This window comes from Kocuria varians (assembly GCF_006539885.1).
Lineage (GTDB): Bacteria > Actinomycetota > Actinomycetes > Actinomycetales > Micrococcaceae > Kocuria > Kocuria varians.
Genome location: NZ_BJNW01000018.1, coordinates 1 through 57671, shown reverse-complemented (window position 1 = coordinate 57671; position 57671 = coordinate 1). Strand labels below are relative to the sequence as shown.

Here is a 57671-nt window from a genome sequence, read left to right as displayed (position 1 = left end):
GGTCCGGGTTCTCCCCAAGCGGTGCACGAGAGTTTTCCACAGGTGTGGAGAAAAGTGTGCATATCTCGACCAAGATGTGTGTGCAGCGCCCGCCAGACCCCGGGATTCCGCTGTCCACAGGGCTGTTCACAGCTGTGGAATTACAACTCTGTAAGTTGTTAACAGGTGTGGACAACCCCTGTGGACACTCAGTCCAGCGAACGTTTCCCCAGCCCCGGGAGCATGGCGAGGGCCACCAGACCGCCCACCACCAGACCACCCACGTGCGCCTGCCAGGCCACCCCGCCGGCCACGAAGCCGAACACGAGGTTGATCACGATCAGCACCACGATCGGCGTCATGTCGTTGCGGAAGTGGCGCATGAACACGAACATCGCACCGAACAGGCCGAAGATGCCGCCCGAGGCACCGATCACCACGACCCACGGATCCCCCAGCAGCAGCACGCCCACCGAACCACCCAGCACCGAGAGCACGAAGAGCGTGAGCATCCGCCACGTGCCGAGCAGCGGCTCGAGCATCCGCCCGAAGAGGTAGAGCGTGTACATGTTCAGCAGCAGGTGCAGCGGCGAGGGCATCGAGTGCAGGAACCCGCTCGTGAGCATGCGCCACGGCTCGCTCGTGGTGAGCGCGGGCACGTAGCCGAACATCGTGGCGAGGCTGTAGGGCGTCAGCAGGGCCACCACCCACTGGGCGCCCCAGACCGCCACGCAGAGGGCGATGATCCCCCAGGTCACGGGCATGGTGGTACGACGCCGCGCGGGGCCGACCGTGGGCCGGCGCGGGGGCTGGGCCGGTGCGTCGTGGCTGCCCTCCCCCTCGTGGCCGGGCAGGTACTGCCCGTACTGCGGGGCGGGAACGGGGTGGCCGTCGCGGGGAACGCGGCCCTGTGGCGCACCGTCCCCGGGGATGCCCCCGGAACGGGGATCTGCGGGATCGTGGGTCATGGCTTCTCCGATCTGGCGGTGCTGGCGGATGACGCGGGGCCCAGGGGGCAGATGTGCCCTGGAACGCGTGAAGCCCACCCGGACCGCCGGGTGGGCTTCACAAGACGCGGGACGTGTCCGGGTCTCAGACCTCTTCGACGTCGATGGAGGTGATCACGCAGTCCTCCACGGGCCGGTCCTGTCCGCCGGTGCGGACGTTGTTGAGCTCATCCACGACCTTCTTGGAGGCGTCGTCCGCGACCTCGCCGAAGATCGTGTGCTTGCCCTGCAGCCACGTGGTGGGCGCGGTGGTGATGAAGAACTGCGAACCGTTCGTGCCGCGGCCGTTGCGCGTGCCCGCGTTGGCCATGGCCAGCACGTAGGGGGCGTTGAAGTTCAGTTCGGGGCTGATCTCGTCGTCGAAGGTGTAGCCGGGACCACCGATGCCCTGACCCAGCGGATCGCCGCCCTGGATCATGAAGTCCTTGATGATGCGGTGGAAGACGACGTCCTTGTAGAGGGGGCCGTTCTGCTTCTCACCGGTGCGGGGATCGGCCCACTCCTGGGTGCCGTCCGAGAGGCCGACGAAGTTCTTGACGGTCTTGGGCGCGTGGTTCCCGAAGAGGTCCACCACGATGTCGCCGTGGTTGGTGTGGATGGTCGCCTTGTGCGTGGCAATAGCGGAAGTCATGGTGTCATTGTGGCACGGCCCGCTCGGGGGCGTCAGGGGTGGTCTCGAGTGTTCAGCGCACAGTGAAAAGCGGTTCGAACCCCCGTTTTCCCGGGGAATTCCCGGGCGCACAGAACGTATGCTGATGGTGGAGATGTGCAGAATCATCACCTTCAGGAGGGAGACAGACATGAGCTTGTTCAAGAGCAAGGCCCAGAAGCAGGCCAAGGCCGCCAACAAGGCCGCCGAGTCCAAGGTCGTCAACGCCGGGGAGTGGCTCTCCAGCGAGATCGGTGAACTCGGGGAGAAGCTGCAGCAGGGCGTTCAGGCCGGCGCATCCGCTCTCGCGAGCGGCGTCGAGGCCACCGGCCCGTACGTCCAGGAGGGCCTGGGCCGTGCGCAGGAGCTCGGTGAGGACGTCAAGCACCGCAGCGAGAAGGCCAAGGCCGCCGGGGTGGCCGCTGCCGCTCCCCTGGCCAAGAAGGCCGCCAAGAAGAGCGAGCACGGCCGTGCCGTGGCTCAGGAGAAGTACTCCGGCGCCGTCGCCGCCCTGGCCTCCAAGGTCGCGGACGCGGACACGTCGGACCAGTTCGACGCCCTGGTCACCAAGCTGACCGGTGACAAGAAGACCGTGAAGCGCATCCAGAAGGCCGCGAAGAACTCGGCCAAGGAGTACGCCAAGCAGCAGAAGAAGGCGCAGGGTGGCCACAAGGGCCTGCTGTTCCTCGGCCTGCTGGTCGCGGGCGGCGTGGCCGGTGCGGCCGCGTGGCGCGCGTCCCGCCCGGTCCAGGATCCCTGGAAGACCCCCGCCACCGCCTCCCCGCGCGTCTCGGCCTCCCCGGTGAACAACAACTCCACCGTGGCCGCCGGCTCCGGTGTGAAGGTGGACGACGTCAAGGACCCCTCGTCCTCCGTGCCCAAGGAGGGCACCGCCTCGCAGGCGGCCCACCGCGCCACGGACAGTGTGAAGTCCGTTGCCGAGGACGCCAAGCAGACGGTCAACGAGGTCAAGGAGCAGATCAAGGGCTCCGCCTCGGACGACACCAAGCTCGGCTCCGCGGACAACAGCTCCAAGCACGATCCCAAGCAGGGCCCCAAGCACTGAGGCTCCTGAGGTGCCCTTCGGGGCACCACTGACGACGACGCCGCGCCCCTCCTTCGGGAGGGGCGCGGCGTCGTCGTTCGGGGAGGCGGCGTCGGGGGGGCGTGTCAGCCGAGGATGCCGGCCACGGTGTCGTAGGTCTGGTAGATGCCCAGCACCACGAACAGCACCGCACACACCACCAGCACGGCGTTCGTGAACATGCCGTTGCGCCAGCGCCGGGGCGTGCGGGAGGTGTTGAGCAGACCCAGCAGCGTGACCGCAAGGAACGGCATGAAGAGCGCACCCAGCACGCCGTAGAGCAGGATCAGGAAGACCGGGCGGTCCAGGACCAGCAGCAGCATGGGTGGGAACGTGAGCCACAGCAGGTAGAACTTGAAGTACTTGCCGCCGTTGCGGGTGTCCGGGTGGCCGCTGGGCTTCTTGCGGACGTTGCCCCAGTAGTCCGCGAACATCAGCGAGACACCGGACCACACCCCCACCACGGAGGAGAAGGACGCCGCCCAGAACCCCACGAGGAACGTCACGCCGATGACGTCCCCGTAGCGGGCCCGGAGCACGTCGTCCAGGTCCAGCAGCCCCTTGTCCCCGGCCCCGATCGCGTAGCCCGCGGAGTAGAGCACCTCAGCGCCCACCACGAGCATGGCGAGCACGAAGATCCCGGTGACCGCATACGCCACGGTGTTGTCCAGCTGCATCACCCGCATCCAGCGCGGCTGGTGCCAGCCCTTCTCGCGCAGCCAGTAGCCGTATGCCGCCAGGGTGATGGTTCCTCCCACGCCGCCGGCGAGCGCGAGCGTGTAGACCACGCCGCCCTGGGGGATCACGGGGATCAGACCGGTGATCATGCGGGGGATGTCCGGCAGGGTGATGATCGCCAGGCCCACCATGACCAGGAACATCACGCCCACCATCACGGCGGTGATCTTCTCCACGACCGTGTAGCGTCCGGCCCAGACGATCCCGAAGCCCAGGAGGCCCATGATGATCGCCCACGCCCACAGCGGCAGGACCGGGAAGAGCGCGGCGAGCGGCAGCGCGGACGAGGACATGGCCGTGGCCCCGTAGACGAAACCCCAGATCAGGATGTACGGGCCGAAGTACCACGAGGTCCACCGGCCCAGGGAGCGCCAGCCCTCGAAGATCGTGTGCCCGCTCGCCAGCGAGTAGCGTCCCGCGCCCTCCACGAGCACAATCTTCATGACCGTGCCCACGATGACCGCCCACAGCAGCGTGTACCCGTAGCGCGACCCGGCGCTCAGGGTGGCCACCATGTCCGCGGCCCCCACGCCCGTGGCCGCGACCACGAGCCCCGGCCCGATCAGCCGCCACCGCTGGACCTTCTCCAGCCGTTCGTGGGGGTCCACTGACGCCAGGGGCAGCAGGGGCGTCTTGTCTCGCATACGGCTACTCCACACGTCCGGGGTATGAGGGTTGTCACAGCTTCACCGACCAGTGTGTCATGCGCGCCGGCCCGGCCACCGACCACGTCTTCCCGTGACGCACACCCGCTGCCTTTCGCAGAACACGAGGACGTCTTGGCTCCCAGGTACGACGCCGCGCGGGGCCCTGAGCACGGCGGGCCCCATTCTCCGCAGGCGGGCACGACGAAGGCCGCCTCCCCGGAGGGAAGCGGCCCGTGTCGCGAGATCGTGTGGAGCCTAGGAGATTCGAACTCCTGACATCTGCCTTGCAAAGGCAGCGCTCTACCAACTGAGCTAAGGCCCCGTATTCGGTTGTGGTGTGCCGTGCGAACACGGCTCACCGGTGACCGTGAATGTCAGTCCACGGAGTCGACGGCCGAATTCCAGGCCTCACGCTTGGCCTCCGCCTCGCGCCAGGACTTCAGCGCAACGACCGAGAGACCGGCGACGGCGATGACCGCTGCGATGCGTGACTTCATGGGGAACCTTCCGGACGAGATCGTCTCGCGGTTGGTGAGGAATTCGAGGTGTGGGCGTACCAGGAATTGAACCTGGGACCTCTTCGTTATCAGCGAAGCGCTCTAACCGTCTGAGCTATACGCCCTCAGCGTGCCGAGCAGAGCAACTCTGCCTGGCCACGCCAAGACTTTACCGGAGGTTCGTGCCCGGCGCCAAATCTGTGCGCGCGCAGGCCCCGGCGGTCAGTCGTCCGTGAGGGTCACCCCGATGCCGCCGATCAGCGACGCCGCGATGTTGTACAGCAACGCGCCGAGCACGGAGAGCACGGACAGCAGGATCACGTTGGTCACCGAGATCACGGTGGCGAACAGCGCCACGTTGCCCAGGGAGAGGAACTTCTTGATGTCCGTTCCGCCGGCATTGCCGCCGAGGGTGGAGAGCATCTCGTTGATCCCGTCGAACAGACCCGTCAGGTTCAGCACGATCCACAGCACCAGGGACGCCACCACCGTGATGATGCCGAGCGCCACGGAGAGCAGGAACGCCAGTTTCAGGACCGACCAGGTGTCCACCTTGGAGACCACCAGCCGGGCGCGGCGCACCTTGGCCCGCGGCGCCGGCCGCACGAGTCCCTTGCCGGAACCCTTGCCGCCCTGCGTGGCCGGGGTCTTCTTGCTTCCGCCCTGCTGGGTGGCGGGCTTCTTGGGGGAAGAAGCCTTCACGGTCTGACCCGCCTTCGAGGCCGAGCTCGCGCTCATGCGTCACCTCCGTTGTCGTTGTGGTCCAACGCTACTGCATCCGCATCATCCGCCGGGGCAGCAGCGCCGTCCTGGCTCTGCTCCACGCCCTCCTCGACCGATTCCTCGACGACGACGCCGCCCTCGAGCTCCTCGGCGGCGGCCTCCTCGTCGACCTCCTTCTCGATCTCGCGCTCCGCGTTGCGGGCCACGCCCACGATCGTGTCGCCGGACCCGGGCTTCGCGAAGATCACGCCCATGGTGTCGCGGCCGCGGGCGGGCACCTCGCTGACGTTGGAGCGCACCACCTTGCCGCTCTCCATGACCACGAGCACCTCGTCGCTCTCGCCCACGATCAGCCCGCCCACCAGGCCGCCGCGGACCTCGGCGAGCTTGGCCACCTTGATGCCCAGCCCACCTCGGCCCTGCACGCGGTACTCCTGCACGGAGGTGCGCTTCGCGTAGCCGCCCTCGGTCATCACGAACGCGTAGGAGTCGTCCGTGACCACGTTGGCGGAGAGCAACTCGTCCCCGGAGCGGAACTTCATGCCCGTGACACCCGAGGTGGCGCGGCCCATGGGGCGCAGGGCGTCGTCGTCCGCGGTGAAGCGCAGGGACTGGCCGTGGCGCGAGATCAGCATGATGTCGTCGTCGGTATTCACGAGCATGGCCGAGACCAGCTCGTCGTCGTCGCGCAAGTTGATGGCGATCACGCCCGCGGAGCGGTTGGTGTCGTAGTCCGTGAGGCGCGACTTCTTGATCAGACCGCCGCGCGTGGCGAGCACGAGGTACGGGGCGTCCTGGTAGGAGTGCAGCTCCATGACCTGGGCGATCCGCTCGTCCGGCTGGAACTCCATCAGGTTTGCCACGTGCTGGCCCTTGGCGTCGCGCCCGGCCTCCACGAACTCGTACGCCTTGACCCGGTAGACCCGGCCCAGCGTGGTGAAGAACAGGATCCAGTTGTGGGTGTTCGTGACGAAGAAGTGCTCCACGACGTCGTCACCGCGCAGCTGCGCGCCCTTGATGCCGCGCCCGCCGCGGTGCTGAGCGCGGTACTCGTCCGCCCGCGTGCGCTTGACGTAGCCGTCACGGGTGATGGTCACGACCACCTGCTGCTGGGGGATCAGGTCCTCCATGGAGACGTCCCCGTCAAAACCGTAGAGCACCTCGGTGCGGCGGTCGTCCCCGTAGTGCTCCACGATCCCGCGCAGCTCGTCCGAGATGATCTCGCGCTGGCGCGCCTCGGAGGCGATGATCGCCTCGTACTCCGCAATCAGGCGCTGCAGCTCCGCGTGGCGGTCCTGGATCTTCTGCCGTTCCAGGGCGGCCAGACGGCGCAGCTGCATGTTCAGGATCGCCTGGGCCTGGGCCTCGTCGATGCCGAGCAGCTCCATCAGCCCGGAGCGCGCCTCCTCCACGGTGGGAGAGCGGCGGATCAGGGCGATCACCTCGTCCAGGGCGTCCAGGGCCTTGAGCAGGCCCAGCAGGATGTGCGCCTCCTCCTGCGCCTGCTTGAGGCGGAACTGGGTGCGCCGCACGATGACTTCCATCTGGTGCGCGACCCAGTGGATCACGAACGCGTCCAGGGACAGGGTGCGGGGCACGCCGTCCACGAGCGCGAGCATGTTCGCGGAGAAGTTCTCCTGCAGCTGCGTGTGCTTGTAGAGGTTGTTGAGCACCACCTTGGGAACGGCGTCCCGCTTGAGCACGATCACCAGACGCTGGCCGGTGCGGCCGGAGGTCTCATCCCGCATGTCCGCGATCCCCTGGACCTTGCCATCCTTCACGAGGTCCGCGATCTTGATGGCCAGGTTGTCCGGGTTGACCTGGTACGGCAGCTCCGTGACCACCAGGCACGTGCGGTTGTTGATCTCCTCTACGCTGACCACCGCGCGCTGGGTGATGGACCCGCGGCCCGTGCGGTAGGCCTGCTCGATGCCCTTGTGGCCCAGGATCTGCGCACCGGACGGGAAGTCCGGGCCCTTGATCCGCTTGATCAGCTCCTCCAGCAGCGTCTCGCGGTCCACGTCCGGGTTCTGCAGGTACCACTGCACGCCGTCCGCGACCTCGCGCAGGTTGTGCGGCGGGATGTTGGTGGCCATGCCCACCGCGATGCCCGAGGAGCCGTTGACCAGCAGGTTCGGGAACCGCGCCGGCAGCACCGTGGGCTCCTGCTGCTTGCCGTCGTAGTTGTCCTGGAAGTCCACGGTGTCCTCGTGGATGTCCCGGACCATCTCCATAGCCAGCGGCGCCATCTTCGTCTCGGTGTACCGGGGTGCCGCGGCACCGTCGTTGCCCGGGGAGCCGAAGTTGCCCTGCCCCAGCGCGAGCGGGTAGCGCATGATCCAGCCCTGGATCAGGCGCACCAGGGCGTCGTAGATCGCAGAGTCGCCGTGCGGGTGGTAGTTGCCCATGACGTCGCCGACGACGCGCGCGCACTTGTTGAACGAGCGGTCCGGCCGGTAGCCGCCGTCGTACATCGTGTAGATCACGCGGCGGTGCACCGGCTTGAGGCCGTCGCGCACGTCCGGCAGCGCACGGCCCACGATCACGGCCATCGCGTAGTCCAGGTAGGAGCGCTGCATCTCCGCCTGCAGATCGATCTGCTCGACCCGGTCCCCGGCGACCACGACCTCGTCGGTCACGACCTCCCCGACAACCTCGGGGCTGTTCTCCGGCTCCACGGGACCGTTGCCGTCCTGTGTCTCGTCACTCATGCGTTGCTGTTTCCGTTTCTTCTCGGCCCTCACGGCCCACTGCTGTTCATGCCGGTACGGGAATATCCGGCGTCCACCGTGTGCGTACTAGATGTCCAGGAAGCGGATGTCCTTGGCGTTGCGCTGGATGAACTCCCGGCGGGACTCCACGTCCTCGCCCATCAGCACGGAGAACACCTGGTCCGCCGCCGCGGCGTCGTCCATGGTGACCTGGCGCAGCGTGCGGTGCGCGGGGTCCATGGTGGTCTCCCACAGCTCGGTGTAGTCCATCTCGCCCAGACCCTTGTAGCGCTGGATGCCGTTCTCCTTGGGCAGGCGACGGTTCTCCGCGAGACCCTGGGCCAGAGCGGCATCCCGCTCCGCGTCCGAGAAGACGTAGTCGTGCGCGGCGTTGGACCACTTGATCCGGTACAGCGGTGGCTGCGCGAGGTACACGTAGCCGTGCTCGATCAACGGGCGCATGAACCGGAACAGCAGGGTCAGCAGCAGCGTGGTGATGTGCTGGCCGTCCACGTCCGCATCCGCCATCAGCACGATCTTGTGGTAGCGGGCCTTCTCGATGTCGAAGTCGTCCCCGATCCCCGCGCCGAACGCGGTGATCATGGACTGCACCTCCGCGTTCGACAGGGCCCGGTCCAGGCGGGCGCGCTCCACGTTCAGGATCTTCCCGCGCAGCGGCAGGATCGCCTGGTGGGCGGGATCGCGGCCCTGCACCGCGGAGCCACCCGCGGAGTCACCCTCCACGATGTAGATCTCCGAGAGCGTGGGGTCCTTGGAGGAGCAGTCCTTGAGCTTGCCGGGCATCCCGCCGGACTCCAGCAGGCCCTTGCGGCGCGTGGTCTCCCGGGCCTTGCGGGCGGCGAGACGGGCCTGGGACGCATAGATCGCCTTGCGGACGATGTCCTTGGCGGGGTTGGGGTTGCGCTCCAGCCACGCCCCGAAGAGGTCGAACATCTCGCGCTGCACGAAGGTCTTGGCCTCCGAGTTTCCCAGCTTGGTCTTGGTCTGACCCTCGAACTGCGGCTCCGAGAGCTTGATGGAGATCACCGCGGTGAGGCCCTCGCGGACGTCCTCGCCCGTGAGGTTGTCGTCCTTGTCCCGCAGCAGCTTGTTCTCGCGCGCGAAGCGGTTGATGAGGGTGGTCAGCGCGGTGCGGAACCCTTCCTCGTGCGTGCCGCCCTCGTGGGTGTTGATCGTGTTGGCGTAGGTGTGCACGGACTCGTTGAACGCCGTGGTCCACTGCATGGCCAGTTCCAGCGACATCTTCTTCTCGGAGTCGTCCACCTCCAGCGAGATGACGTCCTGGTGGATCAGGTCCGCCTTCTTCGAAGAGTTCAGGAACGTCACGTAGTCCAGCAGGCCGTCCTCGTAGCAGTAGACCACCTGGCGCGCGCCCGCGACGGCCGTGGCGGCGTCGTCCGCTCCCGCCGTGCCGCCGTCCTGGCCCTCGAGGGGGCCCGTGACGTCCGCGGGGGTGCCGCCGGCGATCTCGTCACCGGTCTCCTCCGTGGCGCGCTCGTCCGTGAGGCTGATGCGCAGCCCCTTGTTGAGGAACGCCATCTGCTGGAAGCGCGCCCGGAGGGTCTCGAAGTCGAAGTCCACGGTCTCGAAGATCTCGGGGTCCGGGTAGAACACCTGGGTGGTGCCCGTCTCCTCGGTCTCCTCGCCGCGGACCAGCTCGCCCTGGGGGTGGCCACCGTTGGCGAAGCTCATGCGCCACACGTAGCCCTGGCGGCGGACCTCGGTGTCCACGCGCCGCGACAGTGCGTTGACCACGGAGATGCCCACACCATGCAGGCCGCCGGAGACCGCGTACCCGCCGCCGCCGAACTTGCCGCCGGCGTGCAGGATGGTCATCACGACCTCCACGGTGGGCTTGCCCTCGGTGGGGTGCATGTCCACGGGGATGCCGCGCCCGTTGTCCGCCACGCGCACGCCGCCGTCGGACTGCAGCGTGATCTCGATGTGGTCGCAGTACCCGGCCAGTGCCTCGTCCACGGAGTTGTCGACCACCTCGTAGACCAGGTGGTGCAGACCGCGCGGCCCCGTGGAGCCGATGTACATGCCGGGGCGTTTCCTGACCGCCTCGAGACCTTCCAGAACGGTGATGTCGCTCGCGCCGTACTCGTGCTCTAGGGGATCCTCTGTAGCCACGGGGTCTCCGGTCCTCCTGCGTAATCGTTGACGATCATCGCCCGCCCCGACATGAACACAGCCGATGAGACGGCTCGCGGCTCATCGGCTGACGGGGCGAAGAGATCTATGGCTTGTCATTCTACCGGATGACACGCTGGACGGCCCGCAGACGCTCCGGACGGTGGTCCCGCAGGGTGGAGCCATTTTCGGGGTGGCGCCCGGCTCGCGGCGTTCTGGGCCGTTTTTGGCGGATCGAGGGCTGCGGGGCCCGCGACTCAGCCGTACGTGTCCCGGGGGCCACGGCCCTGCACACGCCAGCGGCCGCGCTTCCAGCTGGGTCCGGCGGGACCGTGGATCTCCAGCTTCGTGACGATGCCCTCCCCGAGCTGGTCAGCGAAGTTCGCAAGGATCGCCGACTGCATCAGTCGCAGCTGCGTGGCGTACGCCGTGGAATCGCAGCGCACCCGCACGACGGTGTCCTCGAAGTGCTCCGGCCACGAGTGCTCTGCGTTGCCCGCTCCCACCAGGGAGGCCCAGTCCGCGAGCACGGTGCTCACGTTCACGGGCGTCTTCCACCCGCGGTGCGTCATCAGGGTGTCCACGACCGAGCCCAGGGGTCGAGGGTCCCGGGCCGAGCGACCCGGCCCCGAGAACCCCCCGAGCTGCCGTGGATCCGTGCCGAAGCGCTTCGAGGAGCGCAGCGCGGGCGAACCGGTGCCCTCCTCCATGGCCGTGCCGAACGCCCGCATATTCTTGGCCGCGGCGGCCTTGGACAGCGGTGTGTCACCGCGGTCCCGCGCCGCCTTGCGGGCCCGCTGCAGAGCCACGGCGGCGGCGTCCACGACGTCCCGGTGGAGGGGCTCAGCCACCGTGGCCCCCGGTGTCGGGACCGTCGGTGGCAGGGTCAGAGGGTTCCGCGGACGCCGCGGCGCTCCGGACCGCCACCGCACCCGGTGACACGTCGACCACCGTGTGGGTGTGCTCGAGCAACGCGCTCGGCAGGTCCTCGTCCACGGCGGCGGTGACCAGCACCTGCTCGGCCTGCCCCACGAGCTCGGCCAGGCGGCGTCGGCGTCGGGCGTCGAGCTCCGCGAAGACGTCGTCGAGGATCAGGACGGGGGCGGAGCCCCGGCCGGGGTCGTCCGCGAGGTGCACGTACCAGGACCCCAGGCGCAGGGCGAGGGCCGTGGACCAGGTCTCGCCGTGGGACGCGTAGCCCTTGGCGGGGGTTTCTCCGAGCCGGATCAGCAGGTCGTCCCGGTGCGGACCCACCAGGGTGATGCCCCGGTCCCGCTCCTGGCGTTCCATGCGCTCGAACGCCTGCATCATGAGGTCGTAGAGGTCCGCCACGGAGAAGTGTCCCAGTGCCTCCTGGTCCGCACCGGGCGCCACGGAGGAGCTCTCGTAGCCCAGGGACACGTGCTTGGGACCGTCCGTGAGCTGCTGGTAGGCGCGGTCCACCTCGGGTCCGAGCGCCTTCAGCAGTTGCAGGCGAGCCCCCATGACCGCGGCACCGGCACGGGCCAGCTGGTCGTTCCACACCGCGAGTGTGGCGCGGTCCGACTCGTCGAAACCGCGCCGGCCACGGGTGGACTTCAGCAGGGCGTTGCGCTGCTTCAGTGCGCGGTCGTAGTCCGCTCGCGCCGCGGAGAGCACCGGGCGCATGGCGGTGGCGAGGTCGTCCAGGAACCGGCGGCGGTGGGACGGATCGCCCTTGACCAGGGTGAGGTCCTCCGGAGAGAACAGCACCGTGTGCAGGGTGCCGAGGGCCTCCCGTGCCCGGACCGGAGCCGCCCGGTTGATCCGCACCCGGTTCGGGCGTCCGACGTTGAGCTCGTACTCGAGGACCGTGCGCTGTCCGGCCCTGTCCACACGGGCGCGGACCACTCCGCGCTCTGCACCGGTGGCGATGAGCGGTCCGTTGCCCGGCACCCGGTGCGATCCCAGCGTGGCCGCCCAGTCCACGGCCTCCACGATGTTGGTCTTCCCCACACCGTTGGGCCCCACGAACACCGTGAGCCCCGGGGTCAGGGGAAGGTCCAGGGCCTGGTAGGTGCGGAAGTCCAGGAGCGAGAGGTGGTCTACGAACACACGATCACTGGTTGGGCAGTCGGACAGGCATGAGCAGGTACTTGTAGGTGACGTCGTCCTCGCCCTCGGAGTCCCCCTGGGCGGAGAGCACCGCCGGCTTGGGGGGAGCCGTGAACGAGAACCGCACGTACGCGGAGTCGAAGGCGTGCAGACCCTCGGAGAGGTACGTGGGGTTGAAGGCCACGGTGATGTCGTCACCGTTGAGCTGGGCTTCCAGAACCTCCGAGGCCTGGGCGTCCTCGCCCGTTCCGGCGTCGAGCGCCACCTGCCCCTCGCTGAAGGCGAGGCGCACCGGGGTGTTGCGCTCCGCCACCAGGGACACGCGGCGCACGGCCTCCACGAGCTCGGAGGTGCGCACGACCGCCGTGATGGGGGTGTTCTCGGGGAACAGCGAACGGATCTTGGGGTACTCGCCGTCGATCAGCAGGCTCGTGGTGCGCCGACCGCCGGACTCGAAGCCGACGAGCTCGGTGTTCTCCGCCAGGGCGATGTTCACGTCCCCGGAGGAGCCCAGGGTCTTGGCGATGTCGTTGAGGGTCTTGGCCTTGATCAGCGCGGCGGTGGAGATGGTGGGGTCCGACGGGCGCCAGGTGAGTTCACGCATGGCCAGGCGGTAGCGGTCCGTGGCGAGCAGGGTCATCTTCTCGCCCTCGATCTCCACGCGGATGCCGGTGAGGATCGGCAGGGTGTCGTCCTTCGACGCCGCGATGTTGACCTGGGCGACGGCGTGGGCGAACTCGTCCCCGGCCACCACGCCGGAGAGTTCGGGAAGCCCGGGCAGCTGGGGGTAGTCGTCCACGGGCATGGCCGCGAGGTTGAACTTGGAGGAGCGGCACGTGAGCGTGACCTTGCCGCCATCGGCCTCGAGCTGCACGGGGGCCGAGGGCAGGGACCGGCAGATGTCAGCAAGCAGCCGGCCCGAGACGAGGGTGGTGCCCTCCTCGATGACGTCCGCGCTGATGGTCAGGCGCGCGGAGATCTCGTAGTCGAAGCTCGCAATGGACAGGGAACCGTTCTCGGCCTTGATCAGCAGACCGGAGAGCACCGGCACGGGCGGGCGGGGGGACAGCGAACGGGCAGTCCAGGTGACTGCTTCAGCCAGTACGTCGCGTTCGACCGAGAACTTCACGGAGGGCCCCTCTTTTGCCGGAGAACAGGAGTGTCTTGCCTGCATCGTATCCGGCCTGGCCGACGCGCTTCGAGTGGCGTGGACCGCCTCTGCAGTGCGGGACGCACGGCGGTCTCCAGGATTCGTGTAATTACAGAGATCCTCGGGGCGGTCCGGGGGCGAGCGGGGCAGGATTTTTGTTATTCGGTGGATCTTTTCTTAAGGGGTAGAAGTGTTAACAACCCCTGTGGACTCTGTGGATAACCGCCTGCTTCTCAGCTGTTCCGCGGGTCGAGGGTGTTGACCGGCTGTGGATGCAGGATGTCCCGGCTGTGATGACGGAGTGCAGAACTTCCGCGTGATTCCGCGGGTTCCACAGCTTCCCCCACCGATTTGAGTGGGTTGTCCACGGCTGGTGCCGCGTTGTCCACAGATTTTTCCACATCGACCTCTTCGCGGCTGTGCACACGGCGTCCACAAGGCCTGTCATTCGTGTGGACGACGCCGCCCGGGCCCGCTGATTCCGCGGGTCCATCCTGTGGACGAATCACAAGAAAGAAGGACCCCCCGGAGTGGTCTCCGGGGGGGCCTTGCGGTGTTGCGAGTGTGAGGGGGTGTGTTCTCAGCCCTCGCGCGACTGCTGCTTGATCCTGTTGGTCAGCTCCGTCACCTGGTCGAAGATCTGCCGGCGTTCGGCCATCAGGGTGCGGATCTTGCGGTCCGCGTGCATCACGGTCGTGTGGTCACGGCCGCCGAGTTCCGCCCCGATCTTCGGCAGCGACATGTCCGTGAGCTCGCGCAGCAGGTACATGGCGATCTGCCGGGCGGTCACGAGTGTGCGGGTGCGGGACTTGGACTTCAGCTCGTCGAGCGTGATGTTGAAGAAGGCCGCGGTCTGCCCCAGGATCGAAGCCGCCGTGATCTCCTGGCCGCCGTCGTCGGTGATGAGGTCCTTGAGCACGAGCTCTGCGAGGGGCAGGTCCACGGCCTGCTTGTTGAGCGAGGCGAATGCGGTGACGCGGATCAGGGCGCCCTCGAGCTCGCGGATGTTGGTGGAGATGTGCGAGGCAATGTACTCCATGACGTCGTCCGGGGCGTCCATCCCCTCGCTGATGGCCTTCTTGCGAAGGATCGCGATGCGGGTTTCCAGCTCCGGCGGCTGCACGTCCGTGATCAGACCCCACTCGAAGCGGGAACGCATGCGCTCGGCGAAGCCCGTGAGCTGCTTCGGGGGCATGTCGCTCGTGATGACGATCTGCTTCTCGTGGTTGTGCAGGGCGTTGAACGTGTGGAAGAACTCCTCCTGCGTGTGCTCCTTGCCGGCGAGGAACTGGATGTCGTCGATCAGCAGCAGGTCCACATTGCGGTAGATGCCCTTGAAGGAGGAGCCCTCGTCGTCGCGGATGGAGTTGATGAAGTCGTTGGTGAACTCCTCCGAGTTCACGTAGCGCACCCGCAGCTTGGGGTAGAGCCGCTTGGCGTAGTGCCCGATGGCGTGCAGCAGGTGGGTCTTGCCCAGCCCGGACTCCCCGTATATGAACAGCGGGTTATATGCCTTGGCGGGGGTCTCTGCAACGGCGAACGCCGCGGCGTGGGCGAAGCGGTTGGACTGCCCGATCACGAACGAGTCGAAGACGTACTTGGGGTTCAACCGGGCGGAGCTGTCCCACTCCGAGTCCGCGGGGCTGGTGTCCGAGCCGTTGCCCGTGGTGAGCACCTCCGGCGCCGGGGACTGGGGCGGTGCGGCGAGGGGGTCCCGGCGCGGCGGGAGGTTCCCCGCCTCGGCGAGGGTCTCCGCGATGGTGTCCGCTCCCGTGACCGCCGGGACGGGGTCCACGAGCGAGGAGTGGTCCGCGTGCCCCGGGTGGAACGCACCGGGCGCACGCTCGCCCTCCACCTCGGTGAGTGAGGGCATGGCGGTGTCGGAGGTACGGGCGTCCGAGACGCGCGTGTCCGTGGCGGGGCGGGAGGGGCTGGGCTGCAGCTCGAGCTCCGGGTCCACCACAAAGGCCACCAGGGTGTCCTTCCCGAAGACCCGGCTCACCGCGACGTCCAGGATCTCGGACATGGGGCGGTGCTGCAGGTACTCGCGGGTGGCCTCACTCGGAACGGCCATCAGCAGGGTGGTGCCCATGAGTCCGCGGGGCTCGCACACCGCAATGTTGCCCCGGGCGCGGCCACCGACCTGGGGATTCTCGTTCATGATGCGGACGCACTCTGCCCACTGCTCGGGCAAGGCCTGACTGTCCTGCTGCATGAACGACTCCTGACGTGAGGTACCGGAACGCGCCAGTTTTCCACAGAGTTGTTCACAGCGGTGGATAAACCTCGGTGGGGGGCGGCCGTGAGACTCAGCCTAGAGCATGGTTCCGGGCTGTTCATAGCCCGTTCACACGGTTGTGCGTAACTACAATCATGTAGTTCTGACATGGGGATAACCTCCCTCGAAGGCCCGCTGGAAGGCCGTTTTCCACATGCCTGTGGGGGCCTCTGTGCACAGCTGTGGAGAGCGGGTCCCCACCCCCGCGTTTGACCGGCGTGTCGCCATTGACTACTGTGGATCAGTCTTGTGCGTGTAGTATCGCGATTTCTGCGTGCCCGCACGCCCTCATGTACGTACCGCGTGCGCCGCTGCGATTCCGTCGCAGTCGGAACATCGTTGTCCAACCTCGTGGAGTGACTAATGCCCAAGCGGACTTTCCAGCCGAACAACCGCCGCCGCGCCCGCAAGCACGGCTTCCGTGCTCGCATGCGCACCCGTGCCGGCCGCGCCATCATCGGCGCTCGCCGCAGCAAGGGCCGCGCCAGCCTGTCGGCCTGAGACTTCTCCGACCCGCGAGGTTCGCATCATGCTGCCCACCAGGCATCGGATGCGGACCTCGGCGCAATTTTCTGCCACCGTACGTTCCGGCGCCCGCAGCGGTCGCCGGAACGTCGTCGTATCCGTACGCGGTGGCACCGGCGAGCAGACCCGCGTCGGTTTCGTGGTCTCCAAGGCCGTCGGCAACGCGGTGACCAGGAACAAGGTCAAGCGTCGACTGCGGGAGCTGAGCGCAGAGACCGTGCGTGAGCGCCCGCGGGACCTGGACGTCGTCGTCCGGGCCCTGCCTCAGGCGGCCGGTGCGAGCTGGCAGGAACTGGCCCGTGACTACGCCGCGGCGCTCGACGCCGCCCTGCGCCGGTCCCGGTGAGCGCGGCGTCGTCGGCCGAGAGCCATGCCGTACCGTTGCCCGTAGAGAGTCGAGAAGGAGGCACGCGCGTGACGTCACCGCTGACTCCTGAGCAGCTCCTGGACCGTGCGCCGCACGAGTACAACTCCGGTGCAGGCGTGGTGGGGGCCGTCCTGCGGGCGCCGCAGAACCTGTGCATCGCGCTCCTGAAGCTCTACCGCAGCATCGTCTCCCCTCTGTACGGGGACGTCTGCCGGTACTTCCCGTCCTGCTCCGCGTATGCGCTCGAGGCGTTCACCGTCCACGGTGCGATCCGGGGCCTGGGGCTGACCGTGAGCCGGCTGCTGTGCTGCCACCCGTGGGCCGCCGGCGGGATCGACAGGGTCCCGGCAGGGGGCCGGGAGTTCCCCTCCCTGGCCGAGACCCCGAAAATCGTTCTGCTCAACCACCCGAACCTCGCGCGTGAGACCACGCACGACTTCCCGGCCCGCCACGGCGCGGCTCAAGGAGCCAACGCTCGATGAATTTCTTCGACATCATCCTCTTCCCGTTCAAGTGGATCGTCTCCGCGGTCCTGTGGGTGTTCCACGAGCTGTTCACCCTGGTCGGCGCGGATCCCACCTCCGGTCTCACCTGGGTGCTGTGCATCGTGGGGCTGACGCTGGTGATGCGCACGCTGACCATTCCGCTGTTCCTGAAGCAGATCAAGTCCATGCGCGGCATGCAGGAGCTGCAGCCGGAGATGGCCAAGCTGCAGGCCAAGTACAAGGGCAAGAAGGACCAGCTCTCCCGCCAGGCCATGGCCGAGGAGCAGATGGCGCTGTACAAGGAGCACGGGTCCAACCCGTTCGCCGCGTGCCTGCCGATCATCGTGCAGATGCCGGTGTTCTTCGCGCTGTTCCAGGTGCTGCGCTCGGTGCCGCAGGCCGCGCAGAACAACGAGGCCATCCACCTCCTGACCCCGGAGATGGTGCACCAGTTCAACGAGTCCACGATCTTCGGTGCTCCCCTGTTCTCCACCCTGATGCAGCCGGGCACGGGCAACCACGCGGCCACCATCACCCTGGCACTGCTGATGATCGTGGCCATGAGCGCCACGCAGTTCATCACCCAGCGTCAGCTGACCGCGCGCAACATGAGCGACTCCGCCAAGGAGTCCCCCATGTACCGCCAGCAGCAGATGATGCTCTACCTGTTCCCCCTGATCTTCGCGATCGGTGGCATCAACTTCCCCCTGGGCGTGCTCATCTACTGGACCGTCTCCAACCTGTGGTCCATGGGCCAGCAGTGGTGGGTCATCCGCAACAACCCCACGAAGGGCTCCCAGGCGGAGCGTGAGCTCAACGAGCGACGCGCGGCCAAGGGGCTTCCCCCGGTGGGCATGAGCAAGCAGGAGCACGAGGAGAAGCTCGAGGAGCAGCGGGAGCGCGCGGCCGCGGGCCAGCGCCAGCAGCCCGTCTCCAAGAAGCGCCAGAAGAACCAGACCAAGAAGAAGAGCTGAGAGGTCGCATCCCATGAACGAGATGGACACCCCGCTGGAGTCCGAGGAGCGCAGCACTGCCCCGGACGAGCAGACCTCCTCGCTGTCCCCTCTCGAGGAGGAGGGCGAGATCGCGGCCGACTACATCGAGGAGCTCCTCGACACCGCTGACATCGACGGCGACATCGACATCGAGGTCCGCGACGGACGCACGTACGTGTCCGTCGCGGCCGAGGACGACGACGACTCCGAGCTGCGCGGCCTCGTGGGAGAGGACGGGGAGACCCTGGAGGCCCTCCAGGAGCTCGCGCGCCTGTCCGTGCTCAGCGCCACGCAGCGGCGCAGCCGACTCATCCTGGACATCGCCGGTCACCGCGCCGAGCGGGCCATGCAGCTGCGCGCGCTCGCCGAGGACGCCGTCTCGCGCGTCCAGGGCGGGGAGGCTGCCGTGCACCTTCCGCCGTTGTCGCCGTACGAGCGCAAGCTCGTGCACGACGCCGTCGCGGAGGCCGGTCTGGTCTCGGAGTCCGAGGGCGACGGCGCCGGGCGGCACATCGTGGTCTCGGCGGGCGAATGAGCGGCGCACGCTCGTCCGAGTACTCACAGGTCTCGACGGGATCCGCGGCAGCCGACGCCGCCCCGGAGCGTCCGCGCGCGGCCCCCGATCCCCAGCCGGCTCCTGCCCTGGGCGCCCTGGAGGACACCGCACGGCGGATCTTCGGCGACCGTCTGGAGCTCGCCCAGCGCTACACGGAGCACCTGGCGTCCTCGGGAATCGTGCGTGGGCTCATCGGTCCTCGCGAGGCACCGCGGCTCTGGGAGCGGCACGTGCTCAACTGCGCGGTCGTGCAGGAGCTCATTGCGCCGGACGCGCGGGTCGTGGACGTGGGGTCGGGTGCCGGCCTGCCCGGTCTGTGCCTGGCGATCGCGCGTCCTGACCTCGCGATCACCCTCGTGGAGCCCCTCGAGCGACGCGTGACGTGGCTCGAGGAGGTCGTGGCAGACCTGGGCCTGGACAACGTGACCGTCCTGCGGGCACGCGCCGAGCAGGCCAAAGGCCAGGTGGGGCAGGTGGACGTGGTCACCGCGCGGGCCGTCTCCGCCCTGACCGGGCTCGTGGACATCACCCTCCCCCTGCTGAAGGGCCGGGGAGAGCTCCTCGCCCTGAAGGGGCGCAGCGCGGACGAGGAGATGAAGAAGGCCTCGAAGAAGTTCAAGCGATTCGGCGTGCGCGACTCCGAGGTGATAACCGTGGGTGCAGAGCTGCTCGAGGAACCGACCACGGTCGTGCGACTCGTGCTGTGACGATCCACGCGCTGACAGGCGGGGATGTCGATAAGCTACGGGGAGCAGCAGCACCGCAGCAGCCACGAAAGGGACAGTCGACATGACCACTCGGGATCGTTCCGATCAGGGACCCACGCGCGGACACGACTTCGGACTGCCCCCTGACCCGGTTTCTCAAACGAAAAAGGTTGTACCTGACCGTGGAAAACATGTTTCACGTGAAACAGGCGGTCAAGTGGGGCTGACGGCACAAGACGCGGTGGCGGATACCGCCCTGGGGAGGAAACTCGTGGAAGAGAACAAGCGCCGCGACAAGCTCAAGCACGTCCAGCTGGACCGGCCCGAGAGCACTCGGTACATCACCATCAGCAACCAGAAGGGCGGGGTGGGCAAGACCAGCACCTCGGTGAACCTGTCGGTGGCGCTGGCGCAGCAGGGTCAGAACGTGCTGGTGGTGGACAACGACCCCCAGGGCAACGCCTCCACCGCGCTGGGCATCCCCCATGGCACGGACGCCGACTCCGTCTACGACATCCTGATCGACGAGGTCCCCGTGGCGGACGTGGTCAAGGAGTCCCCCGAGATGCAGAACCTGTGGGTGCTTCCGGCGACCATCGATCTCGCGGGAGCTGAGATCGAGCTTGTGTCCGTGGTGGCCCGTGAGCAGCGCCTGCAGCGCGCCCTGGCCGAGTACGCCACGGCACGGGAAGAGGCCGGCCTCCCCCGGCTCGACTACGTGTTCATCGACTGCCCGCCCAGCCTCGGACTCCTCACCATCAACGCGTTCGTGGCGGCCACCGAGGTGCTGATCCCCATCCAGTGCGAGTACTACGCCCTGGAGGGCCTGAGCCAGCTCCTCAACAACATCAAGATGATCCAGAAGCACCTGAATCCGAAGTTGAAGGTCTCGTCCATCCTTCTCACCATGTACGACGGGCGCACGAACCTTGCCTCCCAGGTCGCCGAAGAGGTGCGCCAGCACTTCCCGGACGTGGTCATGGAGACGATGATCCCCCGCTCCGTCCGTATCTCCGAGGCACCGAGCTACCAGCAGAGTGTCATCACCTATGACCCGAGCTCCACCGGCGCGCTGTCCTACCTGGAGGCCGCTGCGGAGCTGGCAACGAGGGCTCCCTCCTCCTGAGTCATCTCCCGGGATGGCGCGCCACTCTGCGGGGTGGCCGTCCTCGGGAGACGTGGTGTGGTGGGCCGCGATGTTTCACGTGAAACATCGCGGCCTTCTGCATGTCCCAGCTGCTTACCTCTACGGGATGGCGGTTCCAGGCGGCGGCACTCCCGCAGCTGGTAGCTCTGACGGCTCGCTGCGAGGCCCTCGTCGATGAATCGCGGTCCGACTCGTCATCCGGGGCGGCCTGACCTGGTGGATCGTTGACTACGATGGAGGCAATATCACTACTCGGAGGGACATTTACCGTGGCAGAACGACGTCGAGGACTGGGGCGAGGCCTGGGGGCACTCATCCCGAGCGAGGCTCCGACAGATACGGAGCCGGTGGCCGAGCAGGAATCCTCATCGGCACGGAACGTGAAGCAGAACAAGGCTTCGGTGCAGCCGAAGAAGCAAGGCGCGGCGGACACCCCCGCAGACTCCGCAACGGCGGTGAGGGCATCCGGTGGCGCGCAGAAGGCGAGCAAGGGTTTTGTTTCCACGATGGGTAACCCTGAGAGCGGAGCGGATTCTGCTAGAAAGGCCGGCAGCGCGAAGCGGTCTTCCTCGACGACGGCAGACACCTCCGCCAAGGCCAAGACGGGAACCAGCAGCGGCGCGGGCGCGGCACCTAGCGACTCGGAGACACCTGACGCGACCGGGGCCGGCTTGCCCGCTTCCGCTCGGAAGACTTCTTCGCGGGGTGATTCACGTGAAACATCGGCACGAATCGGGAGATCAGGGGCATCTAGCGAAGCGGGAAAGCCTGTGCGGAAGCGCCGTGACATGGGTCAGGCACTACGAAGCACCACCTCCGTGAGCCGCCCGGTGGACATGTTCTTCTTGTCATCGAGCGATGTTGAGGAGGACGAGCACGATTCCGTTGACGTGGTGACCGTGGCTACCCCGGGAGTACCCGACGATGTTTCACGTGAAACATCGGTTCGGGATGTTTCCGAGACGGCCCCGACGGAGGTTCCGGGCACTGAGTTTAGGCAAAATACCGAGAGCGCAGCCCAGGCCGGCCCCGCTTCCACGACGCCTTCGGACGACTCCTCGACCCAGGAAAAGTCCGCGCTCGAGGACTCGGCTGTTTCGCCAGCGCGGCAAACAGAAGGAAAAGCAGAGGCGAAGGGTGCCGCACGGGCCGAGTCCCCTGCATCCGTCGGTGACGTCGCACCCCAGAACCGGTCAGACGGAACGGTCAGTGCTTCGGCCGGCAAGGCGTCTGCGGCTAAGTCCTCCCGGACTGGCAATGGCACTGCCTCCAAGGCTGACGCGTCTGCGATGACAGAGCCGCCGAAGGACACATCCGAGGCCAGCTCGCCGTCCAAGAACCCGAAGGATGGGCCCTCCTCCGGTTCCTCGCAGGGACTTGGAGTGTCCGCGAGCGATGTTTCACGTGAAACATCGACGACCTCTGCCTCGGTGGATGAGCTGCAGACCGTTCCCGGCGCTCGATTCGCCGAGATCGCCGTCAAGGACATCCACCCCAACCGCAAACAGCCCCGTCAGGTCTTCGACGAGGACGAACTCGCTGAACTGGCGTTCTCCGTCAAGGAGCTCGGCGTGCTGCAGCCGATCGTGGTGCGTCCGAGCCGGGAGGAAAACGCCGGGCGCTTCGAGCTGGTCATGGGTGAGCGGCGCTGGCGAGCCGTTCAGGAGGCGGGACTCGAGACGATTCCCGCCATCGTGCGGGAGACGGCGGACAACGACCTGCTGCGCGACGCCCTCCTGGAGAACCTGCACCGGGCGCAGCTGAACCCCCTCGAAGAAGCGGCCGCCTATCAGCAGCTCATGGAGGAGTTCGGCGCCACTCAGGAGCAGCTCTCCGAGCGGATTGGTCGTTCGCGGCCGCAGATCTCCAACACGTTGCGCCTCTTGCGTCTGCCCGCCCTCGTGCAGCGCCGTGTCGCGGCCGGGGTTCTCAGCTCAGGGCACGCCCGGGCGTTGCTGGCGCTCTCCGATCCAGCAGAGATGGAGCGCCTGGCGCAGCGCATCGTGGCGGAAGGGCTGTCGGTACGCGCCACGGAAGAGGCCGTTGCACTGGCCGACGGCCTCAAACGGCACCCCACCAAGCGCAAGGCCCCCGCCAACCGCCACGACGATCGTATGGGTTACATCGCCGACGCCTTCTCCGACAAGCTGGACACGAGCGTGAAAATCCAGCTGGGGGCTCGCAAGGGCAAGATGACCATCGAGTTCGCGTCTGTGGAGGACCTGAACAGGATCATCGACGTGCTCGATCCCAAGCTGGACCCCGAGGCCTGAGGCCACATACCCCGCTCCACTGCGAGGCTGACTCAAGATCACGACAAGGAAAGGCCCGGATGTTTCACGTGAAACATCCGGGCCTTTCGTCACGGGGATGGGCAGTCGCCCGCCAGGGGCGGGGTCACTCCTCCGAACGGTAGTAGTTCTGGATGTCCGCGAGGCTCATCGTGCCGGTCGCGGCAGGGGTGGTCTCGGTGACGAGCACCCGCTGCAGCCCGCACAGGAGTGATTCCGCGAGACGCGCCCTGTAGGAGCCGCGCTGCAGGTTCTGGGCCTCGGCGTCGTTGGAGAGGTACCCCAGGGCCACCCAGGCCGCAGCCGTTCCCGCGGCGCGCAGGGCACTCCACTGCCGGGCGTGACTGCCCAGGTCCAGTGCGCCCGTACGGTACACGAGTTCGCGCAGGATCTTGTCGGACGCGATCTGTCCGATGGGGGAGTAGGGCTGCCCGGATTCGGGGGCACCCCAGAAGAAAGTGGACACCCCTTGCGCCTGGGGAGAGGAGTTCCAGTCGCACTGCAGGCACAGGATGAGGGCGTCCGGACGCTCACGGAGCACATCCGTGTGCGAGGCCACGACGTCCCGGGGCATGACACCGCCGTGGACACCTGTGTCCTGCTCCTCCCCCAGATCCGGGGAGGGGGGTGTCTGCGGATCGGGATCCACGAGCACCGGCGCGGCCCCCACGTTCCGCAGGAGGTCGTAGCTGCGCAGAGCGACGTCGTACGTGATGGCGTCCTGCCGCGCGCCGAAGCCGGCGGGCGCGCTGGCAGGTTCCATCTGGGTGATGGCCCGTGAAGGAACGAGCACGACCACCCGGTCGCGCAGGGCCTCGTGCAGAGTCTCCAGCCGCTGGTGGTCCCGCAGTGAGAAGGCCTTGGAGGTCGTGATCTTCTTGCTCACGCGCGCGAGTCCGGTGAGGGTCTCGAGGTCCACCACGCCGTCGCACTCCACGCCCAGACTGCGCTGCAGCTCCTTAACGGCGTACTCCGTCTTCTTCGTGAAAGTGCCATCAAGGTGGCCGTAGTAGAAACCCAAAAGAGAAAGGTTGTTCTGGAGCTCTTCGACGTCGTCGCCGTGCAGCAGCTCGCCCTCCTGGTGGAACAGGGGGCGGTCACCCAGCGTGTACTGGGCGTCGTTGAGGGCCGTCTCGGTCTCCGTACCCACGGTGCCGTCCACGATGAGTCCCTTGTGCTGCTGGAACCACCGCACTGCGCGGTCCACGTGCTCGTCGAACACGGCGGGATCCTCCGCGTAGCCGGGCGCGATGACCCGGTCCGTGATCCCGGCGCGCAGGAGGCGTTCCCTGAGGCCCACGACGCGTCGGTCGGTCATGCCGTGTCGGAGGAAGGCTCCGGGAGTCTGGTGCTGCACGTGGTTCTCCCCGTGGTGGACCGTCCGTGGTGGACGGGGCGCGGACATGATTCGTCTCAGAATAGACCCGGGCCCGCTCACACGACGGTGGCGGGCCCGGGTGGCGTCGACTACGCGGAGGGGGACAGGTAGTCCCCGAACTCCTTCTCGAGCGCGGACTTGGGCTTCGCGCCGATGGAGGTCTTGGCGACCTCGCCGTTGGCGAAGAGGTACACGGCCGGGATGGAGGTGATGCCGTACTGGGAGGCGATCGCGGGGTTGTCGTCCACGTTCACCTTCACCACGTCCACCTGGTCCGCGTACTCGGCGGCGAGCGCGTCCAGCACGGGGCCGAGCTGACGGCAGGGCCCGCACCACTCGGCCCAGAAGTCGACGATGGTGGGCTTGGAGTTCTCGAGCACGTCCGCCTGGAAGGAGGCGTCCGTGACGTCTTTTGCTGAGCTCATGATCGGATTCCTTTCGATGTTTCTCCCCGGTGGGGTCCCGGGAGTCTGGGAGGTGGCGCGCCGGATCAGCTGTCCAGGGCCGCCAGGTAGTGCTCCACGTCCACGGCCGCGACGCAGCCGGAGGCCGCGGCGGTGATGGCCTGGCGGTAGGTGGGGTCCACGACGTCGCCGGCGGCGAAGACACCGGGCAGCGAGGTGGTGGAGGTCCGGCCGTCCACGGCGATGGTGTTCTCGGCCGTGAGCTCCAGCTGGTCCTTCACGAGACCCACGCGGGGGTCGGAGCCGATGGCCACGAACAGGCCCGTCACGGCCAGCTGGGAGGGCTCTCCGGTCACGGTGTCCACGAGGTCCAGGGACTCCACCTTGTTCTCCCCGTTGATGCCGGTGACACGGGAGTTCCAGCGGATCTCGATCTTGGGGTCGTCCAGCGCGCGCTGCCGCATGATCTCCGAGGCCCGGAACTCGTCGCGCCGGACGATCAGCGTGACCTTGTCCGCGAACTTGGTGAGGAAAGTGGCCTCTTCGATCGCGGAGTCTCCACCGCCGATCACGGCGATGTTCTGGCCCTTGAAGAAGAAGCCGTCGCACGTGGCGCACCACGAGACCCCGTGGCCGGAGAGCCGTTCCTCGTCCTCCAGGCCGAGTTTGCGGTACTCGGACCCGGTGGAGATGATCACGGCCCGTGCCTTCAGGACGGTGCCGTCCTCGATGGTCACGGTCTTGACCTCGCCCTCCAGGGCCACGGACACGACGTCCTCGTAGCGGATGTCCGCCCCGAAGCGCTCCGCCTGCTGCTGCATGTTGTTCATGAGGTCCGGGCCCATGATGCCGTCGATGAACCCGGGGTAGTTCTCCACCTCGGTGGTGTTCATCAGCTCGCCGCCGGCGGTGACCGACCCGGCGAGGAGCACGGGGTTCAGGTTGGCGCGCGCGGTGTAGATCGCCGCGGTGTAGCCCGCGGGACCGGAACCGACGATGACGACGTCGTGCACGGCGTCGTCGCCCGCGGCACCCGCCGGGGCGTCACCGGGCGCGGGCTGCGAGGCGCCGCCGAGGTCGAGGTTCACGGCGCTCGAGAAGATGCCGGGCTGATTGCTCACTGGTACGAAGCCTTTCCATGAGTCTCCGCGTGTGCGGAGGTCGACTACACGTCAGAACGTGGGGAGCCCGCTCAGATATTCCGGGGCTCGGCGCCGCGCGTCACGGGGCGCTCGGGGCTCGGCGGGCCGGTCCGTGGCGGGGCGGGCAACGTGCCCACCAGCCGGAGCTCGACGGCGGCCCCCGGCGGCTCAGCGGACGGAAAGCTCCCCGATCCGCAGGCCGTACTGGTAGCCGCCGATCGGGCTCGTGAGCTGCGGCAGCTGGTCCCACACGATCAGCACGTAGCGGTGCGGGGTGGTGCGCGCCGCGTCCGAGAGGGGAACGCGGATCTCGGGGCCCGTGAAGGACCCGGAGGCCACCTGCTCCGCGCCCTCGACGGTCGGGCTGTCCGAGACGTACACGGTGAACTGCCCGCCCGTGCCGTTGGCCTGCTGCACGGTGAGCTCCTGGACGCGCGCGGGCTGCTCCAGCTGCGCCGCGAGCCCCACGTACTGCACGAGGTTGCCGAACTGCGCGTTCGAGAAGCCGTAGCTGAGCCAGTAGGTGGCCGGGTTGCCGTCCGTGGCCTGGTTGAGGGTCGCGTCCGTGTCCGACATGAAGCTCGGGTTCGACGTCACCCGGGTCACGGCCGCGATCTCGGGTTCCGGTCCCTCGGACGACGACGGCGCGGCGCTGCCCGGTGCCGCGGGTGCGGCGTTCTGCTGCTCGGGGCCCTGCTGGGAGAACTGGCTCGTGAGCACACCCAGGCTGCGGAAGCCCAGCACGATCAGCGCGACCAGTGCGAGGACCAGCAGCACCAGCAGCAGCCAGCGCACAGGGCCCCCTCGGCGGTCCGTCACCGCCGTAGCACCCGAGGTCGGCCGGACGTCCTCGGAGGCTGCACGGTTGTCCTCGAGCGGCTCCTCGTCGGAGCCTTGGGCGGCGACGCGATCGCGGTCCAGCGGCGCGCCGTCGGCACGGTCGCTCTCGCGGGACCCGGATCCTGCGGCGAACCCGGCGGCCGGCGCGGCGGCGTCCTCGGCGTCGGGGAGGCCGCCCTCGGAAGCCGAGGCCGCGGCGTCCCGGCCGGCCGCACGGGAGCCGGCCGGGCGCTCGTCGAGCCGCCCCGGCTTGCCCTCCGTGCGGGCGTAGCTCTCGTAGCGGTTGTCACCGTCGTAGGTGGGGTCGATCTCGCCCACGGTCTCGGACGCCCCCGCGGCGCCGGCCTGGGAGGCCGCACGGTCGAACATGGTGGAGCGCACGGCGCCGGGACGGACCTTGCGGCGCATGCCGAGCCTGTTGCGCACGGAGGGCGCGGCGGGGGCGTCGTCGTAGTCGTCGTAGTCCGACTCGCTCCAGCGGGTGACCGCCGCCTGCTCGGGCGCTGAGGCGGGGCCCTCCCCGTCCAGGACCTGCTGCGGCTGGGTGGGCTCCGGCTCCTCGTAGATGTAGGAGGCGGAGGCGGCAGAACGGGAGCCGCCGAAGATGTCGTCCGAGAGGGACTCGTCGTCAGAGTCCTCGTCCCGGTTCAGCAGGGACTCCAGGAGGTCGTCCGCGGCGAAGTAGGAGGTCACCAGGTAGGTGGACTCCTCGGTCTGGCCTATGTCCAGGACCTGGAAGCCGCTGTGCCCCGCGCCGCCGGCCAGCGCGCGGGCGTTGTCCACCAGGAGGGTCTCGTGCGCCGCGGAGGGCACCAGGATGGACACGCGACGGCGCAGGATCTGGTCCTCGCCCTGCAGGACGTGGTCACCCTCCGGTGTGCTCGTGAGGGACGCTACGATTTTGTAGCGGCCCCCGAGGACGGTTCCGAGCGCGATGGGCTGGGACACGATGGCTCCCTGGGGGGTTCGGGCGCCGCGGCGGTCGCACGGACGCGAGGACGTTCTTTCCGGCAGTCTAGCGGCCCAGTTTGGCCCTGAGCGGGGCCAGCAGGGCGGTGAACTCCTGCACGCGGAACAGCTTCAGTGCGATCGCGTACACGACGGCCATGACCACACCGCCCACGGCGATCGTGATGATGGCCCACGCCTGGTCGTGCCACGGCAGACCGTCCGTGCGGTACCCGCCGAGCCACCACAGCACGCCCACGCCGGCCACGCCGGAGACGAGTGCCGCCGCGAGTATGCGTGCGTGGCTTCCCAGGATGTGCGCGAGATCGTAGTCGCCGATCCGGCGGGTCAGCGCGACGTGGTAGATCACGGTGGCCAGGATGTTCTGCACGGCGTAGCAGACCGCGATGGCATAAACTATATGCTCCGGAGGGAATACATAGGCGATGGCCACCGCGCACAGCACCGTGAACGCCGAGACCGCCACCTGCACCAGGAACGGGGTCCTGGCATCCTCCTGCGCGTAGAACGCCCGGCCGAGCATGAACGCGGTGGACATGAACGGAGCACCCACGGCGATGAGCGTGATGACCTGGCCGATCACCGCACCGGCGGCCGGGGCGTCGCCGGAGAAGAGCATGCCCAGGGGGCCGGCGTAGACGATCAGCGCAATCATGCAGAACACCGTGGCCACCCCGGTGACGCGCAGGCTGCGGGACAGGGAGTGGACCAGCGAGGCGCGGTCACCGTTGTTCGCGGCGGCCGCCATGCTGTTGAACAGGACCGTGGCGATGGACAGCCCGATCACCCCGTGGGGCAGCGCGTAGAGCATGGTGGCCTGGTCCAGGACGGCCGTGCCCGCAATGGGGGGCGGCGCGCCCGGGCCCGGGGCGACGTCGGCGCGGGCACCCGTGGGGATGGCCGCGGTGCGGTAGAGCGCCATGAACGCGAGGTTCGCGACGATGCCCGTGGCGAGCGTCCAGCCGCCGAGCTTACCCGCCGCCGCGAGGCCGATGCCGCGCCATCCGAAGCGCGGCCGGATCTTCAGACCCAGCCGTGCCAGCGGCCAGAAGAGGATTACAGCCTGCGCGGCGACACCCACCGTGGACATGACCACGAGCCAGAACGTCTGCCCGGAGGTCCAGTTCTCCACGGTGTGGTGCTGCAGCCGGAAGGGCTGGAACTGGCGGATGAACACCAGCAGGGAGGCGATGGCGATCAGGTTGTTGAGCACCGGGGCCCACATGTACGCCCCGAAGGCGCCCTTGGCGTTGAGTACCTGGCCCACCACGGTGTAGAGCCCGTAGAAGAAGATCTGGGGGAACGTGATCAGGGCGAACGTGGTGCCCATGGCCAGCTGGGCATCCGTCCATCCCGGGCCCATGAGACGCATGATGGGCCCGGCGCACACCACCACGGCGGTGGTGATCACCAGCAGGGCGATCACGGCCAGGGTGATCAGGCGGGAGATGTAGTCGGCGCCGTCGTCCGCGGCCTTGGAGGCCTTGATGATCTGCGGCACCAGCACGGCGTTGAAGACGCCGCCGGCGATCAGCACGTAGATCAGGTTGGGAAGGGTGTTGGCCAGCTGGAAGACGTCCGCCATGGTCGTGGCGGAACCGATCGCCACGGTGATGAGGAAGGTCTTTACGAACCCGAGGACCCGGGAGACGAGCGTCCCGGAGGCCATCACGGCGCTGGCGCGCGCCCCGGACTTCTGCATGGAACAAGGCCTCCTGCGCGAGGGTGGGACCGCGTGCGGCGCACGACGGTTCGAGGGGGACGCCCTAGAGCTGGTGGATGATGTATTCCCGGGCGATGTCGGCGATCCGCCGTTCGTTGGGGAAGGACAGCTTCCGTCCGAGGTCGTCGATCCCGGACCACGCTACATCCACGGCCTCGTGGTCGGGGTCGTTCTCGGTGGTCAGGAAGCCGCCGGTGGCCTCCAGTAGGAAGTGGTGGACGGTCTTGTGCACGCGGTGGCCCGCGACCGTGAACCAGTAGTCGATGCTGCCCAGCGGTGAGAGCACCCGGCCCTCGATCCCGGTCTCCTCCTCGATCTCCCGCACGGCGGCCTGCTGGTTGGTCTCCTCGCCCTCGGGATGACCCTTGGGCAGGCACCACTCGAGCCGACCCCCGCGGTTGATGCGGGCGATGATGGCCACCGGATGGGTGGGATCGGAGAGGTTCACCACGATCCCGCCAGCCGAGACCTCTTCCACCGTGGGCAGCGCGGAGACCGGTTGGTTCGGTCGCCTCTTGGGCGCGCTGGGTACGGGGAAAGCCATGGCACCTACCTTAGCCACTTTCGCATGGCAGTCCCTGATGGGCCCCGGCCGGCCCGGGTTCGCGGGCCGGCCGGGGTTCCCGGGAGAGGACGACGCCGCTCGCACCGCGCCGTTGCCGGGCCGCCGGGCAGCCGCGCGCGGACGTCGTCGGCCCCTCCGCGGGGATCGGGAATGCGATAATGGCGCACATCATGACGCAGTTGCCGGACACCTCCTCCCTCCACCCCGTCTCACTCGAACTAGGGCGCCTCTTCGACCGCGCGGGCCACGAGCTCTCCCTGGTGGGAGGCCCCGTGCGGGACCTGCTGCTGGGCAGGGACGCCCTGGACCTGGACTTCACCACGGACGCGAGCCCGGACCAGACGCTGGCGATCATCCGCGACTGGGCGGACGCGCACTGGGAGATCGGTCGGGAGTTCGGGACCATCGGGATGCGCAAGGCGGGCATGCAGCTGGAGGTCACCACCTACCGGGCGGAGGCCTACGACCCCGGTTCGCGCAAGCCCACGGTGGCCTTCGGGGACGACCTCACGGAGGACCTGCGCCGCCGGGACTTCACCGTCAACGCCATGGCCCTGCGACTGCCGGACATGGAGCTCGTGGACCCCTTCGGCGGCGTCAAGGACCTGCACGCGGGAGTGCTGCGGACCCCCGGGACCCCCGAGGACTCCTTCACGGACGACCCCCTGCGCATGATGCGTGCCGCGCGGTTCACCTCCCAGCTGGGCCTGGAGGTGGTCGAGCCGGTGCGCGAGGCCATGACGGCGATGGCCGCGCGGATCGAGATCGTCTCCGCGGAGCGTGTGCGCGAGGAACTCGTGAAGCTGATCTGCGGGGCCCACACCCGGCGCGGGATCGAGCTCATGGTGGAGACCGGGCTCGCGGAGATCGTGCTGCCGGAGGTGCCCGCCCTGCAGCTCGAGACGGACGAGGCGCACCACCACAAGGACGTCTACCAGCATTCCCTCACGGTCATGGAGCAGGCCGCGGAGAAGGAGACGGGTCCGGACGGGCCCGTGCCCGCGCCGGACTTCGTGCTGCGCTTCGCGGCCCTGATGCACGACGTCGGCAAACCGGCCACGCGCCGCTTCGAACCCTCCGGGGCGGTCAGCTTCCGGCACCACGAGGTGGTGGGTGCCAAGATCACGCGCAAGCGGATGAAGGCGCTGCGCTTCGACAACGACACGATCAAGCGGGTCACCCGCCTGGTGGAACTGCATATGCGTTTCTACGGATATGGCGAGGCCGGCTGGACCGACTCCGCGGTGCGCCGCTACGTGCGCGACGCCGGGGACGAGCTGGAACGGCTGCACCGGCTCACCCGCTCGGATGTCACCACCCGCAACAGGCGCAAGGCCGCCCGGCTCGCCGCGCACTACGACGAGCTCGAACGGCGCATCGAGCAGCTCGCGGAGCAGGAGCAGCTCGAGGCCGTGCGCCCCGAGCTGGACGGGCAGCAGATCATGGCCGTCCTCGGCGTCCCGCCGGGGCCCGTGGTGGGCCGCGCCTACAAGTTCCTGCTCGAGATGCGCCTGGACGAGGGTGCCGTGGGGGAGGACGTCGCCCGGGAGCGGCTGCTGGCGTGGGCGCGCGAGAAGGGTGTCCTCGGCTCCTGAGGCCGCGCGCGGCGTCGTCGTCCCCCGCGCAGCCCCGGGACGGACACCGCGCCGCAGGGTGTGGATCACCCGCCCCCGTGGAACACTTGGGGCCACACGTCGACACTGCCGAGGAGTACCCGCATGAGCCTGGAAGGTGCGCGCAACAGGTCCGGAGGACACGCCGGTCTGGTGCTGCTCGGCCTCGGCCTCTACACGGTCATGATGGCCTACCTGCTGCGCATCCCGTGCCGCGTGCCGGACTGGAACATGGCGCAGCAGGTCCCGCAGCTGTGCGCGACCGCGATCGGCAACGGGGACCTCGGCGTGCGCTCCACGGACGTGGCCAACGGGTTCTTCACCGGTGGACCCACCGGGGACCAGCCCGTGCTCGTGGGCATGATCACCACCATCATCGGGTGGTTCGCCTCCAACCTTTCCTCCCTGGTGGGAGTGAACGTGGGGCAGGGCTTCTACCTGGACCTCTCCCTGGTGCTGCTGGCGCTGGTGTGGCTCGCGGTCGTGGCCGTGGTCTCCTCCCTCAGCGGCAACCGGCGCACGGACGCACTGGTCATGGCGCTCTCGCCGGTGATCGTGCTCGTGGGGTTCCAGACGTGGGACCTGTGGGCCGTGCTGTTCATGATGCTCGCGCTGCTCGGCTACGTGCGCGGCAACCCGGCGCTCGCGGGGATCATGGTGGGCTTCGGCGCCTCCGTGGCGTTCTTCCCGGTGGTGGTGCTGGTCGCGATCCTGGTCATGGCCGCCCGCCACCGCTTCCTGAAGGACATCCTCTCCGCCCTCGTCTGCGCCGTGATCGCGTGGGCGCTGATCAACGGCACGTACATGATCACCGCGTGGGACCGCTGGCGCGCACAGTTCGGGGCCATGGTGCGCTCCGACACGGACCGTTCCTCGCTGTGGAACGTGTGGAGCTCCGTGGTGCAGCCGCGCACCGGCATGAACCTCGGGGACGGCAGCCAGTACGTGCTGCTGAGCATGGTGCTGGGTCTGGTGTTCGTGCTGCTCGTGGCGCTGCTGAGCAAGCGGGAACCCTCCGCCGTGCAGGTCACCTTCCTGCTGCTCGCCCTGTACATCCTGCTGGCCAAGGAGTACTCCCTGACCTACGTGGTCTGGCTCGTGCCGCTCGTGATCCTGTGCCGCCGCAACTGGGTCGAGTTCGGGCTGTGGCAGGTGGTCGAGATGTTCTACTGGGCCACCGTGGTGCTGCCCTCCTCCGCCTGGCCCACCCTGCCGTGGGTCGAGCAGTTCGGGTGGAGCGCCCAGGACCTGCTGGCCGTGGTGCGCTACCTCTTCCTGCTCTACCTGGTGGTCGCCGTGGTGGTGGACATGTTCCGTGGGCGCAAGGCCGCCGCGCTCGGCGCCTCCGCCGTGCAGTAGGGGGCGGCGTCGATGACACCCCCCGGGCACGACGCCCCCGCGTCTCCCGCCATCCCCTCGTGGCGCTCCCTGTGCCGCCCGCTCGTCCTCATCCTCGTGGCCGTGGTGCTCGCCGTGTCCGCGTGGACCGCCGTGGCCAACTACCTGGTGGTCGCCCGGGACCCCGAGGCCCCGGTGGACACCTATCTCTCCCGGCTGGAGGGTGGCAGCTCCCGGCAGGTGCTCGCGCCCCTGCTCGTGGGCGGCGGGGACGATCTCGCGCAGCTGCTGCCCAACTCCGTGTACCGCGGTGCAGCGAACCGCCCCGTGGGCCACGAGTTCGTGGGCACCGAGGTCCGGGGCGAGCACGCGGAGGTCACCGTGGACATCCACCTGGGGGACGGCTCCACGGTGCGCCGCTCCTACGGGGTGGACCAGGTCACCGCGTGGGGTCCTTTCAACGACACCTGGCGCCTGCACCGGCGCGACGAGACCACCGTGGAGGTGCGTTTTCCCGGACCCCTGGACGCGCTCGCGGTCAACGGGGAGAAGGTTCGGCCAGATGCCGAGTCCACGAGTGCCCCGGATGCCTCCCGTCCGCAGGCACGGGCGTGGCGCTTCGAGGCGCTCCCGGGCCGGTACGACATCGCCCTGCCGGACGACTCGTACCTCCTGGCCACGAAACATGCCGCAGCAGACATATCCATGCGGGATGCCCGGCCGGCCGTGACCGAGGAACTCTCCGTCACGGCGTCGCCGCGGCTGTGGGAGGAGGCCGAGCGGGAGGTGCAGCAGCGCCTGGCCGCGTGCGAGAGCGTGCTGCGCTTCGACCTCTCGGCGTGTCCGGTGCCCCGGGAACTGGCCCGTGCGGCGTCGTCGGCCCAGACGGAGCGCACCCCCTCACCCGGCTCGGGGGAGCTGCCCGCGGGAGTCTCCGCCGTGCGCTGGGAGGTCACCTCCCGCCCCACGCTGCTGCTCGAGCAGGACGACGACGACCCCCTCACCTTCCACGCCGCCCACTTCCGAGCCACCGAGGCCACCGTCACCTGGCTCGAGCACGGGAGACAGAAGAAGGGGACCGTGCGGTTCGGGATCGACGTCACGGCGCGGACCACCGGCGAGCAGCTGAGCACCGAGGTCCGGTTGCGCTCAATGCTGACCGGGGCCGAGAAATAGCGCTCCGCTCCTAGCATGGGACCAGGTGCTGCACCAGGGCAGCCCGGGTGAGGAGAGGGGCCCGACATGGCCGAGGAACCGGAGTACTACAAGGCGCAGCCGCTGCCGCCCAGGAACCAGCAGACGTCCCAGGGATATAGAGGGGCCACCTCGTACGGCTCCTCCGGTGGATGGGGCGCACCCGCGGGTCGGCCCGTCACCGTCAACGTGGTGGGTGGCAAGTCAGCTCTGCTCGCCTACGTCCTGTGGTTCTTCCTCGGACAGCTGGGGATCCACAAGTTCTACCTCGCGCAGCCCTTCCAGGGCATCCTCTACCTCCTGCTGGGAGGCATCGGGTGGGCCACCGCGGGGATCCTGATCGGGTGGTTCTTCCTGATCCCGCTGTGGATCCTGATGTTCATCGATCTCTTCGTGATCCCGGTGCGCGTGGCGGTCCTCAACGCCCGACTGGCCTACGGTGCAGGTGGCTACTGAGCCACCCCTGTAGTAAAGTGGGCAAGTCTGTGTGCCGTGCGCAGCACGATGCCGGCACCGACATACGCACAGAACCTCCTGCTGCGGAAAGACCGCAGCCGCTTAGCCCGAAGGAGGTGGGTTCTTTACATGCGTGAATACGAACTGATGGTCATCCTCAACCCCGAGGTGGAGGAGCGCGCCGTCGAGCCGACCCTCAAGAAGTTCCTCGAGGTCGTCACCAAGGAGAACGGCACCGTCGACAAGCTCGACATCTGGGGCCGTCGTCGCCTGGCCTACGAGATCCAGAAGAAGTCCGAGGGCATCTACGCCGTGGTGAACTTCACCGCCGAGCCGCAGACCGCCAAGGAGCTGGACCGCGTGCTGAACCTCAACGAGGCCGTCATGCGCACCAAGATCATCCGTCCGGAAGAGCAGAAGATCCACGGCAAGTGAGCTGAGCGTGCAGTCCGTCCGGACTGCACACCGCATGCTCACCGGCGCGGCCGCAAGGCTGCGCGTGACATGCTTCTCGACCCACTGAGTCTCGCATCCAGCGTCCACAGAATCCGGAGGTTCACATGGCTGGCGACACCGTCATTACAGTGATCGGAAATCTGACCGCAGACCCCGAACTGCGCTTCACGCCGTCCGGAGCCGCCGTGGCCAACTTCACCGTTGCGTCCACGCCGCGCGCCTTCGACCGGCAGAGCAACGAGTGGAAAGACCAGGAAACCCTTTTCATGCGCTGCTCCGTCTGGCGTGAGGCCGCGGAGAACGTCGCCGAGTCCCTCACCAAGGGCACCCGCGTGATCGTCCAGGGTCGTCTGAAGGCGCGCTCGTACGAGACCAAGGAAGGGGAGCGTCGCACCAGCACCGAGCTGGAAGTCGACGAGATCGGCCCCTCCATGCGCTACGCGACCGCCAAGGTCAACCGGAACTCGCGCGGCGGAGGAAACTCCTACGGCGGGAACCAGGGCTTCGGCGGAGGCCAGGGCGGCAACCAGGGTGGTTTCAACGACCACCAGGGCGGCGGCTTCGGTGGCAACCAGGGCGGCGGTTTCTCCGGGAACCAGGGCAGCCGTGGTGGCCAGCAGCGTCAGCAGCAGCAGGGCGGGGGCGATCCCTGGGGCCAGTCCTCCGGCGGGAGCTACGACTGGGGTTCCGACTCCGAGGACGAGCCCCCCTTCTAAACCACATCAATCCACCCCATCCCGCAGGTCCGCCTGCGGGCTCCGCACCAGAAAAGGAGCACCACGATGGCCAAGGCTGAAATTCGCAAGCCGAAACCAAAGCAGAACCCGCTCAAGGCGGCCGACATCACCGAGATCGACTACAAGGATGTCGCCCTTCTGCGCAAGTTCATCTCCGATCGCGGGAAGATCCGCGCTCGCCGCGTGACCGGCGTGACCGTCCAGGAGCAGCGCAAGATCGCCCAGGCGATCAAGAACGCTCGCGAAGTGGCACTGCTGCCCTACTCCGGCGCCGGCCGCTGATCAGAGAGGACTGAGAATTCATGGCAAAGATCATTTTGACCCAGGAAGTCTCCGGGCTCGGTTCCGCGGGCGACGTGGTGGACGTGAAGGACGGCTACGCCCGTAACTTTCTGTTCCCCCGCGGCTTCGCGACCCCGTGGTCCCGCGGCGCCGAGAAGCAGATCGAGTCGATCAAGCAGGCTCGTGCGACCCGTGAGCTGCACTCCCTCGAGGACGCGCAGACCATGGCCGCCAAGCTGACCTCCACCACGCTGACCGTTCCGGTCAAGTCGGGTGCCGAGGGTCGCCTGTTCGGCACCGTCCGCGCCGGCGACATCGCCACCGCCGTGGAGAACGCCGGTCTGGGCTCCATCGACAAGCGTCGCGTGGACCTGACCCAGCGCATCAAGACCACCGGCGTGTACCAGGCCGTGGTCCACCTGCACGAGGACGTCAACGCGAACATCGAGTTCGAGGTCGTGCCCGCCTGATCACCAGGTGAGTACGTCCCGTCCGTTCCGGGTTCCTCCCGGGGCTGACGGTCTGATCCGGAGGAACCCCGTGGCTTCGGCCGCGGGGTTTCTCCATGCCCAACTCCGCAGGCCGTCCAGTCGTCGTGGAGCGGGGCATGGCACCATGTCTGCGTGATCATGAGCGCGCGCCGAACGAGTACCGGCCGAAAAATGTTCTGGGTGGCCCTGGCCTGCGCGGTGCTGACCCCCGTGCTTCTCCTGGGCGGATTCCTGACCGGCAACGGCTTCGCGCCGCAGGGGGCCATGGCGGTGCTGCTGACCGGGATCGTGCTCAGCGTGGTGACCTCGCTGGTGGCATTCGTGATGGGGATCGCGGGGACCGTGGCGTTCCCGGCGCTGCGCGGGCGCTACGTGCTGGTCCTGGTGCTGGCCATCGTGTTCTCGCCGCTGCTGTGGCTGCTGCTGTTCGCGCTGTTCACCTGAGTTTTCCCCAGGGGCCCTTGGTTTTCCACAGAGTCATCCACATTCTGTGCACACCGTGACGCGGCGTGTTCCACACCTTCTCCACGGAGTTGTCCACAGGCTGTGAGCAGCGGCGCACCGGACGGCTTCTGGGTGGTGAATACGGGCGGGAGCGCTGTTCTGCGCGTCGGAGGACGGTGCGACAATGAACGCGCGCCGCTGGCTACAGGGGCGCACGCAACGTGAGGAAAGTGGGTAAGGGTGTCCGAATACTCGTCCGGGCCGCGTGAGGACTACGGCCGCACCATGCCGCACGACAACCAGGCCGAGCAGTCGGTGCTGGGCGGCATGATGCTCTCCAAGGACGCGATCGCGGACGTGGTGGAGGTGCTGCGCGGCGTCGACTTCTACAAGCCGGCGCACGAGAACATCTACGACGCCATCGTCTCCCTGTACGGGCGCGGCGAACCGGCGGACGCGATCACCGTGGGAGACGAGCTCACCAAGAACGGTGAGATTGAACGGATCGGGGGGATCGCGTACCTGCACTCGCTGATCGCCTCCGTGCCCACGGCCGCCAATGCGGGGTTCTACGCGGAGATCGTGCGGGAGCGCGCGGTGCTGCGGCGGCTCGTGGAGGCCGGGACCAAGATCGTGCAGCTGGGCTACGCGCACGACGGTGAAGTGGACGACATCGTCAACGAGGCCCAGGGCGAGATCTACCAGGTGGCCGAACGGCGGACCGCGGAGGACTACGTCCCCCTGAAGGACGTCATGGAGTCCACCGTTGACGAGATCGAGGCCGCGGGCAGCCGCTCCGGCATGCAGGGCGTGCCCACGGGGTTCGTGGAGCTGGACGAGCTCACGCACGGGTTCCAGGGCGGGCAGATGATCGTGATCGCGGCGCGCCCGGCCATGGGCAAGTCCACGCTCGCGCTGGACGTCGCACGCTCCGCGTCCATCAAGCACGGCATGACCTCGGTGATCTTCTCCCTGGAGATGAGCCGCAACGAGATCGCCATGCGTCTGCTCTCCGCGGAGGGCACCCTCAACATGCAGGACCTGCGCGCCGGCACGCTGCAGGACGACCAGTGGGCGAAGATCGCGCAGATCATGGGCAAGATGAACGAGGCGCCCCTGTTCATCGACGACTCCCCGAACATGTCCCTGATGGAGATCCGCGCCAAGTGCCGGCGCCTGAAGCAGAAGCACGACCTCAAGCTCGTGATCCTCGACTACCTGCAGCTCATGAGCTCCGGCAAGAAGGTGGAGTCCCGCCAGCAGGAGGTCTCCGAGTTCTCGCGTGCCCTCAAGCTCCTGGCCAAGGAGCTGGACGTGCCCGTGGTGGCCCTGTCCCAGCTGAACCGTGGCTCCGAGCAGCGCCAGGACAAGAAGCCGCAGGTGAGCGACCTGCGCGAGTCGGGCTGCCTCACGGGTGACACACGCATCCTCCGCGCGGACACCGGCGCGGAGACGACCATGCGCGCCCTCTACGAGTCCGGGGAGAAGGACGTCCCCGTGTGGGCCCTCGCAGAGGACCTGCGCTACGTGACCCGCCCCATGACCCATGTGTTCCCCACCGGCACCAAGCCCGTCTTCAAGCTTCGTTTCGCCTCAGGACGAGAGCTGCGGGCCACGGCGAACCACAAGTTCTTCACGTACGACGGGTGGAGGGCATTGGGCGACCTCGCTAAGGGTGACCGGCTGGGCATTCCGAGGCACGTCTGCGCCCCGGAGCAGGAGACGCAGTGGGAGGACGACGAGGTCATCATGCTGGCACACCTGATCGGTGATGGTTCTTTTGTGCGTCGTCAGCCCATACGGTATGCCTCGATCGACGAAAACAACTTACGCGTAGTGTCGACGGCTGCTGGCCATTTTGGAATCACTCCAGTACGTGACGATTATGTTCAAGCTCGATGCACCACGCTACGACTGCCATCGCCACATCGGCTGACCCACGGCAAGCGGAATCCAATTGCTGGTTGGTTGGACGGGATGGGGATTTTCGGCGCACGCAGCCACGAAAAATTTGTGCCTCAGGCAGTGTTCTCCCTTCCCAAGCGGCAGATCAAACTCTTCCTGCATCACCTGTGGGCTACTGACGGCTCGGTCACGGTCAATAAGAGCCAGCGGGGTGGGAGGATCTACTACTCCTCCACGTCTCGTCGTCTGGCGGAAGATGTTTCCCGCCTCCTCATGCGTTTCGGCATTGTGGGCCGGATCAAGTCATTTCAGAAGGGCGCTTACCGCCCGTCCCACACGGTCGATATATCCGGCACCGAGGACCAGCTGATGTTCCTGGAGCAGATCGGTGTGCATGGAGACAGATCTCAGAGGGCTGGGCAACTCTTGGAGATTCTCCGCGAGGTCAAACACAACACCAATGTGGACACCATGCCGATCAATGTGTGGGATGACGTTCGGCGGATCATCGAGCAGAAGGGTATTACGCAACGGTCCTTCCAGGAGACTCTCGGGACGCACTACTGCGGATCGGCCCTCTACAGGACGGCCCCTTCTCGTAGTCGCATGACGCGGGTGATCGAGGCGCTCGACACCCACGAACTCGACATGATTGCCATGAACGACCTCTACTGGGACCGCATCGTCTCCATTACTCCGGATGGAGAAGAAGAGGTCTTCGATGCCACGGTCGTGGGCGCGCACAACTTCATTGCCAATGGAGTGACGGTCCACAACTCGATCGAGCAGGACGCCGACATGGTCATCCTGCTGCACCGCGAGGACGTCTACGACAAGGAGTCACCCCGCGCCGGTGAGGCGGACGTGATCGTGGCGAAGCACCGTAACGGCCCCACCAAGACCATCGTGGTGGCGTTCCAGGGGCACTACTCCAGATTCGCGAACATGGCGCTCGAAGGGTTCTGAGCCGGGGGAGGGCTGCCCCTGCATGAGGGGTGGGGTGAGGAGCGCACACGTCACCTGTGTCCAACCTCCCACTGGTCACGCCCTGTCTCACGTCGTCTGCGGGCGGACGGCCCTACTACGCTAGCTCAGTGCTCACCACTGAACAGGCTGCTTACAAACTGGCGTTCCAGATCGCGGACGCCCTGATCCGCAGCGGCGCGGGATCTGCCAACACCACCAAGTCGCTGCTGTCGATCTTCCGCAAGACCGACTTGCGGGACGTCACCGTGAGCGTGGGCCTGGGGCAGGTCACCATCAGTCACCAGGACGCCCCGGACAAGGCACCGAGCACCCGCGTCTTCGAGTCCGAGCCCGGGACGCTGGACATCCAGCTCCGCACGGACGCGGGCAACGTCCTGGAGGACTTCGTGCTGGGCCGCATCAGTGCGGACGAGGGCATCGAGCGGATGGACGAGATCCTGGCGGAGTCGCGGGACATCGGCCACGGGCTCACGATGACCGGTTTTGCGATGCTCGGCATCGGCTTCGCCCTGATCCTGGGCGGCAGCTGGCTCACCTCCATCAGTGCTGCGGGGGTTTCCGCCGTCGTCTACGGCGTGTATGCGCTGGTGCAGCGGGTCAAGGCGCCGGAAATCTTCAGCCTGGCCGCCGGTGGTCTGACGGCCGTGCTGGGTGCGACGGCCGCGGGGGTCTTCTTCGGCGCAACGCAGACGGCGGTGTGCATCGTCGCCGCGCTCGCCGCATGGCTCGCGGGGATCGCCGCCTATGGCGCGGTGCACGACGTCATCACCGGCTGGTACGTGTCCGCGTCCGGCCGCATCTTCGAGGCGATCACGAGCACCGCGGGACTCGTGGCCGGCGTGGCGGTGGGCATCCACGCCATGCAGCCGCTCGTGGGTGACTCCATGGACTACATCGAGACCCTGGAGATGGACGACTCCCGCTGGGCGCTGTCGATCCTGGGGGCGGCGGTCATCTCCGCCGGTTTCGCGCTGGCTTCCGGTGGTCGCGGCTGGAAGCTCGCGACCCTGGGGCTGTTCGGCGGTGTGGTGCAGCTGGGCGTCCTGGCCGTCACCGCCGCGGGCATGAGCTCCTACGGGGCGATCCTCGTGGCGTCGATCGCGGCGGGTGTCTTCAGCGTCACCCTCACCCGGGTGCTCAACCTGGCCTCCAACGCCACGCTCATGATCGTCCTGCTCCCGCAGTTCCCCGGCATGCTCGTCTACCAGGGCATCCTGGGTGTGATCTTCGGTCTCGAGGACGCCGGCGACTCGGTCCTCAAGGCGGCGATCACCGCGTTCTGCTTGTGCGTGGGCGGCATGTTGGGACAGTACCTGGCCTCCGAGGCGCTGTGGGCCGGGCGGCGTCGCCAGTTCGTGCGGCACCACCCGGGCCAGAAGTTCCGCCGGGAGATGGCGGACGAGGAGAACTTCAGCGACATCATGGTGCCGATCTTCTCCAAGCCCTTCACCAGCTGAGACCAGCTGAGGCCGGCCGAGCGCTACTTGCCCATCGCCTCCGCGACGCGCTCCACGAGCCCCCGCATGTTGGCGAGTGTCCGCTCGGCACGCTCCTCCGCGCTCATGGTCTCCTCCATCTGGCGCACGCCGTCCGGCTTCTTGCGTCCGAGCGTGTAGTCGCTGCAGGCCAGGTTGGAGCACACGTACGTGCCCACCGAGCTGTAGTGGTCCTTTGCTGTCTTGGAGCGCTGGATCGAGACCAGGCAGACGCCGCTGGCCGGGTGCAGCGTGAGGCAGATCTGGCACATCCGTGCGCCGCCACTCGCCTTCTGTGCGCTCTTCTCGAGCACGAGCCCGCGCAGCCCGTCCTCCGTCTCGACGACGACGTAGCCCACCCTCGGCGACTTCGGGTCGTACCAGCCCAGGAAGATCTGGGACTCCCAGTCCCCGTGCAGCACGTCCTGGGGGATGTTGATGCGCTGCGCGGCGCCCTTGGAGCAGTTGATGAAGCTCTTGCGGATCGCGGATTCTGAATGCTTCTGCATGGTGGTGTTCTTTCGTTCTCGTGCGGGGCACCCCTGCGCGGACGACGTCGTGCGCTGCGTCGTCGGCGGCACTCACCCGGGTGCGCGCTCGGGAGCGCAACGGCGCGGCGTCGTCGTCGGACGACGGCGCCACGGCGGCTCGAGGGGCGACGGGCGGGACGGGGGTGCGTGAGGTTTTCGGGCGTGACGAACGGAGCGGCCTGCTCACACGGGTGTGAGCGCCGCCGGGTCAGCGCTGTCTAGTGCCGGCCTGGGAGCCGGCGACCTCCTGACGCACGAGGGCCTCATTCCTCCACGGACGTGGATCTTCGAAAGGTACGAGGCGAGTCTAGTGCCCGGTGCCGATGAGTACCCGTCACACGCATGTTAAGAAACACCCGTGTGCTAATTTGTATGCTCCTGCATGGAGTCGACGGTGAACGAGGGCGTGAAGCGACGCACGCTCGCCAAGGGAGCGATCTGGAGCATCCCGGTGGTGGCGGTCGCGAGCGCGGCCCCGGCCTTTGCAGCGTCGCCGCAGCCCACCTTGAGTGCCGCCGGGCGGGGGACGTGGAACCTCACGTGGTACACCGAGCGGGTGGACAACTACCAGAGCTTCAAGTTGTTCTCCACCATCCCCGGTAACACCAGCCCTGGTCAGGGATTCTGTGTGCTCAACTCCACGACGTCTTCCGCTATCTCCAACGCCTCAGTCACCTACTACCTGCCGTATTACGACCTCAGGTTCTCCGCACAAAACGGGCCCGGCTTCAACGGCTGGAGCCAGCTCTCCCGGGATTCCAGCAAGAATAATAAGTACTATCGCAATGTCACCTACTATGCGTACACCTCCGTCTACTCCGGGGGCATCACGGCGAAAAATGGCACCACATGCTTTCCCTCGTTTGGATTCGAGAGCAATGACGGCCTCAATACCAGCGGATACTTCTTCGTGGACCATTCAGTGCTGGTGAACGGGAGCACACTGGACGCCAACTACGGTCCTGTGCAGATGTTTGGCTGACCACAGCCTCCACAGCCTCCACAGCACCCCGGGGCCCGCGCGGCGGCGTCGTCCGCACCGCCTACCCTGGAGGGCATGACTTCCACCGTCTCCGCCACCACCGCACTGGGCGTCCTGCAGGAGGTCTTCGGGTACGACGCGTTCCGGGGTGAGCAGGACCAGATCATCGACCAGGTGGTGGGCGGTGGCGACGCCGTGGTGCTCATGCCCACGGGCGGCGGCAAGTCCCTGTGCTACCAGATACCGGCGATCCTGCGGGAGGGCACGGGCGTCGTCGTCTCTCCCCTGATCGCACTGATGGCGGACCAGGTGGCCGCCCTCGAGGCCGTGGGGGTCCGGGCGGCGTACCTCAACTCCACCCTGGAGCCCTACGAGGCGCAGGAGGTGGAGCGGCAACTGCTGGCCGGGGAGTTCGACCTGGTCTACATGGCGCCGGAACGGCTGATCCTGCCGCGCACCATCGACCTGTTGAAGCGCTCTCGGATCGGCCTCTTCGCGATCGACGAGGCGCACTGCGTGGCCCAGTGGGGTCACGACTTCCGCCCGGACTACCTGGGCCTGTCCGTGCTCGCCGACGCCTTCCCGGGTGTTCCGCGCATCGCGCTCACCGCCACGGCCACGCGTGAGACCCACCGCGAGATCACCGAGCGGCTGCGGCTGGAGGACGCCCAGCACTTCGTCTCGAACTTCGACCGCCCCAACATCCAGTACCGGATCGAGCCAAAGGACCACGCGAAGGACCAGCTGCTGCACCTGATCCGCACCGAGCACGAGGGCGAGGCGGGGATCGTCTATTGCATGTCCCGCAAGAGCGTGGAGTCCACGGCGGCGTGGCTCGCGGACCGCGGCGTCGACGCCGTGCCGTACCACGCGGGGCTCGACGCGACCGTCCGCCGGGACACCCAGGTGCGGTTCCTGCGGGAGGAGGGGATCGTCGTCGTCGCCACGATCGCGTTCGGCATGGGCATCGACAAGCCGGACGTGCGGTTCGTCGCCCACCTGGACCTGCCCAAGAGCATCGAGGGCTATTACCAGGAGACTGGCCGCGCGGGTCGCGATGGTATGCCCGCAACGGCATGGATGGCTTACGGGCTGGGGGACGTGGTCAACCAGCGCCGCATGATCGACCAGGGCGAGGGTTCCGACCTGCACAAACGCAACGCCCGGTCCCACCTGGATGCGATGCTCGCCCTGTGCGAGACCACGACCTGCCGGCGCGTGCAGCTGCTGCGCTACTTCGGCCAGGACTCGGAGCTGTGCGGGAACTGCGACACGTGCCTCAATCCGCCCAAGGTCTGGGACGCCACCGTTCCCGCGCAGAAGCTGCTCTCCACGCTCATCCGGCTGCAGCGAGAGCGCGGCGAGCAGTTCGGCTCGGGCAAGGTCTTCGACGTCCTGCTGGGCCGTACCAACGATCGCACCTCTGTTTCCCGGCACCAGGAGCTGAGCGTGTGGGGCATCGGGCAGGACCTCTCCGAGCGCGAGTGGCGTTCGGTGCTGCGACAGCTGCTGGCGCGCCGGGTCGTGGAGGCAGTGGGCGACTTCGGCGTGCTCGTCCCCGGCCCGGAGGCGGGTCCCGTGCTGCGCGGGGAGGAAACCGTGGAGCTCGCGGTGGACCGGGCGCCGACGGCGCGCGGGAACGGGCGCGCTCGCGGTGGCGGGGGCGGTGCCCGCTCGCGTGCGGCGGACTCGCTCGGCACTGCGGACAAGGAGGTCTTCGAGGCGCTGCGCGAGTGGCGGACCTCGGTGGCCAAGGAGAAGCAGATCCCGCCCTACATGGTCTTCTCGGACGCCACGCTCGTGGGGATCGTGGAGGCGCACCCGGCCACGACGGCCCAGCTCAGCGGTGTGAGCGGCGTGGGCGCGAAGAAGCTGGAGGAGTACGGGGATGCCGTGCTGGAGGTGCTGGCGACTACCGGTCCGTGACGGAGTCGACGCGGGCGATGACCGCCTCCGCCACCGTGGCGGCCTCCAGGTCCGGGAGCCAGTGGCCGGCGTCGAGCTCGATGAAGCGGTAGGGGGCGTGCACGTAGACCTCGGTCTCCTCCGCGGCCGTGCGGCCCAGGGCTGGATCATCCTTGCCCCACACGAACGTGGTGGGCACCGTGATGATGCTCTGGCCGGCATGCTTCCCCGAGGCGCCGTCCTTCCGAGCCATCGCGCGATACCAGTTGACCGGGCCGCGGAGGTCCTCGGCAGTGGTGAAACGGCGGGCGTAGCGACCGGCCCTGTCCTCCGGCAGTCCTGCCCTGCGGAGGAAGGCGCCAACTCGCCCGGCCAGCACCCGTTCGGGGAGGACGGGGATCTGGAACAGGCCCATGTACCAGGATTTCGTGAGCTGACCCGCGGTCTTCAGCGCGTGACCGAGGGCGGTGGGGTGCGGGGTGGAGAGCACGGTGAGGGAGGCGAGGCGCTCCGGCGCTCGCTGGGCGATGTCCCACGCGAGCACGCCGCCCCAGTCGTGGCCCACCAGGTGGAAGGTCTGGGCACCGGCGGCGTCCGCGAGGGCGAGGGCGTCCGCGGAGAGGAGTTCCCGGCGGTACGCGGCAACGTTCACTGGCCGCGCCTCAGGGGAGTAGCCCCGCTGATCCATCGCCAGAGTTCGCAGGCCGTGGGCGTTGAGCAGGGCCGCGACCTCGTCCCAGCAGTGGGCATCCTGCGGGAAGCCGTGCAGGAGGATGACCACGGGGCCGTCCTCCGGTCCCTGGTCGAGAACGGTGAAGCGCAGGTTTTGGTGATCGAGGTGCGTGAGACGGGTCATGGCAGCAGCCTAGGCCGGTGCCGGAACGGTTTCAGATAAATGCCGGTAGAGGCATGCACGTAAGCTGCGCCCAGGTGAGGCCCGGCGCGAAGGCGGCACTGCGGCGTCGTCGTGAATGAGGCCACCGGAGCGCAGGGAAGGTGCGGGCTATGAAGCAGGGGGGTAGTCGCGCGGCCAGCTGTGGCCGAGGCTGCGCTCCACGCTCTCGTTGAAGCGGCGGGTGAGGCGCGCAAGCTCGGAGACGTCCGCCTCCGGCCAGTCCGAGACGATGCGCTGGTAGGACTCGCGGCGCGCGTGGAACTCGGCCTCGAGACGCCGGACACCCTCCTCGGTGGGCTGGTGCTTGCGGGCGACGCCGCCGTCCGGGTCCTTGATGCGCTCGATCAGTCCGCTCTTCATGGCCGCCGCGACCTGCCGGTGGACGGTGGAGATGTCCAGGCCGAAGGACTGCGCCAGCTCGGCCACGCTCATGGGGCCACCGGCGCGCAGGCGGGCGAGGAGCACCGTGGAGCTGCGGTCCAGCGCCTCCGTGCGGTTCTGGGGAGGCGCCCCCTGGAGGGCGTGGCGGGAGAGCAGCATGTTCTCGTAGACCAGTTGATTCACGGACTCGTCGCTGTGCACGGTCCCATCCTTTCATCCGCGGCTGCGGCCCGTCGCGCGGGCTGGGGCCACCGCGAGCCCTGTATTGCATTATACAAATTCCTGAGTACGATATTGCGCTATACAAATCCCAACGTCCCAGGAGATGCCCGTGTCGGTCGACACACACAGCGACGTTCCCACCGGTCAGCTGCCCACGGTGGTGGAGCGGAAGGTTCCCGGACCCGCCCACTCGGCCGGCCCGGCGCGGCTGCTCACCCCCACGTTCGCGCTGGCCTGGGTGGTCAACTTTCTGCAGTACCTGACCTTCTACATGCTGGTCACCACCATGGCGCTCTACGCTGTGAAGAGCTTCGCGGCCTCGGACGCCGCCGGCGGCTTCGCCTCCAGTGCGTTCGTGGTGGGTGCCACCGTGGCGCGCCTGTTCTCCGGCTACCTGGTGGACGCGCTCGGCCGCCGCCGGATGCTGCTGATCTCCCTGGTGGTCGTGGCCATCGCGTGCGCTCTGTACCTGCCGGCCGCCAACCTGCCCGTGCTGATCGTGGTGCGGCTGGTGCACGGTTTCGGATACGCCTTCGCGAGCACCGCGCTCATGACGATCGCCCAGTCCGTGATCCCCGACTCCCGCCGCGGGGAAGGCACCGGGTACTTCGCGCTCGGCACCACGCTGTCCACGGCCATCGGCCCGGCCCTCGGTCTGTTCCTGGTGGGATCCTTCAACTACACGTGGCTGTTCTGGACCACGCTGATCACCGCGGTGCTCGGCATGATGCTCGGCTTCTTCCTGCGTGAGCCGCTCGCCAAGCGTGAGGCCCAGGCGGAGGCGGAGCACATCGCGCAGCGCAGGCGCTTCTCCTTCCGCGACATCGCCCACCCCGCGGTGGTGCCGATCGGCTGCTTCATGCTCCTGGTGGGCATCTGCTACGCCGGTGTCATCACCTACCTCAACGCCTACGCGGAGAACCGCGGCGTCACCACCGGTGCGGGCCTGTTCTTCGTGGCGTACGCCGTGGCCATGCTGATCATGCGCCTGGTGCTGGGCAAGATGCAGGACCAGCGCGGCGACAACGTGGTGGTCTACCTGGGGCTGATCTGCTTCGCGGTGGCCCTGGGCATCCTGGCGGCGGCTAACCAGGACTGGCAGGTGGTCGTGGCCGGCGCCATGACCGGTCTGGGCTACGGCACGCTGATGCCGGCCGCACAGGCCATCGCCGTGAACGCCGTCCCCGCGCACAAGCTGGGCACCGGCATCTCCACCCTGCTCCTGCTCACGGACGTGGGGGTCGGGCTCGGTCCCGTGTTCCTGGGCCTGCTGCTCTCCGCCACCGGCTTCGGTGCCATGTACACGGTGCTCGCCGTGATCGTGGTCCTCGCCGCCCTGCTATACCACGCGGTGCACGGCCGGCACCCGCACGCCAAGCGGGGGCGCACGGTGGTGGAGTGACCTCCTTCTCCGCCGAAGCTTCCTTCCGGGGCCTCGGCTTCCCTCCGGGGACGACGACGGCGCGTGGCTACGGCTGCGCGCCGTCGTCGCGTTTGGGGGAGCTGACTGCTTGTCAGGGAGTGTCAAGCGTGCTTGACTGTATTAAGTGAGCTTTACACCACGACAGCGAGGGGGGGGGTCATGTCACTGCAGGCGGAGAAGGCGCGGCGGGCACCGGTTCGGGCCTACGCGGGTGCAGGCCTGAGCGCTCTGGTTGGAGCCTCCCTGGTGGGGGGTTTGGCGGCCCTCTTCAGGCCTGAGCACCCCTGGGTCGCCTTCCTGGTCTTTGCCGGGTGCGCGCTCGGGCCGATGCTTGCGCTGGGGTGGTTCGCGTACGTCTCCCGGTACACCGTCACGCCGGACCCGCACGCGGAAGACGGGGTGGAGCACCGCTGGTACGAGCAAGCCACCTCCGGCGCGTTCCACGACCTCATCATGTTCGGGGGCATGGCGCTGGTGGTGGTGTCCGTCGTGCAGGTGGATTTCTCGGGGTCCGACGCCCTGCTCCTGCTGCTGATCCTGGGGGCCGTGGATGTCTTGGTCCGGTACGGGGTGCTCAAGCGCCGGGCGGTCCGGTGAAGAACCACATCGCGGAGGAACGGGCCAAGCGGGAATGGTCCCAGGCCGCGCTCGCGGAACGGCTGGGGGTGTCCCGGCAGACCGTGATCTCTATCGAGCGTGGTCGCTTCGACCCGAGCCTGCCGCTTGCGTTCCGGCTGGCGGGGGTGTTCGGGTGTCGGATCGAGGAGTTGTTTGAGCCGGGGGACTGACCTCGAGATCGACTGGCGGGCTCGCCTCTCAGTCCTGGGGTAAAGGGAATCGGGCTAGGGCCCGCTTTACGAGATGGTCGGTGCGCTCCTGAATGTCCTCCGGCCTCCAGGCCTCTTTGTTCGCAAGGTCCGTGTTCAAGGGAATGCCATTGCGGTAGCCGATGTAATTTCCGTTGACGTCCTGATGATCGCGTTTATCCAGGAACCCCCTGTTGCCGAGGTTGCTGTTGTAGACGCTGAACGTCAGGTTTCCGAGCTTGTGCGCATAGTCAGCCTGAGCTCGAGCGGCCGCCTCCTCTCCTCCGAGCATCTCAATCCACGCAGCGGGGAGACTTTCTCCCTGGGGCAGGATGTGTTCGATGGTCCAGATGTAGCGGCCGGATTGGCGTTCCCACAGGTCCCGGCGGTTCTCGTTGGTCATTCTCTGTTCTGAGAGGGATGTGAGGACAAATCGGGCGGCGTCGATATTTTCGGTGTAGAGATCCTGTTCGAGACGCACGCGGAACGTGTCATCATCGGAGGAGTTGTGGCGCAGGGCGGTTGCGATGATCCGTAGAATCTCGGCACGATCACATTTTTGGGCGTCCTTGATGATTCCCATGAACAAGCGGGGTAGCGCATAGGTGGCCGGGAACCCCGTCACATTGCGGCGGGCGAAGAAGTTCACCAGGTCGCCGGTGACAGAGGTAAGGTCCTGTTCGCTGAGGTTCTTGTCCTTCGCGTGGGTCTGCAGCCAGAGCATGAGGACGAAGGATGGGGCCGCCTGGACCCGGTTGAGGTTCTGGTATGCGAGGTCCAGCGGCGTGGGATCCGTCAGCTCCCTGGTACAGGCGATGCGCCCGAAGATGGCACTGGCCGAGACCAGCCGGGTGATTTGGTCCGTCAGATCGGCTTTGAAGAGGGTCTCGTAGATACGGATGAGGTTCTTCTTGGTGGCCAGGCTCGCGTTGGGTACCTCCGGGAGCTCGGAGCTGAAGGCGTTGTAATAGTGCCGGAGGAATCGCTCGTGGACGCTGTACGAGTCCCCGAGATTGCGCAGCATCTTGTCCCATAGGGCGAAGGCGTCCGACACGGTCATGGCTCCGCGGGCGTCTGACAGGGACAGGAACTGGTTTTTGATGAGGTCCACGGGGGAGAGCGGTAGACCGCGGTTGTTGAGCGATTCGAAGAGCGTGAAGGCATCCGAGGCCGTGGAAACTTCGATCTTGACGATGATGGCTTCGTTCGCCGCTTCCATCATGCGGTGGGCTGCCTCCTGCGGGCTGGTGGCGCGTGTTTCCGGGGTGCCGGGCTCCACTGCGAGCTCCAGGATGGCCTCGCGGAAGTAGGCGAAGCAGCGGGCGATTCTCCGAAGTCCGTAGTAAGAGGGTGCCGTGGCATCCACCCTGAGTCCCGCGGCATGCAGCATGTAGAGGTAGTCCGCCCGGTTGTCCCCCTGAGTCTGCAGAAAGAGCCGCGGGGCTTTCGTGGCAGGCACCACGAGCTGTCGCCCGAGATTGCTCACGCTAAAGAGCTGGTCCTCGTCAAGATCGGCCCGGTGATCCGAGAGCACGCTGTAACACGCGGCCAGAAGGATCGAGAGGGTGGTCAGACGCTGCTGGCCATCGACCAGCTCCAATCGGGGATCCATCATGTCCGCAGAGTTGTTCAGAGAGATGATGGTTCCCAGGAAGTGCTGCCCCTCCGCCTCGAGGAGGTCCTGGAAGAGGTTCTCCCACTGGGCACGCTGCCACGAGTACTCGCGTTGGTACGGCGGGATGACATAGGCCAACCGGCTGTTTGCATCCAAGAGCGTTCGGACGGGGTACTGCGTTGCGGACTGAATCATGGGCTTCACAGTACAAGTGACTGCCGACACACTCTCGGGGATGGTCAGTGCCTGAGATCTTGGGGGATGCGGGGACCACGGGCGCTGAGAGGACCCTCCTCGCCGCCCCGATGCGTTTGCATTTGTAGACTGCCAGGTACCTGTCCATCCACCCGGAGTCGTTGATGACTGATCACTCGCTAGACATTGCCCCCGGCGCCATCGTTGAAGTGCGGGATGAGCAATGGGTGGTCTCCGCCGTGGAGCAGACCGCGGACGGGCAACTCCTGACGGTTCGCGGTGTGAGCGATCTGGTGGAGGGCACGACCGCGCAGTTCTATCCGAGCATCGACAAGATCAACCCTCACGATCCTTCTCAGGCCGCGGTGGTCGCGGACACGAGTTCGCACTACGCGCGGTCGCGGCTGTGGCTCGAGTCCACGGTGCGGAAGACCTCGCTGCCCATCTCCGATCCCCAACCTGCGTTAACCTCCCATGCGCTCGCAGACACGCTGTCCTATCAGCGGCAGGCAGTGGAGAAGGCCCTGGCACCGGAGCGGCTGCGCGCGCGATTGCTGATCGCGGATGCCGTGGGTCTGGGTAAGACCCTGGAGATCGGAATGATCCTGGCGGAGCTCATCCGCCGGGGAAGGGGCCGGCGGATCCTGGTGGTCACCCCGCGCCACGTCCTGGAACAGATGCAGCACGAGTTGTGGACTCGTTTTGCCATTCCGTTCGTCCGGTTGGACTCCGAGGGTGTGCAAAAGGTCAAGCAGAAGCTTCCGGCCACCCGGAACCCCTTCACCTTCTTCGAGAAGGTCATCATCTCGATCGACACCCTCAAGCAGGACAGGTTCATCCATGACCTGCGGAAGCACCACTGGGACGCCGTGGTGATCGATGAGTCCCACAACATCACCAACCAGGCCACCCAGAACAACCAGCTGGCGCACATCCTGGCCCCCAACACGGAAGCTCTGATCTTGGCCTCGGCCACCCCGCACAACGGCCGCAACGAGTCCTTCGCCCAGCTGCTGACCCTCTTGGAGCCCACGAGCGTGAGTGCCCACGGGGATATCAGCAAGGCCGCGGTGGGAAACCTGATGATCCGGCGTCACCGGTATTCGGAGTCCGTGAAGAACGAGGTGGGGGACCGCTGGGCTGAACGCAAGCAACCGCGGCACATCGCGGTGACTCCCAGTCCGGAGGAGCTCGCGGTGGGTGAGGAGATCGCGGCCACGTGGACCCACCCGCAGAGCACCCCGCCGGTCACGGGGAAGGGTTCGCGGCTTTTCCCGTGGACCCTGGCCAAGGCTTTCCTCTCGTCCCCGGTGGCCCTGCAGAGCACCATCGACGCCCGGCTGAAGACTCTGGAGAACAACGCGGCCGCCGGCCCGGAGCAGGAGGCTTTGGTGCGGTTGCGGGACCTCAATGCTGCGTGCCTCCCGCAGGACGGGTCCACCCCGCACTCGGGGAAGTACCGCGAACTCATGGCCCAGCTCAAGGAGAAGGGTGTCGGGCCGCGCTCTCCGGAACGAGCGGTGGTCTTTGCGGAGCGGGTCCCCACCCTGGAGTGGCTGCGCGACAACCTGATGCGTGATCTGAAGTTCAAAACGGGGCAGGTGCGCGTACTGCACGGTGGCCTCACGGACGTGGAGCAGCAGGAGCTGGTGGAGTCGTTCAAGCAGGCGTCGAGCCCCATTCGCGTGCTGGTCACCGGGGACGTGGCCTCGGAGGGCGTGAATCTGCACCTGCAGTGCCACGAACTCCTCCACTACGACATCCCGTGGTCCTTGATCCGCATTGAGCAGCGCAACGGTCGTATTGATCGGTATGGCCAGTTGGAATCCCCGCAGATCACCACGTTGCTCCTGGACCTGGACGGTGTGGAGGGCTTCACGGGAGACATGCGCGTCCTCACCCGCCTGGTGGAGCGCGAACGGGAGGCACACGAAAAACTCGGCGATGCGGCGTCGCTCATGGGCAGCTATTCGGGAGATGCCGAGGAGAAGGCCATTACCGAGGTACTGCGCGGTGCCAAGGACTTCGACGAGGTGGTCCCGTCTCCGGAGCAGGCGGTTTCCCAGCACGACGACGATTGGCTCGCTTTCCTGACCGACGCCGCCTCTCAGGATGGGCCGGCGGCGGAAGCGGCGCGCCAGACGAGCGAAGCCCATGACGCCGGTGTGGACCGCACCACCGGTCTCTTTGGATCGGATGTGGACTACCTGCGGGAAGGACTCACCGAGCTCTACGGCGAGCCGGACCGGAAGAGAGATCAGGGCGGCGTGGGGCTGGAGGTGGAACGCAACAACGCGGGCAGCGTCCAGGCGATCACGTTTGAACCCAGCCCGGACCTGCGGCAGCGGCTCATGGCTCTGCCCCAGTCCTACCTCGAGGATCGTGCGGTGCTGGACCGGATGCGTCTGACGCCGGACAAGGCGACCGCTGAGGCGCGGTTGAAGGCGGCTCTCAACGACACCAAGGGCACGTCCTGGCCGGACACCCACTACCTCTCACCGCTGCATCCGGTGTTGGACTGGGTGGCGGACCGCTCCCTGGCCCACCTGGGTCGTGACGAGATCTTTGCGGTGCACGGCTCGGTGGAGCAGCCCACCGTGGTGATGCAGGGCATCGTGACCAACCGTCGCGGACAGAACATCGCGGTGGCGTATCTGACGGTGCAGTTCCTGGGGGATTACCCCCTGGCTCAACCGAGTACGGGGCCCACTGAGCTTTTCCAGGACATCGGGCTGAACCCGGACACCGTGGGTGTCCCCGTCCATGACCCGAAGCAGTACGAGCGGCTTGTGGCTCCCGCGGTGCAGGCTGCCCGAGATTACATGGAACGCGGCGTCGCGGTGTCTGCCCGCAGGCAGGCGCAGGAGCGCACGGAACGTTGGGTGGAGCGCATGGATGACTGGGAGCGCGGGGCGGAAGGGATTGCCGCTCAGACTCAGCTCTTCCGGCAGTCACGTTCAGCCGTTGAAGGAGAGCGCAGGCTTGCGCAGGAGATGTTGCCGGATCGGACGTATGTGCGTCCGTTGCTGGTCGTGGTTCCCAAAGGAGGGGAGTGATCATGCCGTCCAGTGATGCCCTGGTGGTGGCCAACGAGTGGATCAGCGAGTTCTACTTCACCGCGGACGAGAACTCCGGCACCTTCTTGGCCGAGACCAAGAAGCTTGTGAAGGAATGGAAGCGGGAATCGGATGATTCCCCCGGATACGAGAGTCCTCTGGAGCGGTTCACGAGCGCTCGCCAGCGGATCCTCTCGGACCTGATTGCTCTGCACGCCGCGGCCGCGGAGCTCCCGGAGGGTGCTACCAACACTCAGCGCCGCGAGGCGGTGGGCCGGGCGTCATCGACCGCCGCTGATGAACTGCGCGAGGTACTGGGCTACACGAGCCAGCCCAGCAGGGGCGAGGGCGCGCTGCGCTGGTACTCGCCGCTGGACACCACCGAGCCGAGCATTGCGATGATCGACGCCCTCGCCTCCGAGACGGCCGAGGACCTGCTGTCCAAGCACCACGGGCTCCTCACCGAGGACGTCACGCTCCATGAGGAGGACGGGCATCCGGTCTCGTCCGTGAGCGAGCTGCTCTCCGCGCTCGTGTCCGAGGACCAGCCGCCGCGATACATGCTCGTGCTGGCGGGGCGCACCGTGGTGCTGACCAGCGAGGACGCATGGTCGCAGGGCCGCTATCTGGCCGTGGACGTGCAGACCATCGCGGAGCGCGGTGACACCAAGTCCGGCGGCGAGATCCAGCGCATGCTCGCGTGCATCGCCGCACCGTCCGTGGCGCCGGATGCCAATGGCACGATCTGGTGGGATGCCCGCCGGGAAGAGTCCGTGCGCAACGCCGTGGGCGTCTCCAAGGACCTGCGGGACGGTGTGCGGGAGTCCATCGAGATCATCGCGAATGAGGTGGTGTCCCGGCGCAAGGACAAGAAGTTGCCACCGCTTCCGGATGACCAGGCCCAGGTGCTCGCCATCCAGTCGCTGCGGTACCTGTACCGCATCCTGTTCCTGCTCTATGCGGAAGCCAGCCCGGAGCTGGGCGTGGTGCCCACGGGGGATCCCGAGTACGAGACGGGGTATTCCATCGACCGACTGCGCGAGCTCACGCTCAAGCAGCTCACCTCCCGTTCCGCGGGTGGCACCCACTTCTACTCGTCGCTGCAGGTGCTCTTCGAACTCGTGGAAGTGGGCCACCAGCCGCGTTCGTCGGGCGACGACGACGCCGCGGACGTCGCCCGCGAGGGTCTCACCTTCGAGGCGCTGCGCTCTGACCTGTTTCGCCGGGACCGTACGGCCCTGATCGACGAGGTGCAGCTGGGCAATAAGGCGCTGCAGCGCGTCCTGCAGAACCTGTTGCTCACCAAGGAGCGCCGGGGTCGGGATCGTGGGTTCATCAGTTACGTGGCCTTGGGCATCAACCAGCTGGGCGCGGTGTACGAGTCCTTGATGAGCTACACGGGTTCGTTCGCGAACGGGACGCTGGTGGAGCTGGCCAAGCACGGCAACCCGTCCGACGGTTCATGGGTGGTTCCCGAGGATCGCGTGGACGAGGAACTCCGTGAGCACGTGGTCATGACGGAGGACGAGCTGGGTCGTGAGGTGCCGCGCACGTACCACTACGGTGAGTTCGTGTTCCGGCTTTCTGGGCGACAGCGCCAGCAGTCTGCCTCGTACTACTCCCCGGAGGTGCTTACTCAGTTCACGGTGCAGCAGGGCCTGGAGGAGTTGCTCACGGAGGAGATGTCCGCGGAGGACATTCTGGGGCTGTCCGTCTGCGAGCCGGCACTGGGCTCGGGGGCGTTCGCTATTGAGGCGGTGCGCCAGCTCGCGACGGCCTACCTGGAACGCCGACAAGTGGAGCTGGATACCAAGATCGATCCGGAGGACTACCCGGCGGAGTTGCAGCGGGTGAAGGCGTATATCGCCCTGCATAACGTCTACGGCGTGGACCTGAACCCCACCGCCGTGGAGCTCGCGGAAGTTTCTCTGTGGCTGGACACCATGTCCCGCGGACTCAAGGCCCCGTGGTTCGGGTTGCGGCTGCGCTCCGGTAATTCGCTGGTGGGTGCGCGGCATGCGGTCTACGACACCTCGGTGGTGGAGAAGGCCCTGCCCAAGGCCCGGATGACGACGACGCCACGGCACGTTCCCTTGGACCGCACCGTGGATGAGACCACGGGGATCTTTCACTTCCTGCTTCCGGCGGAGGGCTGGGGGGCCGCGGGGTCGAATAAGGAGATCAAGAAGCTGGCCCCGGAGCAGGCAAAGGCGCTGCGGGAATGGTCCAAGCGGGTGCACCGCAAGCCCACCAAGAAGGAGCTCACGGAGCTCGCGTCCCTCACGGATCGCATTGACGATCTCTGGCAGCTCGCACGGCGCCGTATGGTGGAGGCGGAGCGACAGTCGCGCCGTTCCGTCGATGTGTGGGGCGCGGAGGTAGAGCCGGGAGGCGCGGTCACGCGCGAGGAGATCGAGGCGTGGCTGGACGATCCCAACTCGGCGTACCGCCGGCTCCGGCTCATCATGGACGCGTGGTGTGCCCTGTGGTTCTGGCCCGTCACGCTGGACGAGGACACCCCGCAGCCACCCGAGTTCGACGAATGGCTCGCGGTGATCCGTCAGATCACGGGCCAGAAGTTCGAGGGGCGAAAGGGCCGCCAGGGGGAGTACCTCGGGAGTAGCGATTCCGAGTGGGAGACCCTGGAAGACATTGAGAGGATGTTCCCCGCGGAAAACGCGCGGGACGTGGACTGGCTGCTCGCCGAGACCCCGTGGCTGCGGGAGGCCCAGCGGATTGCCAAGGAACAGCGGTTCTTCCACTGGGAGCTGGACTTCGCGGCCGTGTTCTCACGGGGTGGGTTCGACTTCCAGGTGGGGAACCCGCCGTGGGTGCGGCCGCGACCTGACGTGAGCGCGCTTCTGGGGGAGAGCGACCCCTGGTGGACATTGATGGACAAGCCGTCGGAGAAAGCGAAGAACGCTCGGCGTGAATGGACCATGCAGATTTCCGGTGCGGAGGGTGTACTGCTCGCGGGCCTGGCCGATACTGCTGGGTTGGCAGAGTATGTGGGCGCGGTGAGTGAATATCCAGAATTAGGGGGGACGCAACCAGATCTCTACAGGGCGTTTATGGTCCAGGCATGGCGGCATGAAACAACCCGAGGATGCATTGCTCTCATCCACCCCGCGAGCCATTTGACGGATGCTAAGGGCCAGTCGTTGCGAAGGACAACGTATTCGCATTTGCGACGACATTGGAATTTCCTAAACGAGCTCCAACTTTTCAGCGAGGTGGACCACCATGTATCTTACAGTATTAACGTTTATGGGACGAGCCAACCACCTAATTTCTTGAATGCCATTTCGATGTATCACCCGCACACCGTTTATGGCTCCATGCTTCACAATGGAGACGGATTAGAGCCTGGTTTCAGGAATGAGTCTGGGAACTGGGATTTGCGGCCTCATGCCTCACGGATTGAACATGTGGACAGAGATGTTCTCGCAACCTGGCACGCGCTCATGGAAGCGGGGTCCGACGAGGTCCCGATTGAGGAGACGCGCATGGTGTTCTCGGTCAATCGGTCAGCCGCTGAGGCACTTCAACGGTTGACTCGGGTACCATCCCTGCGTGGATGGAACCCCGGCTTTAGTCGCGGCTGGGATGAGACGTTCGGCCGCCGAGACGGGTATTTCGAATCCCGCTGGGGTGAAGCCGAGTCCTGGAATGACGTCATCTTGCAGGGGCCGTACTTCCATGTGGGTAACCCGTTCTATGCCTCGCGGAACGAGTCCATGGGTGGGAATCAGGACTACTCATCCGTGGACCTGGAGGTGCTGCCGGGTGACGCTCTGCCCGTGACGGAGTACAAACCCCTCTACGAGCGGGATGTCGATGATTCCGTGTCCACGGCGCGTTATGACCGCAACTACGGATCGTGGGCAATCCCGGACCCGCACAACCCCCGTGAGCAGACCGCGGTGCCAGTGCGGGACTTCTACCGCGTCATGTGGCGACGGATGGCGGCGGGCACCGGCGAACGAACGTTGATTCCTGCGATCTATCCTCCGGGTACTGGCTCAATCGATGGGGTATTTGCCTTCGGGGCACTGTGGGATTCGCAAGCGGTTGCTCTCATGGCGGCTTCTATGTCCTCGCTTATCTCTGATTTTCTTGTAAGGGCGACCGCGGGGAATAATATTTTTCGATCCGCAATTGATCGTCTCCCGTCCGTGCCTATGAGTCATCCCCTGGCTATAGCAGCAGCCCTACGCGTTCTTCGACTGAACTGTCTCACGGACGCCTACGCAGACTTGTGGCGGGACTGTTGGGTTCCTGCCATGGCTGAGGACTCGTGGACCGGTGGGCGGGAGCGCCTGGATCGGCCCGCGCTGGGTGATATCGGCTCGGAATGGACCACGGCCACGCCGCTGCGCAAGGACGAGGATCGGCGTCGTGCCCTCGTGGAGATCGACGCGATCATGGCCCACGTGACCGGGATTCCCATTGACGAGCTGTGCACCCTGTACCGCACCCAGTTCGGTGTGCTCTATACC

At 67.1% G+C, this 57671-nt stretch carries 48 protein-coding genes and 2 tRNA genes; 27 read left to right on the top strand and 23 right to left on the bottom strand.

Features of this window, described 5'->3' with window-relative positions:
• Positions 1 to 188: 188 nt before the first annotated feature.
• Both KVA01_RS10105 and KVA01_RS10100 read right to left on the bottom strand, forming a co-directional pair.
• Positions 189 to 947, bottom strand: coding sequence for a rhomboid family intramembrane serine protease (locus tag KVA01_RS10105; protein ID WP_231860600.1), 759 nt, complete (start codon positions 945 to 947; stop codon positions 189 to 191).
• A 124-nt stretch (positions 948 to 1071) separates the two neighbouring features.
• Complete coding sequence (locus tag KVA01_RS10100; RefSeq protein ID WP_141270071.1) at positions 1072 to 1617, bottom strand: peptidylprolyl isomerase; 546 nt, start codon at positions 1615 to 1617, stop codon at positions 1072 to 1074.
• Between the two features lie 169 nt (positions 1618 to 1786).
• Here KVA01_RS10100 and KVA01_RS10095 point away from each other — a divergent pair, with 169 nt between their 5' ends.
• Complete coding sequence (locus KVA01_RS10095) at positions 1787 to 2701, top strand: hypothetical protein (protein ID WP_068468509.1); 915 nt, start codon at positions 1787 to 1789, stop codon at positions 2699 to 2701.
• A gap of 104 nt (positions 2702 to 2805) precedes the next feature.
• Here the strand turns inward: KVA01_RS10095 and KVA01_RS10090 are convergent, their stop codons facing one another.
• From KVA01_RS10090 to dnaA, 11 genes are all read right to left on the bottom strand, one after another.
• Positions 2806 to 4101: an Nramp family divalent metal transporter gene (locus tag KVA01_RS10090; protein ID WP_068468507.1), complete on the bottom strand. Its 1296-nt coding sequence runs from the start codon at positions 4099 to 4101 to the stop codon at positions 2806 to 2808.
• Positions 4102 to 4353: 252 nt separating this feature from the next.
• Positions 4354 to 4426 (bottom strand) — tRNA-Ala (locus KVA01_RS10085).
• 52 nt (positions 4427 to 4478) lie between these two features.
• Positions 4479 to 4601: a hypothetical protein gene (locus tag KVA01_RS13135; protein ID WP_267899944.1), complete on the bottom strand. Its 123-nt coding sequence runs from the start codon at positions 4599 to 4601 to the stop codon at positions 4479 to 4481.
• Between the two features lie 51 nt (positions 4602 to 4652).
• Positions 4653 to 4726, bottom strand: a tRNA-Ile gene (locus tag KVA01_RS10080).
• Positions 4727 to 4823: 97 nt separating this feature from the next.
• Positions 4824 to 5339 carry a DUF3566 domain-containing protein gene (locus KVA01_RS10075; RefSeq protein WP_141270069.1) on the bottom strand — a complete coding sequence of 172 codons (516 nt, stop codon included), beginning with the start codon at positions 5337 to 5339 and terminating at the stop codon, positions 4824 to 4826.
• Positions 5336 to 8035, bottom strand: a complete 2700-nt coding sequence (gene gyrA / locus KVA01_RS10070) for a DNA gyrase subunit A (protein WP_141270067.1) — start codon at positions 8033 to 8035, stop codon at positions 5336 to 5338. The genes KVA01_RS10075 and gyrA overlap by 4 nt, the downstream gene beginning before the upstream one ends.
• An 87-nt stretch (positions 8036 to 8122) precedes the next feature.
• A complete protein-coding gene (gene gyrB / locus KVA01_RS10065; protein WP_068468500.1) occupies positions 8123 to 10189 on the bottom strand; it encodes a DNA topoisomerase (ATP-hydrolyzing) subunit B in 2067 nt (688 codons plus the stop codon).
• 257 nt (positions 10190 to 10446) lie between these two features.
• Positions 10447 to 11040, bottom strand: coding sequence for a DciA family protein (locus KVA01_RS10060; protein ID WP_068468498.1), 594 nt, complete (start codon positions 11038 to 11040; stop codon positions 10447 to 10449).
• Entirely contained in the window at positions 11033 to 12262 is a 1230-nt protein-coding gene (gene recF / locus KVA01_RS10055; protein WP_141270064.1) for a DNA replication/repair protein RecF, read from the bottom strand. The genes KVA01_RS10060 and recF overlap by 8 nt, the downstream gene beginning before the upstream one ends.
• Positions 12263 to 12266: 4 nt before the next feature.
• Positions 12267 to 13391 carry a DNA polymerase III subunit beta gene (dnaN, locus tag KVA01_RS10050; protein ID WP_141270062.1) on the bottom strand — a complete coding sequence of 375 codons (1125 nt, stop codon included), beginning with the start codon at positions 13389 to 13391 and terminating at the stop codon, positions 12267 to 12269.
• Positions 13392 to 13992: 601 nt separating this feature from the next.
• Positions 13993 to 15627, bottom strand: coding sequence for a chromosomal replication initiator protein DnaA (dnaA, locus tag KVA01_RS10045; RefSeq protein ID WP_141270060.1), 1635 nt, complete (start codon positions 15625 to 15627; stop codon positions 13993 to 13995).
• Positions 15628 to 16053: 426 nt separating this feature from the next.
• Here dnaA and rpmH point away from each other — a divergent pair, with 426 nt between their 5' ends.
• The 8 genes from rpmH (at position 16054) to KVA01_RS10005 (ending at position 22745) form a co-directional block, all read left to right on the top strand.
• Positions 16054 to 16191, top strand: coding sequence for a 50S ribosomal protein L34 (gene rpmH, locus KVA01_RS10040; protein ID WP_012399425.1), 138 nt, complete (start codon positions 16054 to 16056; stop codon positions 16189 to 16191).
• A gap of 28 nt (positions 16192 to 16219) precedes the next feature.
• Positions 16220 to 16561, top strand: coding sequence for a ribonuclease P protein component (gene rnpA / locus KVA01_RS10035; RefSeq protein ID WP_068468491.1), 342 nt, complete (start codon positions 16220 to 16222; stop codon positions 16559 to 16561).
• A gap of 68 nt (positions 16562 to 16629) precedes the next feature.
• A complete protein-coding gene (gene yidD / locus KVA01_RS10030) occupies positions 16630 to 17064 on the top strand; it encodes a membrane protein insertion efficiency factor YidD (RefSeq protein ID WP_231860599.1) in 435 nt (144 codons plus the stop codon).
• Positions 17061 to 18041, top strand: a complete 981-nt coding sequence (gene yidC, locus KVA01_RS10025) for a membrane protein insertase YidC (protein WP_141270058.1) — start codon at positions 17061 to 17063, stop codon at positions 18039 to 18041. Before yidD ends, yidC begins: the two co-directional genes overlap by 4 nt.
• Before the next feature lie 13 nt (positions 18042 to 18054).
• Complete coding sequence (locus KVA01_RS10020; RefSeq protein ID WP_068468488.1) at positions 18055 to 18597, top strand: Jag family protein; 543 nt, start codon at positions 18055 to 18057, stop codon at positions 18595 to 18597.
• On the top strand, positions 18594 to 19325 hold the full coding sequence (rsmG, locus tag KVA01_RS10015; RefSeq protein WP_082810287.1) for a 16S rRNA (guanine(527)-N(7))-methyltransferase RsmG: 732 nt from the start codon (positions 18594 to 18596) through the stop codon (positions 19323 to 19325). The genes KVA01_RS10020 and rsmG overlap by 4 nt, the downstream gene beginning before the upstream one ends.
• Before the next feature lie 82 nt (positions 19326 to 19407).
• Positions 19408 to 20451, top strand: coding sequence for a ParA family protein (locus tag KVA01_RS10010; RefSeq protein WP_269449175.1), 1044 nt, complete (start codon positions 19408 to 19410; stop codon positions 20449 to 20451).
• 911 nt (positions 20452 to 21362) lie between these two features.
• On the top strand, positions 21363 to 22745 hold the full coding sequence (locus KVA01_RS10005) for a ParB/RepB/Spo0J family partition protein (protein ID WP_371858584.1): 1383 nt from the start codon (positions 21363 to 21365) through the stop codon (positions 22743 to 22745).
• 124 nt (positions 22746 to 22869) lie between these two features.
• Here the strand turns inward: KVA01_RS10005 and KVA01_RS10000 are convergent, their stop codons facing one another.
• The 6 genes from KVA01_RS10000 to KVA01_RS09975 all read right to left on the bottom strand — a co-directional run bounded on the left by KVA01_RS10000 (position 22870) and on the right by KVA01_RS09975 (position 29763).
• Complete coding sequence (locus tag KVA01_RS10000) at positions 22870 to 24081, bottom strand: peptidoglycan-binding protein (RefSeq protein WP_141270056.1); 1212 nt, start codon at positions 24079 to 24081, stop codon at positions 22870 to 22872.
• A 149-nt stretch (positions 24082 to 24230) separates the two neighbouring features.
• Positions 24231 to 24566 (bottom strand): thioredoxin, encoded by a 336-nt coding sequence (gene trxA, locus KVA01_RS09995; RefSeq protein ID WP_068468482.1) that lies wholly within the window; start codon positions 24564 to 24566, stop codon positions 24231 to 24233.
• A gap of 65 nt (positions 24567 to 24631) precedes the next feature.
• Positions 24632 to 25666 carry a thioredoxin-disulfide reductase gene (trxB, locus tag KVA01_RS09990; RefSeq protein ID WP_082810286.1) on the bottom strand — a complete coding sequence of 345 codons (1035 nt, stop codon included), beginning with the start codon at positions 25664 to 25666 and terminating at the stop codon, positions 24632 to 24634.
• Between the two features lie 189 nt (positions 25667 to 25855).
• The gene (locus KVA01_RS09985) at positions 25856 to 27475 is read right to left on the bottom strand and encodes a hypothetical protein (RefSeq protein ID WP_141270054.1); all 1620 of its coding nucleotides are present in this window, start codon (positions 27473 to 27475) and stop codon (positions 25856 to 25858) included.
• A gap of 67 nt (positions 27476 to 27542) precedes the next feature.
• A complete protein-coding gene (murJ, locus tag KVA01_RS09980) occupies positions 27543 to 29198 on the bottom strand; it encodes a murein biosynthesis integral membrane protein MurJ (protein ID WP_141270051.1) in 1656 nt (551 codons plus the stop codon).
• A gap of 64 nt (positions 29199 to 29262) precedes the next feature.
• Positions 29263 to 29763 (bottom strand): NUDIX domain-containing protein, encoded by a 501-nt coding sequence (locus tag KVA01_RS09975; RefSeq protein WP_068468476.1) that lies wholly within the window; start codon positions 29761 to 29763, stop codon positions 29263 to 29265.
• A 179-nt stretch (positions 29764 to 29942) separates the two neighbouring features.
• Between KVA01_RS09975 and KVA01_RS09970 the strand changes: the two genes are divergently transcribed.
• From KVA01_RS09970 to KVA01_RS09920, 11 genes are all read left to right on the top strand, one after another.
• Entirely contained in the window at positions 29943 to 31379 is a 1437-nt protein-coding gene (locus KVA01_RS09970; protein WP_141270049.1) for a CCA tRNA nucleotidyltransferase, read from the top strand.
• Between the two features lie 123 nt (positions 31380 to 31502).
• Entirely contained in the window at positions 31503 to 32756 is a 1254-nt protein-coding gene (locus tag KVA01_RS09965; RefSeq protein WP_141270047.1) for a glycosyltransferase 87 family protein, read from the top strand.
• A 12-nt stretch (positions 32757 to 32768) separates the two neighbouring features.
• Complete coding sequence (locus KVA01_RS09960; RefSeq protein WP_141270045.1) at positions 32769 to 33911, top strand: hypothetical protein; 1143 nt, start codon at positions 32769 to 32771, stop codon at positions 33909 to 33911.
• Positions 33912 to 33977: 66 nt separating this feature from the next.
• Entirely contained in the window at positions 33978 to 34385 is a 408-nt protein-coding gene (locus KVA01_RS09955; RefSeq protein ID WP_068468468.1) for a TM2 domain-containing protein, read from the top strand.
• Between the two features lie 129 nt (positions 34386 to 34514).
• Positions 34515 to 34820 carry a 30S ribosomal protein S6 gene (rpsF, locus tag KVA01_RS09950; RefSeq protein WP_055084970.1) on the top strand — a complete coding sequence of 102 codons (306 nt, stop codon included), beginning with the start codon at positions 34515 to 34517 and terminating at the stop codon, positions 34818 to 34820.
• Between the two features lie 125 nt (positions 34821 to 34945).
• Positions 34946 to 35557, top strand: a complete 612-nt coding sequence (locus KVA01_RS09945; protein ID WP_068468466.1) for a single-stranded DNA-binding protein — start codon at positions 34946 to 34948, stop codon at positions 35555 to 35557.
• Positions 35558 to 35623: 66 nt separating this feature from the next.
• On the top strand, positions 35624 to 35860 hold the full coding sequence (gene rpsR, locus KVA01_RS09940; RefSeq protein ID WP_068468464.1) for a 30S ribosomal protein S18: 237 nt from the start codon (positions 35624 to 35626) through the stop codon (positions 35858 to 35860).
• Between the two features lie 20 nt (positions 35861 to 35880).
• Entirely contained in the window at positions 35881 to 36330 is a 450-nt protein-coding gene (gene rplI, locus KVA01_RS09935) for a 50S ribosomal protein L9 (RefSeq protein ID WP_068468462.1), read from the top strand.
• 159 nt (positions 36331 to 36489) lie between these two features.
• Entirely contained in the window at positions 36490 to 36795 is a 306-nt protein-coding gene (locus KVA01_RS09930) for a hypothetical protein (RefSeq protein ID WP_068468591.1), read from the top strand.
• A gap of 240 nt (positions 36796 to 37035) precedes the next feature.
• Entirely contained in the window at positions 37036 to 39666 is a 2631-nt protein-coding gene (locus tag KVA01_RS09925; RefSeq protein WP_170221153.1) for a replicative DNA helicase, read from the top strand.
• A 128-nt stretch (positions 39667 to 39794) separates the two neighbouring features.
• On the top strand, positions 39795 to 41144 hold the full coding sequence (locus tag KVA01_RS09920; RefSeq protein ID WP_141270043.1) for a threonine/serine exporter family protein: 1350 nt from the start codon (positions 39795 to 39797) through the stop codon (positions 41142 to 41144).
• Between the two features lie 23 nt (positions 41145 to 41167).
• Here KVA01_RS09920 and KVA01_RS09915 read toward each other — a convergent pair whose 3' ends face one another.
• Positions 41168 to 41671 (bottom strand): FBP domain-containing protein, encoded by a 504-nt coding sequence (locus tag KVA01_RS09915; protein WP_068468458.1) that lies wholly within the window; start codon positions 41669 to 41671, stop codon positions 41168 to 41170.
• 403 nt (positions 41672 to 42074) lie between these two features.
• On the opposite strand from KVA01_RS09915, the gene KVA01_RS09910 reads away from it, so the two are divergent.
• Both KVA01_RS09910 and recQ read left to right on the top strand, forming a co-directional pair.
• Positions 42075 to 42674, top strand: a complete 600-nt coding sequence (locus KVA01_RS09910) for a hypothetical protein (protein ID WP_068468456.1) — start codon at positions 42075 to 42077, stop codon at positions 42672 to 42674.
• A gap of 75 nt (positions 42675 to 42749) precedes the next feature.
• On the top strand, positions 42750 to 44600 hold the full coding sequence (gene recQ / locus KVA01_RS09905; protein WP_141270041.1) for a DNA helicase RecQ: 1851 nt from the start codon (positions 42750 to 42752) through the stop codon (positions 44598 to 44600).
• Here recQ and KVA01_RS09900 read toward each other — a convergent pair.
• Together KVA01_RS09900 and KVA01_RS09895 are read right to left on the bottom strand one after the other, a co-directional pair.
• Positions 44587 to 45435, bottom strand: a complete 849-nt coding sequence (locus KVA01_RS09900; protein ID WP_068468454.1) for an alpha/beta fold hydrolase — start codon at positions 45433 to 45435, stop codon at positions 44587 to 44589. The two genes, recQ and KVA01_RS09900, sit on opposite strands and share 14 nt — an antisense overlap.
• A gap of 147 nt (positions 45436 to 45582) precedes the next feature.
• Positions 45583 to 46056, bottom strand: a complete 474-nt coding sequence (locus KVA01_RS09895) for a MarR family winged helix-turn-helix transcriptional regulator (protein ID WP_082810285.1) — start codon at positions 46054 to 46056, stop codon at positions 45583 to 45585.
• Positions 46057 to 46186: 130 nt separating this feature from the next.
• On the opposite strand from KVA01_RS09895, the gene KVA01_RS09890 reads away from it, so the two are divergent.
• The 3 genes from KVA01_RS09890 (at position 46187) to KVA01_RS09880 (ending at position 48288) form a co-directional block, all read left to right on the top strand.
• On the top strand, positions 46187 to 47479 hold the full coding sequence (locus KVA01_RS09890; protein WP_218023607.1) for an MFS transporter: 1293 nt from the start codon (positions 46187 to 46189) through the stop codon (positions 47477 to 47479).
• Positions 47480 to 47659: 180 nt separating this feature from the next.
• Positions 47660 to 48097 carry a hypothetical protein gene (locus KVA01_RS09885; RefSeq protein WP_141270037.1) on the top strand — a complete coding sequence of 146 codons (438 nt, stop codon included), beginning with the start codon at positions 47660 to 47662 and terminating at the stop codon, positions 48095 to 48097.
• Entirely contained in the window at positions 48094 to 48288 is a 195-nt protein-coding gene (locus KVA01_RS09880) for a helix-turn-helix transcriptional regulator (protein ID WP_141270035.1), read from the top strand. Before KVA01_RS09885 ends, KVA01_RS09880 begins: the two co-directional genes overlap by 4 nt.
• Positions 48289 to 48316: 28 nt before the next feature.
• Here KVA01_RS09880 and KVA01_RS09875 read toward each other — a convergent pair whose 3' ends face one another.
• Positions 48317 to 50116, bottom strand: a complete 1800-nt coding sequence (locus KVA01_RS09875; protein ID WP_141270032.1) for a DUF262 domain-containing protein — start codon at positions 50114 to 50116, stop codon at positions 48317 to 48319.
• Between the two features lie 164 nt (positions 50117 to 50280).
• On the opposite strand from KVA01_RS09875, the gene KVA01_RS09870 reads away from it, so the two are divergent.
• Both KVA01_RS09870 and KVA01_RS09865 read left to right on the top strand, forming a co-directional pair.
• Positions 50281 to 53172, top strand: coding sequence for an SNF2-related protein (locus KVA01_RS09870; RefSeq protein ID WP_141270030.1), 2892 nt, complete (start codon positions 50281 to 50283; stop codon positions 53170 to 53172).
• Positions 53173 to 53174: 2 nt separating this feature from the next.
• The coding region (locus KVA01_RS09865; RefSeq protein ID WP_141270028.1) for an Eco57I restriction-modification methylase domain-containing protein at positions 53175 to 57671 on the top strand (4497 nt) is incomplete at its 3' end.

What these genes read in the sequence shown, in the direction of transcription:
- KVA01_RS10105 (WP_231860600.1), bottom strand. Translation starts at nt 947, where the DNA reads ATGACCCACGATCCCGCAGATCCCCGTTCCGGGGGCATCCCCGGGGAC.
- KVA01_RS10100 (WP_141270071.1), bottom strand. Translation starts at nt 1,617, where the DNA reads ATGACTTCCGCTATTGCCACGCACAAGGCGACCATCCACACCAACCAC.
- KVA01_RS10095 (WP_068468509.1), top strand. Translation starts at nt 1,787, where the DNA reads ATGAGCTTGTTCAAGAGCAAGGCCCAGAAGCAGGCCAAGGCCGCCAAC.
- KVA01_RS10090 (WP_068468507.1), bottom strand. Translation starts at nt 4,101, where the DNA reads ATGCGAGACAAGACGCCCCTGCTGCCCCTGGCGTCAGTGGACCCCCAC.
- KVA01_RS13135 (WP_267899944.1), bottom strand. Translation starts at nt 4,601, where the DNA reads ATGAAGTCACGCATCGCAGCGGTCATCGCCGTCGCCGGTCTCTCGGTC.
- KVA01_RS10075 (WP_141270069.1), bottom strand. Translation starts at nt 5,339, where the DNA reads ATGAGCGCGAGCTCGGCCTCGAAGGCGGGTCAGACCGTGAAGGCTTCT.
- gyrA (WP_141270067.1), bottom strand. Translation starts at nt 8,035, where the DNA reads ATGAGTGACGAGACACAGGACGGCAACGGTCCCGTGGAGCCGGAGAAC.
- dnaA (WP_141270060.1), bottom strand. Translation starts at nt 15,627, where the DNA reads ATGCAGCAGGACAGTCAGGCCTTGCCCGAGCAGTGGGCAGAGTGCGTC.
- rpmH (WP_012399425.1), top strand. Translation starts at nt 16,054, where the DNA reads ATGCCCAAGCGGACTTTCCAGCCGAACAACCGCCGCCGCGCCCGCAAG.
- rnpA (WP_068468491.1), top strand. Translation starts at nt 16,220, where the DNA reads ATGCTGCCCACCAGGCATCGGATGCGGACCTCGGCGCAATTTTCTGCC.
- yidC (WP_141270058.1), top strand. Translation starts at nt 17,061, where the DNA reads ATGAATTTCTTCGACATCATCCTCTTCCCGTTCAAGTGGATCGTCTCC.
- KVA01_RS10020 (WP_068468488.1), top strand. Translation starts at nt 18,055, where the DNA reads ATGAACGAGATGGACACCCCGCTGGAGTCCGAGGAGCGCAGCACTGCC.
- rsmG (WP_082810287.1), top strand. Translation starts at nt 18,594, where the DNA reads ATGAGCGGCGCACGCTCGTCCGAGTACTCACAGGTCTCGACGGGATCC.
- KVA01_RS10010 (WP_269449175.1), top strand. Translation starts at nt 19,408, where the DNA reads ATGACCACTCGGGATCGTTCCGATCAGGGACCCACGCGCGGACACGAC.
- KVA01_RS10000 (WP_141270056.1), bottom strand. Translation starts at nt 24,081, where the DNA reads ATGACCGACCGACGCGTCGTGGGCCTCAGGGAACGCCTCCTGCGCGCC.
- trxA (WP_068468482.1), bottom strand. Translation starts at nt 24,566, where the DNA reads ATGAGCTCAGCAAAAGACGTCACGGACGCCTCCTTCCAGGCGGACGTG.
- murJ (WP_141270051.1), bottom strand. Translation starts at nt 29,198, where the DNA reads ATGCAGAAGTCCGGGGCGCGCGCCAGCGCCGTGATGGCCTCCGGGACG.
- KVA01_RS09975 (WP_068468476.1), bottom strand. Translation starts at nt 29,763, where the DNA reads ATGGCTTTCCCCGTACCCAGCGCGCCCAAGAGGCGACCGAACCAACCG.
- KVA01_RS09970 (WP_141270049.1), top strand. Translation starts at nt 29,943, where the DNA reads ATGGCGCACATCATGACGCAGTTGCCGGACACCTCCTCCCTCCACCCC.
- KVA01_RS09965 (WP_141270047.1), top strand. Translation starts at nt 31,503, where the DNA reads ATGAGCCTGGAAGGTGCGCGCAACAGGTCCGGAGGACACGCCGGTCTG.
- KVA01_RS09960 (WP_141270045.1), top strand. Translation starts at nt 32,769, where the DNA reads ATGACACCCCCCGGGCACGACGCCCCCGCGTCTCCCGCCATCCCCTCG.
- KVA01_RS09955 (WP_068468468.1), top strand. Translation starts at nt 33,978, where the DNA reads ATGGCCGAGGAACCGGAGTACTACAAGGCGCAGCCGCTGCCGCCCAGG.
- rpsF (WP_055084970.1), top strand. Translation starts at nt 34,515, where the DNA reads ATGCGTGAATACGAACTGATGGTCATCCTCAACCCCGAGGTGGAGGAG.
- KVA01_RS09945 (WP_068468466.1), top strand. Translation starts at nt 34,946, where the DNA reads ATGGCTGGCGACACCGTCATTACAGTGATCGGAAATCTGACCGCAGAC.
- rpsR (WP_068468464.1), top strand. Translation starts at nt 35,624, where the DNA reads ATGGCCAAGGCTGAAATTCGCAAGCCGAAACCAAAGCAGAACCCGCTC.
- rplI (WP_068468462.1), top strand. Translation starts at nt 35,881, where the DNA reads ATGGCAAAGATCATTTTGACCCAGGAAGTCTCCGGGCTCGGTTCCGCG.
- KVA01_RS09930 (WP_068468591.1), top strand. Translation starts at nt 36,490, where the DNA reads ATGAGCGCGCGCCGAACGAGTACCGGCCGAAAAATGTTCTGGGTGGCC.
- KVA01_RS09915 (WP_068468458.1), bottom strand. Translation starts at nt 41,671, where the DNA reads ATGCAGAAGCATTCAGAATCCGCGATCCGCAAGAGCTTCATCAACTGC.
- KVA01_RS09910 (WP_068468456.1), top strand. Translation starts at nt 42,075, where the DNA reads ATGGAGTCGACGGTGAACGAGGGCGTGAAGCGACGCACGCTCGCCAAG.
- recQ (WP_141270041.1), top strand. Translation starts at nt 42,750, where the DNA reads ATGACTTCCACCGTCTCCGCCACCACCGCACTGGGCGTCCTGCAGGAG.
- KVA01_RS09900 (WP_068468454.1), bottom strand. Translation starts at nt 45,435, where the DNA reads ATGACCCGTCTCACGCACCTCGATCACCAAAACCTGCGCTTCACCGTT.
- KVA01_RS09885 (WP_141270037.1), top strand. Translation starts at nt 47,660, where the DNA reads ATGTCACTGCAGGCGGAGAAGGCGCGGCGGGCACCGGTTCGGGCCTAC.
- KVA01_RS09875 (WP_141270032.1), bottom strand. Translation starts at nt 50,116, where the DNA reads ATGATTCAGTCCGCAACGCAGTACCCCGTCCGAACGCTCTTGGATGCA.
- KVA01_RS09870 (WP_141270030.1), top strand. Translation starts at nt 50,281, where the DNA reads ATGACTGATCACTCGCTAGACATTGCCCCCGGCGCCATCGTTGAAGTG.